Source organism: Streptomyces sp. NPDC107500, assembly GCF_055582785.1.
The window spans coordinates 344,389-400,085 of sequence record NZ_JBVJPF010000009.1 but is presented as its reverse complement, the minus strand read 5'-3'; the positions used below and the strand labels follow the sequence as shown (position 1 = coordinate 400,085).

General features: G+C 73.5%; 52 protein-coding genes (2 of these 52 only partly in view). 28 read left to right on the top strand and 24 right to left on the bottom strand.

Going from position 1 to position 55,697, the window contains the following annotated elements; all coding sequences use genetic code 11:
* Positions 1-97, bottom strand: partial view of a cell division protein SepF gene (locus ACZ67M_RS33800; protein WP_122617409.1) — the 5' portion only. It extends 341 nt beyond the left edge of the window; 97 of the gene's 438 nt are visible here — the first part of the coding sequence; the start codon lies at positions 95-97; its stop codon lies beyond the left edge, outside the window.
* 288 nt (positions 98-385) lie between these two features.
* Between ACZ67M_RS33800 and ACZ67M_RS33795 the strand changes: the two genes are divergently transcribed.
* From ACZ67M_RS33795 to ACZ67M_RS33770, 6 genes are all read left to right on the top strand, one after another.
* Positions 386-1,576 (top strand): DUF5685 family protein, encoded by a 1,191-nt coding sequence (locus ACZ67M_RS33795; RefSeq protein WP_385797350.1) that lies wholly within the window; start codon positions 386-388, stop codon positions 1,574-1,576.
* A 363-nt stretch (positions 1,577-1,939) separates the two neighbouring features.
* Positions 1,940-3,019 (top strand): LLM class flavin-dependent oxidoreductase, encoded by a 1,080-nt coding sequence (locus ACZ67M_RS33790; RefSeq protein ID WP_361360520.1) that lies wholly within the window; start codon positions 1,940-1,942, stop codon positions 3,017-3,019.
* Positions 3,016-4,041, top strand: coding sequence for an LLM class flavin-dependent oxidoreductase (locus ACZ67M_RS33785; protein ID WP_392013945.1), 1,026 nt, complete (start codon positions 3,016-3,018; stop codon positions 4,039-4,041). Before ACZ67M_RS33790 ends, ACZ67M_RS33785 begins: the two co-directional genes overlap by 4 nt.
* Positions 4,042-4,045: 4 nt before the next feature.
* Positions 4,046-4,831: a DUF1684 domain-containing protein gene (locus tag ACZ67M_RS33780; RefSeq protein ID WP_469853913.1), complete on the top strand. Its 786-nt coding sequence runs from the start codon at positions 4,046-4,048 to the stop codon at positions 4,829-4,831.
* A 205-nt stretch (positions 4,832-5,036) separates the two neighbouring features.
* The gene (locus ACZ67M_RS33775) at positions 5,037-5,939 is read left to right on the top strand and encodes a S1 family peptidase (RefSeq protein ID WP_122617405.1); all 903 of its coding nucleotides are present in this window, start codon (positions 5,037-5,039) and stop codon (positions 5,937-5,939) included.
* A gap of 397 nt (positions 5,940-6,336) precedes the next feature.
* Positions 6,337-7,419 carry a S1 family peptidase gene (locus tag ACZ67M_RS33770; protein ID WP_469853912.1) on the top strand — a complete coding sequence of 361 codons (1,083 nt, stop codon included), beginning with the start codon at positions 6,337-6,339 and terminating at the stop codon, positions 7,417-7,419.
* A 119-nt stretch (positions 7,420-7,538) separates the two neighbouring features.
* Here ACZ67M_RS33770 and ACZ67M_RS33765 read toward each other — a convergent pair whose 3' ends face one another.
* Complete coding sequence (locus tag ACZ67M_RS33765; protein WP_385797340.1) at positions 7,539-8,600, bottom strand: DUF3533 domain-containing protein; 1,062 nt, start codon at positions 8,598-8,600, stop codon at positions 7,539-7,541.
* 165 nt (positions 8,601-8,765) lie between these two features.
* Between ACZ67M_RS33765 and ACZ67M_RS33760 the strand changes: the two genes are divergently transcribed.
* On the top strand, positions 8,766-12,245 hold the full coding sequence (locus tag ACZ67M_RS33760; protein ID WP_469853911.1) for a DNA polymerase III subunit alpha: 3,480 nt from the start codon (positions 8,766-8,768) through the stop codon (positions 12,243-12,245).
* Positions 12,242-13,213 carry a DNA polymerase Y family protein gene (locus ACZ67M_RS33755; RefSeq protein WP_392013955.1) on the top strand — a complete coding sequence of 324 codons (972 nt, stop codon included), beginning with the start codon at positions 12,242-12,244 and terminating at the stop codon, positions 13,211-13,213. The genes ACZ67M_RS33760 and ACZ67M_RS33755 overlap by 4 nt, the downstream gene beginning before the upstream one ends.
* A 12-nt stretch (positions 13,214-13,225) precedes the next feature.
* Here ACZ67M_RS33755 and ACZ67M_RS33750 read toward each other — a convergent pair whose 3' ends face one another.
* Positions 13,226-13,600: a cupin domain-containing protein gene (locus ACZ67M_RS33750; protein WP_161331547.1), complete on the bottom strand. Its 375-nt coding sequence runs from the start codon at positions 13,598-13,600 to the stop codon at positions 13,226-13,228.
* 223 nt (positions 13,601-13,823) lie between these two features.
* Between ACZ67M_RS33750 and ACZ67M_RS33745 the strand changes: the two genes are divergently transcribed.
* Together ACZ67M_RS33745 and ACZ67M_RS33740 are read left to right on the top strand one after the other, a co-directional pair.
* On the top strand, positions 13,824-14,270 hold the full coding sequence (locus ACZ67M_RS33745) for a MarR family winged helix-turn-helix transcriptional regulator (RefSeq protein ID WP_392104905.1): 447 nt from the start codon (positions 13,824-13,826) through the stop codon (positions 14,268-14,270).
* Between the two features lie 199 nt (positions 14,271-14,469).
* Positions 14,470-15,336 (top strand): esterase/lipase family protein, encoded by an 867-nt coding sequence (locus ACZ67M_RS33740; RefSeq protein ID WP_392104907.1) that lies wholly within the window; start codon positions 14,470-14,472, stop codon positions 15,334-15,336.
* Between the two features lie 68 nt (positions 15,337-15,404).
* On the opposite strand, the gene ACZ67M_RS33735 is transcribed toward ACZ67M_RS33740, so the two are convergent.
* Positions 15,405-16,478 (bottom strand): lytic polysaccharide monooxygenase auxiliary activity family 9 protein, encoded by a 1,074-nt coding sequence (locus ACZ67M_RS33735; RefSeq protein WP_469853910.1) that lies wholly within the window; start codon positions 16,476-16,478, stop codon positions 15,405-15,407.
* A 177-nt stretch (positions 16,479-16,655) separates the two neighbouring features.
* Here ACZ67M_RS33735 and ACZ67M_RS33730 point away from each other — a divergent pair, with 177 nt between their 5' ends.
* Positions 16,656-17,114: a GNAT family N-acetyltransferase gene (locus tag ACZ67M_RS33730; RefSeq protein ID WP_392239379.1), complete on the top strand. Its 459-nt coding sequence runs from the start codon at positions 16,656-16,658 to the stop codon at positions 17,112-17,114.
* Positions 17,115-17,145: 31 nt separating this feature from the next.
* Here the strand turns inward: ACZ67M_RS33730 and ACZ67M_RS33725 are convergent, their stop codons facing one another.
* Entirely contained in the window at positions 17,146-17,280 is a 135-nt protein-coding gene (locus ACZ67M_RS33725) for a hypothetical protein (RefSeq protein ID WP_361360542.1), read from the bottom strand.
* 151 nt (positions 17,281-17,431) lie between these two features.
* On the opposite strand from ACZ67M_RS33725, the gene ACZ67M_RS33720 reads away from it, so the two are divergent.
* Positions 17,432-18,049 (top strand): class I SAM-dependent methyltransferase, encoded by a 618-nt coding sequence (locus ACZ67M_RS33720; RefSeq protein ID WP_467320908.1) that lies wholly within the window; start codon positions 17,432-17,434, stop codon positions 18,047-18,049.
* A gap of 32 nt (positions 18,050-18,081) precedes the next feature.
* On the opposite strand, the gene ACZ67M_RS33715 is transcribed toward ACZ67M_RS33720, so the two are convergent.
* Positions 18,082-18,582, bottom strand: coding sequence for a ribonuclease FAU-1 family protein (locus ACZ67M_RS33715; protein WP_469853909.1), 501 nt, complete (start codon positions 18,580-18,582; stop codon positions 18,082-18,084).
* Positions 18,563-19,489 carry a GNAT family N-acetyltransferase gene (locus tag ACZ67M_RS33710; RefSeq protein WP_361360548.1) on the bottom strand — a complete coding sequence of 309 codons (927 nt, stop codon included), beginning with the start codon at positions 19,487-19,489 and terminating at the stop codon, positions 18,563-18,565. The genes ACZ67M_RS33715 and ACZ67M_RS33710 overlap by 20 nt, the downstream gene beginning before the upstream one ends.
* A 71-nt stretch (positions 19,490-19,560) precedes the next feature.
* Here ACZ67M_RS33710 and ACZ67M_RS33705 point away from each other — a divergent pair, with 71 nt between their 5' ends.
* Positions 19,561-19,929, top strand: a complete 369-nt coding sequence (locus ACZ67M_RS33705; protein ID WP_361360550.1) for a GntR family transcriptional regulator — start codon at positions 19,561-19,563, stop codon at positions 19,927-19,929.
* Between the two features lie 71 nt (positions 19,930-20,000).
* Here ACZ67M_RS33705 and ACZ67M_RS33700 read toward each other — a convergent pair whose 3' ends face one another.
* The 5 genes from ACZ67M_RS33700 to ACZ67M_RS33680 form a co-directional block, all read right to left on the bottom strand.
* Complete coding sequence (locus ACZ67M_RS33700) at positions 20,001-20,732, bottom strand: DUF72 domain-containing protein (protein WP_469853927.1); 732 nt, start codon at positions 20,730-20,732, stop codon at positions 20,001-20,003.
* A gap of 16 nt (positions 20,733-20,748) precedes the next feature.
* Positions 20,749-21,858, bottom strand: a complete 1,110-nt coding sequence (locus ACZ67M_RS33695) for a DUF5925 domain-containing protein (protein WP_392013980.1) — start codon at positions 21,856-21,858, stop codon at positions 20,749-20,751.
* A gap of 96 nt (positions 21,859-21,954) precedes the next feature.
* Entirely contained in the window at positions 21,955-22,764 is an 810-nt protein-coding gene (locus ACZ67M_RS33690; protein ID WP_469853908.1) for a polysaccharide deacetylase family protein, read from the bottom strand.
* Positions 22,757-23,776, bottom strand: coding sequence for a glycosyltransferase family 2 protein (locus ACZ67M_RS33685; protein WP_469853907.1), 1,020 nt, complete (start codon positions 23,774-23,776; stop codon positions 22,757-22,759). The genes ACZ67M_RS33690 and ACZ67M_RS33685 overlap by 8 nt, the downstream gene beginning before the upstream one ends.
* Entirely contained in the window at positions 23,773-24,657 is an 885-nt protein-coding gene (locus ACZ67M_RS33680; protein ID WP_469853906.1) for a glycosyltransferase family 2 protein, read from the bottom strand. Before ACZ67M_RS33680 ends, ACZ67M_RS33685 begins: the two co-directional genes overlap by 4 nt.
* Positions 24,658-25,209: 552 nt before the next feature.
* On the opposite strand from ACZ67M_RS33680, the gene ACZ67M_RS33675 reads away from it, so the two are divergent.
* The gene (locus tag ACZ67M_RS33675) at positions 25,210-26,016 is read left to right on the top strand and encodes an SGNH/GDSL hydrolase family protein (protein ID WP_392013985.1); all 807 of its coding nucleotides are present in this window, start codon (positions 25,210-25,212) and stop codon (positions 26,014-26,016) included.
* On the opposite strand, the gene ACZ67M_RS33670 is transcribed toward ACZ67M_RS33675, so the two are convergent.
* The 4 genes from ACZ67M_RS33670 to ACZ67M_RS33655 form a co-directional block, all read right to left on the bottom strand.
* On the bottom strand, positions 25,986-27,656 hold the full coding sequence (locus tag ACZ67M_RS33670; protein ID WP_469853905.1) for a serine/threonine-protein kinase: 1,671 nt from the start codon (positions 27,654-27,656) through the stop codon (positions 25,986-25,988). The two genes, ACZ67M_RS33675 and ACZ67M_RS33670, sit on opposite strands and share 31 nt — an antisense overlap.
* A gap of 79 nt (positions 27,657-27,735) precedes the next feature.
* The gene (locus tag ACZ67M_RS33665; protein ID WP_469853904.1) at positions 27,736-29,238 is read right to left on the bottom strand and encodes an urease accessory protein UreH domain-containing protein; all 1,503 of its coding nucleotides are present in this window, start codon (positions 29,236-29,238) and stop codon (positions 27,736-27,738) included.
* Positions 29,235-30,728, bottom strand: coding sequence for a tetratricopeptide repeat protein (locus ACZ67M_RS33660; protein WP_469853903.1), 1,494 nt, complete (start codon positions 30,726-30,728; stop codon positions 29,235-29,237). The genes ACZ67M_RS33665 and ACZ67M_RS33660 overlap by 4 nt, the downstream gene beginning before the upstream one ends.
* Positions 30,729-30,818: 90 nt before the next feature.
* The gene (locus tag ACZ67M_RS33655; protein ID WP_469853902.1) at positions 30,819-32,351 is read right to left on the bottom strand and encodes a DUF4331 domain-containing protein; all 1,533 of its coding nucleotides are present in this window, start codon (positions 32,349-32,351) and stop codon (positions 30,819-30,821) included.
* A gap of 215 nt (positions 32,352-32,566) precedes the next feature.
* On the opposite strand from ACZ67M_RS33655, the gene ACZ67M_RS33650 reads away from it, so the two are divergent.
* From ACZ67M_RS33650 to ACZ67M_RS33640, 3 genes are all read left to right on the top strand, one after another.
* Entirely contained in the window at positions 32,567-33,109 is a 543-nt protein-coding gene (locus tag ACZ67M_RS33650) for a sigma-70 family RNA polymerase sigma factor (RefSeq protein ID WP_385797299.1), read from the top strand.
* A complete protein-coding gene (locus ACZ67M_RS33645) occupies positions 33,106-33,918 on the top strand; it encodes an anti-sigma factor (RefSeq protein ID WP_469853901.1) in 813 nt (270 codons plus the stop codon). Before ACZ67M_RS33650 ends, ACZ67M_RS33645 begins: the two co-directional genes overlap by 4 nt.
* Before the next feature lie 115 nt (positions 33,919-34,033).
* Entirely contained in the window at positions 34,034-34,303 is a 270-nt protein-coding gene (locus ACZ67M_RS33640) for a hypothetical protein (RefSeq protein WP_064727101.1), read from the top strand.
* Positions 34,304-34,557: 254 nt separating this feature from the next.
* Here the strand turns inward: ACZ67M_RS33640 and ACZ67M_RS33635 are convergent, their stop codons facing one another.
* Complete coding sequence (locus ACZ67M_RS33635; protein ID WP_469853900.1) at positions 34,558-35,376, bottom strand: ABC transporter permease; 819 nt, start codon at positions 35,374-35,376, stop codon at positions 34,558-34,560.
* Positions 35,373-36,317 (bottom strand): ATP-binding cassette domain-containing protein, encoded by a 945-nt coding sequence (locus ACZ67M_RS33630; RefSeq protein ID WP_469853899.1) that lies wholly within the window; start codon positions 36,315-36,317, stop codon positions 35,373-35,375. The genes ACZ67M_RS33635 and ACZ67M_RS33630 overlap by 4 nt, the downstream gene beginning before the upstream one ends.
* A 63-nt stretch (positions 36,318-36,380) precedes the next feature.
* On the opposite strand from ACZ67M_RS33630, the gene ACZ67M_RS33625 reads away from it, so the two are divergent.
* Entirely contained in the window at positions 36,381-37,085 is a 705-nt protein-coding gene (locus ACZ67M_RS33625) for a TetR/AcrR family transcriptional regulator C-terminal domain-containing protein (protein WP_453438571.1), read from the top strand.
* Positions 37,086-37,104: 19 nt separating this feature from the next.
* Here ACZ67M_RS33625 and ACZ67M_RS33620 read toward each other — a convergent pair whose 3' ends face one another.
* Genes ACZ67M_RS33620 through hmgA form a run of 3 tightly spaced genes read right to left on the bottom strand, consistent with a single transcriptional unit; the run spans position 37,105 to position 40,389 of the window.
* Positions 37,105-38,265, bottom strand: coding sequence for a type ISP restriction/modification enzyme (locus tag ACZ67M_RS33620; protein WP_469853898.1), 1,161 nt, complete (start codon positions 38,263-38,265; stop codon positions 37,105-37,107).
* A gap of 22 nt (positions 38,266-38,287) precedes the next feature.
* A complete protein-coding gene (locus ACZ67M_RS33615; protein WP_125494357.1) occupies positions 38,288-39,037 on the bottom strand; it encodes a GntR family transcriptional regulator in 750 nt (249 codons plus the stop codon).
* 26 nt (positions 39,038-39,063) lie between these two features.
* On the bottom strand, positions 39,064-40,389 hold the full coding sequence (gene hmgA, locus ACZ67M_RS33610; RefSeq protein ID WP_469853897.1) for a homogentisate 1,2-dioxygenase: 1,326 nt from the start codon (positions 40,387-40,389) through the stop codon (positions 39,064-39,066).
* Between the two features lie 189 nt (positions 40,390-40,578).
* Between hmgA and ACZ67M_RS33605 the strand changes: the two genes are divergently transcribed.
* The 9 genes from ACZ67M_RS33605 (at position 40,579) to ACZ67M_RS33565 (ending at position 53,008) form a co-directional block, all read left to right on the top strand.
* Positions 40,579-41,148 carry a hypothetical protein gene (locus ACZ67M_RS33605; RefSeq protein WP_469853896.1) on the top strand — a complete coding sequence of 190 codons (570 nt, stop codon included), beginning with the start codon at positions 40,579-40,581 and terminating at the stop codon, positions 41,146-41,148.
* 7 nt (positions 41,149-41,155) lie between these two features.
* Entirely contained in the window at positions 41,156-41,773 is a 618-nt protein-coding gene (locus ACZ67M_RS33600; protein WP_469853895.1) for a TetR/AcrR family transcriptional regulator, read from the top strand.
* 107 nt (positions 41,774-41,880) lie between these two features.
* Positions 41,881-44,175, top strand: coding sequence for a molybdopterin-dependent oxidoreductase (locus ACZ67M_RS33595; protein ID WP_469853894.1), 2,295 nt, complete (start codon positions 41,881-41,883; stop codon positions 44,173-44,175).
* Positions 44,176-44,315: 140 nt separating this feature from the next.
* Complete coding sequence (locus ACZ67M_RS33590; RefSeq protein WP_469853893.1) at positions 44,316-45,758, top strand: CitMHS family transporter; 1,443 nt, start codon at positions 44,316-44,318, stop codon at positions 45,756-45,758.
* Positions 45,759-45,815: 57 nt separating this feature from the next.
* On the top strand, positions 45,816-47,069 hold the full coding sequence (locus ACZ67M_RS33585) for an MFS transporter (RefSeq protein ID WP_469853892.1): 1,254 nt from the start codon (positions 45,816-45,818) through the stop codon (positions 47,067-47,069).
* A gap of 382 nt (positions 47,070-47,451) precedes the next feature.
* A complete protein-coding gene (locus tag ACZ67M_RS33580) occupies positions 47,452-48,798 on the top strand; it encodes an ABC transporter ATP-binding protein (protein ID WP_469853891.1) in 1,347 nt (448 codons plus the stop codon).
* A gap of 122 nt (positions 48,799-48,920) precedes the next feature.
* On the top strand, positions 48,921-50,309 hold the full coding sequence (locus tag ACZ67M_RS33575; RefSeq protein WP_361360596.1) for an aldehyde dehydrogenase family protein: 1,389 nt from the start codon (positions 48,921-48,923) through the stop codon (positions 50,307-50,309).
* A 20-nt stretch (positions 50,310-50,329) separates the two neighbouring features.
* The gene (locus ACZ67M_RS33570; protein WP_392104943.1) at positions 50,330-51,427 is read left to right on the top strand and encodes a Zn-dependent alcohol dehydrogenase; all 1,098 of its coding nucleotides are present in this window, start codon (positions 50,330-50,332) and stop codon (positions 51,425-51,427) included.
* 255 nt (positions 51,428-51,682) lie between these two features.
* On the top strand, positions 51,683-53,008 hold the full coding sequence (locus tag ACZ67M_RS33565) for an MFS transporter (RefSeq protein WP_392104945.1): 1,326 nt from the start codon (positions 51,683-51,685) through the stop codon (positions 53,006-53,008).
* On the opposite strand, the gene ACZ67M_RS33560 is transcribed toward ACZ67M_RS33565, so the two are convergent.
* The 3 genes from ACZ67M_RS33560 to ACZ67M_RS33550 all read right to left on the bottom strand — a co-directional run bounded on the left by ACZ67M_RS33560 (position 53,000) and on the right by ACZ67M_RS33550 (position 55,441).
* Positions 53,000-53,968, bottom strand: a complete 969-nt coding sequence (locus ACZ67M_RS33560) for a DMT family transporter (protein ID WP_469853890.1) — start codon at positions 53,966-53,968, stop codon at positions 53,000-53,002. The genes ACZ67M_RS33565 and ACZ67M_RS33560 overlap by 9 nt on opposite strands.
* A 71-nt stretch (positions 53,969-54,039) precedes the next feature.
* Positions 54,040-54,753, bottom strand: coding sequence for an ArsR/SmtB family transcription factor (locus ACZ67M_RS33555; protein WP_469853889.1), 714 nt, complete (start codon positions 54,751-54,753; stop codon positions 54,040-54,042).
* A gap of 46 nt (positions 54,754-54,799) precedes the next feature.
* The gene (locus ACZ67M_RS33550) at positions 54,800-55,441 is read right to left on the bottom strand and encodes a TetR/AcrR family transcriptional regulator (protein ID WP_361360606.1); all 642 of its coding nucleotides are present in this window, start codon (positions 55,439-55,441) and stop codon (positions 54,800-54,802) included.
* Between the two features lie 101 nt (positions 55,442-55,542).
* Between ACZ67M_RS33550 and ACZ67M_RS33545 the strand changes: the two genes are divergently transcribed.
* Positions 55,543-55,697: the 5' portion of an acyl-CoA dehydrogenase family protein gene (locus ACZ67M_RS33545; protein WP_469853888.1), read on the top strand. The gene runs 997 nt beyond the window's last position; 155 of the gene's 1,152 nt are visible here — the first part of the coding sequence; it begins with the start codon at positions 55,543-55,545; the stop codon falls past the right edge of the window.

Sequence of the window (55,697 nt, the reverse complement as noted above, 5' to 3'; positions counted from 1 at the left end):
ACTCGGTGCCCTCGGAGTAGTCGTCGTCGTAGTAGCGCTCGTCATCGTTGTCGTCGACGAGGCCGAGCCACGCACTCGCCTTGCGTACCGATCCCATGGACGCCTCCTCTCACAGCGGTCTTTCGTGCTTCCGCATCCCTATGGTCATCCATGATGCGGACGTCGCGCCAAGTGGATAGACGCCGCCCGGGGGGTTTGTGACGGTACTGGTGCACAGCGAATCCGTCGAGAGTCCTTGTGTCCCAAGGGTCGTTTCCCAAACGGCTGCTGACTGTGAGTGAAATATGATTCTTCGCGGCGGACGGGTGAGGCGGGGTGCGTACGGGTGAACGAGGGCTCGGTACGATGCCGCAGCTCAGCGTCGTACCAACCACGGGGGAGTGTCGTGTTCGGAATCGTCAGGCCCTGCAGGCACCGGCTCGGAGAGAGCCTCACGAGCCAGTGGATGGCGCATCTGTGCGGATTGTGTCTCGCTCTGCGCAAGGACCACGGGCAGTTCGCGCGGATCGTGACGAACTATGACGGGCTTCTCATATCGGTTTTGACGGAGGCTCAGGCCGGAAGCGGTGGTGCGGGGGCGGGGCGGCGCACCGCCGGGCCCTGTCCGCTGCGCGGGATGCGTACCGCGTCCGTCGCGCACGGCGAGGGGGCCCGGCTGGCGGCGGCCGTCTCGCTGGTGCTGGCCTCGGCCAAGGTGCGCGACCATGTCGCCGACGGGGACGGCCTGCTGGCGCGCCGTCCGGTGGCCCTCGCCGCCCGCCGGGTCGCCACGGGCTGGGACGCGGCGGGAGCGCGCGGCGGCAGTGCCGTCGGGTTCGACACGGCCGTCCTGGTCGACGCCGTGGACCGGCAGGGCGGCATCGAGGCACTCGCCGGGCCCGGCACACCGCTGCTCACGGTCACCGAGCCGACCGAGACCGCCACCGCCGCCGCCTTCGCGCACACCGCGCACCTCGCCGGCCGCCCGCACAACGCCGAGCCGCTCGCCGAGGCCGGGCGCCTCTTCGGCCGGCTCGCCCATCTCCTGGACGCCGTGGAGGACCGGGAGGCCGACGCCGCGTCCGGCGCCTGGAACCCGCTCGCCGCGACCGGGACCCCGCTCACCGAGGCCCGGCGGCTCGCCGACGACGCGGTGCACGGGGTGCGGCTGGCCCTGCGCGAGGCGGAGTTCGGCGACGGACGGCTCGTGCACCGGCTGCTCGTGCACGAGTTGGGCAACTCCGTCGACCGGGCGTTCGGCACCGTGTCGTGCGCCCACGGCGGCCATCCGTACGCCCCTCCCGGCACCCCGGGCGCACCCGGTGGCCCCGGTGGGCCGACGCCCCCGGAACCGCCCCGACGCGACCGGCGGGGGCTGCTCGCGGGGTGCGCCGTGTGGGTGGGGCTGGCCTGTACGTGCCAGATGTGCTGCGGCACCTACCACGACCCGTGGAGCGGGGAACGCAAGGAGGGCTCGTGCACCAACTGCGACTGCGGCGGGTGCGACGGATGTTGCAGCTGCTGCGACTGCTGCAGCAACTGCTGTGACGGCGACGGGTGCGGATGCGACGGCTGCGACTGCGGGTGCAGCTGCTGAGTGATGCGAGGGGAAGGGGCGCGCGGGTGTGAAGGCGGGAGACGGAACGTCAGACCCGCTCAGGAAACGGCGGGTTCGGGAGGCCGGGGCCGGGCAGGGGGTCGGCTCAACAGGAACAGGACCACACTCGACCGAAGTCGATGTGGGAGCGCGTGACCAGCCACTGCTGTGGATGCATGGGCCAAGTGGATCAGGCATCCGGTTCCGCGTCAACGAATTGAGACGCGCTGCTCACAGTGTGGACGCTCTTGACAGCCGACCGAAACACCGCCGTACTCTCGGCGGACGGTCCTGCTGAGGGGCTCGGCCGTGTGAAGGCACCATCCACCGTGTCCGACTGACCAGATGTCACGGAGCCTTCGCATGTCCTCCTCCCATGTCCCGCGCCGGTTGCACCTGGCCGCCGCCCTCGACCGGCGGTCGGTGTACGACGCCGGCGAGTACCTGGCGGCGGCGCGCCTCGCCGAACGCGGCACGCTCGACTTCGTGACGCTGGACGACGGCCTCGCCCGCCCCGGCCCCGACGCGTCGGCCGTCCTGGCCCGGGTGGCGCCCGCCACACGGCGTGTCGGCCTGGTCCCCACCCTCACCACCACCCACACCGAGCCCTTCCACGTCCAGGCCGCCGTGGCGACCCTCGACTGGGTCAGCCGCGGCCGGGCCGGCTGGCGGATCGAGGTGTCCACCACCGAGGGCGAGGCCCGTCTCTTCGGCCGTCGGCACGCCGCGCCCGCCGACGCGCTGTGGCAGGAGGCCGGTGAGGTCGCCGACGTGGCGGCCCGCCTGTGGGACAGCCGGCAGGACGGCGCCGAGATCCGGTCCGTCACCACCGGCCGCTTCGTCGACCGGGACAAGCTGCACCACGTCGACTTCACCGGCTCCGCCTTCTCGGTCCGGGGCCCCTCGCTCGTGCCGCGGCCCCCGCAGGGACACCCCGTGCGCGTGGTGGACGCCACCGGCGGGCCGGCCCGCGCGGTCGCCGCCCGGTACGCCGACGTGGCCCTCGTCCGTACCGCGGACCCCGGCCGGGCCGCCGTGGCGCGGGCCGAACTGCGGGCGTCCGCGGCGGAGTACGGCCGGGACCCCGACGGTCTGCGGGTCCTCGCGGCCCTGGACATCGACCTCGGGTCAGGCGAGTACGCGGCCGACCCCGGCCACGGCGGAGGCGGCCCGCGGCCCACACCGCGCGGCCCGCTCTACCGCGGCGGCCCCGTCGACCTGGCCGAACTGATCGCCGCCTGGCACCGGGACGGTGCCGTCGACGGCTTCCACCTGAGGCCGGTCGAGCCGCGCCGCGACCTGGAACGCCTCGTCAACGGCACCGTCTCCCTGCTCCGGCACCGGGGACTGTTCCGCACCTTCTACCCGGGCGGCACGCTCCGGGACCACCTGGGCCTGGCCCGGCCCGCCAACCAGTACGCCGTCGCGCGGGGAGCGTCATGACCGGACCCAAGAGAATGCACCTGGCCGCGCGCTTCCCCGGCGCCGCCCACCCGGCCGTCCGGGCCGACCCGCCCGCGGGCCCGCAGATCGAGTTCGCCTCCTTCGAACACCTCGCCCGTACCGCCGAGCGCGGCCTGTTCGACTTCTTCCTCCTCGCGGAGGAGCCGCGGCCGGGCGAGCACGGGGACCACGCCCACGACCTCGACGTGGCCGGCCGCCCCGAGTCCCTGACCGTGCTGAACGCCCTCGCCGCCGTCACCGAGCGTCTCGGGCTCGCGGCCACCGCCGACGCCACCTTCAACGAGCCCTTCGATCTCGCCCGACGGCTCGCCACCCTGGACCACCTCAGCGGCGGCCGGGCGGCCTGGCACGTGGTGACCTCCTCCGACGCCTCCACCGGCGAGAACTTCCGGCGCCGCGGCCACCTCGACCGGTCCGAGCGGTACGTCCGCGCCGCCGAGTTCGTGGCCACCGCGCGGGAGCTGTGGGACTCCTGGGCCCCCGACGGCACCCCCCGCCCCTTCGCCCACCACGGGCGGCACTTCGACATCGCGGGCGAGTTCACCCTGCCCCGCTCCCCGCAGGGGCACCCGGTGGTGATCCGGGCGGACGACTCCGAGGAGGGCCGGGAGTCCGCCGCGGCCTCGGCCGACGTGCTCCTCGCGCGGCACGGCACCCTGGAGGCCGGCCGCGCCTTCTACGCCGACGTGAAGCGGCGCGTGGCGGCGTACGGCCGCGACCCGGACGACCTGAGGATCATGTCCGGCGTCACCGTGGTCCTCGGGGACACCGCCGCCGGGGCCCGCACCCCCGAGCAGGTCGCCGCCGAGCTGACGGAGTTCGTGGCGCGGGACGCCGCCGACGGCTTCGTCCTCCTGCCGCACCCGGCCCCGGGCGGGCTGGACGAGTTCGTGGACCGGGTGGTCCCGTTGCTCCAGGAGCGCGGCGCGTTCCGTACCGCGTACGAGGGCGCCACCCTCCGTTCCCACCTCGGTCTGCGTGAACCGGTATGGAAGGGTTGATCCCATGACGACGGACGCAGCCGGCGAGTGGAAGCGGTGGCACGAACACCGCGTGGCGACGGTGTCGGCGCCCTACGGGCCGCTCGCCCTCACCGGCACCCACTGGCCGGCGGACTATCCGGACGGGCAACTTCCGGACATCCCCGGGCGGTGGACGCAGGACGGCGACGCGGTGCTGCTGACGGCCACCGGCGCCGACGGGCTCACCGTGGACGGACGGCCCCTCGACGGCGGGGTGCGGCTCACCGCCGACGCGGGGCCGGCCGGTGAGGCCCGGGTGGCGCTCGGGGAGCGGCGGCTGGTCGTGCTGGTCCGGGAGGGGCTGTGGGGCGTGCGCGACTTCGACCCGGCGGCCGGCCCGAGGCGGGCGTTCCGCGGGATCGCGGCCACCCCGTACGATCCGCGCTGGTCGGTGCCGGGGCGCTTCACGCCGTACGAGACCGGGCGGCGCAGTGTGCGGGTGCCGAACGCGGACGGCAGGGAGCGCGGCCTGGCCCTCGGCGGGGAGCTGGCCTTCGTCCTGGGCGGGCGGGAGCACACGCTCCAGGTGAGTGTCGAGGACGACGGTTCGCTGTGGGCGGTCTTCGCCGACGGCACCAGCGGAAGCACCAGTTACCGCTTCCGGTTCCTGCGCCCGGCCGCTCCGGACGCCGAGGGCCGTACGACGGTCGACCTCAACCGCGCGCTGCTGCCGCCGTGCGCGTTCGCCGACCACTTCGTCTGTCCCTTCCCGCCGCCGGGGAACACGCTGGCGGTCCGCGTCGAGGCCGGAGAGCGGGAACTGCGCTGAGGTTCAGCGGGGGTTGGTAAAGGTCGTTCAAAGATCAACGGCCGAAAGGCGCCCTTGTGCCGACCGGTCGTTCGGCCGAATACTCCAACCTCAGCGCTTGTCAGGGGCACGACGTATCCGGAACCCGGAGGTCCGTCCCTGGCTGCGCCTCACGGGCCCCAACCCCACACGAGGGCCCCCGACTTCCCATGTGGAGGAACGAAAAGTGAGGATCAAGCGCACCACCCCCCGCAGCGGCATCACGAGACGGACTCGGCTGATCGCCGTATCCACCGGCATCGTGGCCGCGGCCGCCGTCGCGATCCCCAGCGCGACCGCGGCACCCGCCCCGGTCACCTTCAGCGCCGCCGAACTCAGCAGTGCCAGCGGCGCGGTGCTCAAGGCCGACGTCCCCGGTACCGCCTGGGCCGTCGACAGCAAGTCCGGCCGGGTGCTGCTCACCGTCGACAGCACCGTCTCCCAGGCCGAGATCGCGAAGATCAAGGAGCAGGCCGGCGACAAGGCCGGCGCGCTCACGGTCAAGCGCACACCCGGCACGTTCAACAAGCTCATCCAGGGCGGCGACGCCATCTACGCGAGCAGCTGGCGCTGCTCCCTCGGCTTCAACGTCCGCGCCTCCAACGGCACCGAGTACTTCCTGACCGCCGGTCACTGCACCGACGGCGCCGGCGCGTGGCGCTCCAGCTCCGGCGGCACGGTCATCGGGCAGACGGCGGGCTCCAGCTTCCCGGGCAACGACTACGGCATCGTGCAGTACACGGGCTCGGTCTCCCGGCCCGGTACCGCGAACGGCGTGGACATCACCCGCGCCGCCACCCCGAGCGTGGGCACCACCGTCATCCGCGACGGTTCCACGACCGGCACCCACAGCGGCCGGGTCACCGCCCTGAACGCCACCGTCAACTACGGCGGGGGCGACGTCGTCGGCGGGCTGATCCAGACCACGGTCTGCGCCGAGCCCGGCGACTCCGGTGGTTCGCTCTACGGCAGCAACGGCACCGCGTACGGTCTGACCTCCGGTGGCAGCGGCAACTGCTCCTCCGGCGGTACGACGTTCTTCCAGCCGGTCACGGAGGCCCTGAGCGCCTACGGCGTCAGCGTCTACTAGTCCGGCCCGGCCGGCGGCACGACGAGCCCCCGCACGCCAACAGGTGTGCGGGGGCTCTCCCGTGTCCGGGTCCGGGCGGCTCCGCGCGACCACCGCGTGTAGACGCACACCCGACGGCCCTGAGGCAAGGGGTGGTTTTCGGACAGGGCTGGGCCGGTTCGGCCGGCCTTCGGTTACTCGCCCGTAGCGTTTGCTGGTGCGTTCACTCCGTGAATCCTGCTGGAAGGGACATGAATGGTGAAGGTCGTGTGACCACGCTGAAGTTGTCGTGCGCACGTCTCGAAGTCGACCTTGTGTGCTCCCTGTGGAATCGGAAGAGTTAGCGCTCGTCAACCAGCCTTCCGGTTCGCGAGGTCCCCACAACCTCCCGGGCCGACCCCCCACAGGAGGACATGAGTTGAAGCACCGACGCATACCCAAGCGACGGGCCGCGGTCGTAGGTGCGGGCATCACCGCACTGGTCGCGGCGGGAGTCACCTTCCAGACTGCGAACGCCAGTGAGGCCCCGCAGTCCGCCGCCCCCGAGACCCTGTCGGTCACGGCGGCCGGAAAGCTCGCCTCCACGCTGCTCGGCGACCTCGGTTCCGACGCCGCGGGCACGTACTACGACGCCCAGGCCAAGAGCCTCGTCGTCAACGTGCTCGACGACGCCGCCGCGCAGACCGTCGAGGAGGCGGGCGCCGAGGCCAGAGTCGTGGAGAACTCGCTCGCCGAGCTGAAGAGCGCGCGCACCACGCTCACCGAGGACGCGGCCATCCCGGGCACGTCCTGGGCGACCGACCCGACCACCAACAAGGTCGTCGTCACCGCGGACCGCACGGTGTCCAAGGCCGCGCTGACCAAGCTGACCAAGGTGGTCGACGGGCTCGGCGCCAAGGCCGAACTCAAGCGCACCAAGGGTGAGTACAAGCCCTTCATCGCGGGCGGCGACGCCATCACCGACGGCAGCGGGCGCTGCTCGCTCGGCTTCAACGTCACCAAGGGCGGCGAGCCGCACTTCCTGACGGCCGGGCACTGCACCGAGGGCATCACCAGCTGGCAGGACTCTTCGGGCAACCAGCTCGGCGAGAACGTGACGTCCAGCTTCCCGGACAACGACTACGGCCTCGTCAAGTACAGCGGCGACGTGGACCACCCGAGCGAGGTGAACCTCTACAACGGTTCCTCCCAGGCCATCTCGGGCGCCGCCGACGCCACCGTCGGCATGGAGGTCACCCGCAGCGGCTCCACCACCCAGGTGCACGACGGCAAGGTGACCGGCCTGGACGCCACCGTCAACTACGGCAACGGCGACATCGTCAACGGCCTGATCCAGACCGACGTCTGCGCCGAGCCCGGCGACAGCGGCGGCTCGCTCTTCTCGGGCGACAAGGCGGTCGGCCTCACCTCCGGCGGCAGCGGCGACTGCACCTCCGGCGGCGAGACCTTCTTCCAGCCGGTGACGGAGGCCCTGTCGGCCACCGGTACGCAGATCGGCTGAGCAGGAGCGGTACGCAGTACGCAGGAGTCCCGTCCCTTGTGGGGCGGGACTTCCGCGTGTGCGCGTCCGTGTGCGTACGTCGCCGTGTGTGCGATGCCGTGGGTGTGCGAGGCCGTGGGTCAGCCGGCCCGCGCGGGCAGCTCCGGCTCCCGGCGTTCGCGGCGCAGTACGGACGCCAGCATCGCGATGACCGTCCCCGCGACCGCCCACGCCCAGAGCACCAGCAGGGACTCGGTCACGTCGTTCGCCTCGAAGTACGCGATCGAACGCGCCGCCCAGGTGCCCGCGCCCGGCGGCAGCGCCGGTCCGATCGCCTGCCAGAACGGCGGCAGCATCGGCAGCGGGAAGGCCCCGCCCGCACTCGGGTTGCCCGCGATCACCACCAGCAGGATCGCCAGCCCGATGCCGACGATCCCGAAGACCCCCTGGAGGGCGAGCGTGGCGGCGCCCACCGCGAAGGTGATCAGCGCGCCGAGCCCCCACAGGTCCACCACACTGCCGGGCAGCGCGCCCAGGATCGGCCCGACGATCACCGCGCCGCCGAGTCCGCCGGTGATCGACACCAGCGCCATCACGATCAGCCGGATCCCCGCGCGGCGCGGATTGGCAGGCCGGGCGCCGGTGCTGATCGCCAGGATCGAGGCGCACAGATAGCCGCCGACGCACCAGCCCACCACCAGGTAGAACGACGACAGCCCGTCGAAGTCCTGGGCCGAGGCGGGGGCCACGTCGACGGTGCGCACCGCGCGGTCCTGGCTCCGCTCCACCTCGGCGACCAGCCCCTCCAGGGTGGTGGCGAGGACGGTGCCGCCGCCGGAGGCGACCAGCAGGGTGTCGGTGCGGCCGGAGGCGTCGACGACCAGGGCGCCGTCGATGTCCCGGTTCTCGATCTGCTTGCGGGCACTCGCCGCGTCGGCCACCGTCCGCGGGTCCAGCGGCGACCCGGGCAGCCCCTCCAGCGCGCTCACCGTCCGGTCGGCGACCGCCGGGGGCGCGGCCACCCCGAAGGGCACGTCCCTCGGCTTCGGGTCGTGCAGCGCACCCACGTAGGAGGCGATGAAGAGCAGCTGGAGCGCGATCACGCCGAGCACGAGCAGGGTGGCCCGCGGGGTGACGGCGTCCTTCACCTCGGAGAGGAAGGAGGTGCTGCGCGTGCCGGTGTCGCCCGGTGTGTGTGACATGTCCTCACGGTCCGGGCCTGAGGGTGTTTGCGCAGGTGGGACGGGGCCGAACGGATGTCGTACACACATTCGAAAATTGGTCTATGGTGGGGGTGAGGTAGTTGGGAACAGACGTTCGATAGGCGTAGGCCCAGGACGTCGGGTTCATGAGATCGGGAGGTGCGTGTGCCGGGTTTCACGCATCTGCACACCGTCTCCGGGTTCTCCGCCCGCTACGGCGCCTCCCACCCGGAGCGGCTGGCCGAGCGCGCCTCGGAGCGGGGCATGGACGCCCTCGCCCTCACCGACCGCGACTCCCTCGCGGGCACGGTCCGCTTCGCCAAGGCCTGCGCGAAGGAGGGTGTCCGCCCGCTGTTCGGCGCGGACCTGGCGGTGGCCGCCCCCGAGTCCGGGACCGGCCGCACGGAGACCTCCGTACGCCGGGACCGGCGCCGCGTCCCCGTGCGCGGCGGCGCCTTCGTCGACGAGTCCGCCCCGCGGGTCAGCTTCCTCGCCCGGGACGGCGCCCGCGGCTGGGCCGACCTGTGCCGCCTCGTCTCCGCCGCCCACACCGCCGAGGAGACCCCGCTGCTCGCCTGGGCCGACAACCACGCCGACGGCCTGACCGTCCTGCTCGGCCCCGGCTCCGACGTCGGCCGCGCCCTCGCCGCCGGCCGCCCCGACCGCGCGGCGAAGCTCCTCGTTCCCTGGCGGGAGGTCTACGGCGACGCCCTGCGCCTGGAGGCCGTCTGGCACGGCCGGGAGGGGACCGGCCCCGGCTCCCTGCGGCTGGCCGCCCGCACCGTCGGTCTCGCCGCCGAGCAGGGCGTCCGGCCGGTGCTCAGCAACGCCGTCAGGTACGCCGACCCCGGCCAGGGCCAGGTCGCCGACGTCCTGGACGCCGCCCGCCGCCTCGTCCCGATCGACGCCACCAGGGAACTGGACTCCGGTGAGGCGTGGCTCAAGGACGCCGCCGCCATGCGGCACGCCGCCGAGCGGATCGTCGAGTCCGCGGGCTTCCGCCGTGACACCGCCGACCGCCTGCTGGAGCAGACCCGCGCCACGGCCGCCGAGTGCCTGGTCGACCCCGAGGACGACCTCGGCATGGGCGCCGTCCACTTCCCCGAACCCCACCTCGTGGGCGCCGGCCGCCGCACCGCCCAGCGGACGCTCGCCTCCCGGGCGGTGGCCGGCATGGTGCTGCGCGGCTACGACCGGCGGCGCGGCCACCGGGAGTACTGGGAGCGGATGCACCACGAGCTGGACATCATCGCCCACCACGGCTTCGCCTCGTACTTCCTCACCGTCGCCCAGGTCGTGGACGACGTGCGGCACATGGGCATCCGGGTCGCCGCGCGCGGCTCCGGCGCGGGCTCGCTCGTCAACCACCTCCTCGGCATCGCGCACGCCGACCCGGTCGAACACGGGCTGCTGATGGAGCGGTTCCTGTCCAGGGAGCGGGTGGTGCTGCCCGACATCGACATCGACGTGGAGTCCGCGCGCCGGCTGGAGGTCTACCGCGCGATCATCGGCCGGTTCGGCACCGAGCGGGTCGCCACGGTCGCGATGCCGGAGACGTACCGGGTGCGCCACGCCGTCCGTGACGTCGGCGCCGCCCTGTCCATGGACCCGGCCGAGATCGACCGCGTCGCCAAGTCCTTCCCGCACATCCGCGCCCGCGACGCCCGCGCCGCGCTGGAGGAGCTGCCCGAGCTGAGGGAGCTGGCGGAGGAGTCCCGCCGGGACGGGGGAGGGAGGTACGGCAAGTTCTGGGAGCTGGTCGAGGGCCTCGACGCCCTCCCGCGCGGCATCGCCATGCACCCCTGCGGCGTCCTGCTGTCCGACGCCTCCCTGCTCTCCCGTACGCCGGTGATGCCGACCAGCGGCGAGGGCTTCCCGATGGCGCAGTTCGACAAGGACGACGTGGAGGACCTGGGCCTGCTCAAGCTGGACGTGCTCGGCGTGCGGATGCAGTCGGCGATGGCGCACGCGGTCGCCGAGGTGAAGCGGGCCACGGGCACCGAGGTCGACCTGGACGCGGTACCGGAGGGCGACCCGGCGACGTACCGGATGATCCGCTCCGCCGAGACGCTGGGCTGCTTCCAGATCGAGTCGCCGGGGCAGCGGGACCTGGTCGGACGGCTCCAGCCGGCCACCTTCCACGACCTCGTGGTCGACATCTCGCTCTTCCGCCCCGGGCCGGTCGCCGCCGACATGGTGCGGCCGTTCATCGAGGCCCGGCACGGGCGGGCGCCGGTGCGCTACCCGCACGAGGACCTGGCGGAGCCGCTGGAGGGGACGTACGGGGTCGTCGTCTTCCACGAGCAGATCATCGACATCGTCGACATCATGACCGGCTGCGGACGCGGCGAGGCGGACCGGGTGCGGCGCGGGCTCTCCGACCCGGAGTCGCAGGGGCGGATCAAGGTGTGGTTCGCCCAGCACGCGGCGGAGCACGGGTACGACGCGGAAACGATTCAGCGCACCTGGGAGATCATCGAGGCCTTCGGCTCGTACGGCTTCTGCAAGGCGCACGCGGTCGCCTTCGCGGTGCCGACGTACCAGTCGGCGTGGCTGAAGGCCCACCACCCGGCCGCCTTCTACGCGGGCCTGCTCACCCACGACCCCGGCATGTACCCCAAGCGGCTGCTGCTGGCGGACGCGCGGCGGCGCGGGGTGCCGATCCTGCCGTTGGACGTGAACAAGTCCGGGGTCGCACACAGGATCGAACTGGTGTCCGAAGGCAAGCGGCGGGAGCCCGTGTGGGGTCTGCGCCTCGCCCTCTCCGACGTGCACGGCATCAGCGAGGCCGAGGCGGAACGGGCCGCCGAGGGGCAGCCGTACGCCTCCCTGCTCGACTTCTGGGAACGGGCCCGCCCCAGCAGGCCGCTGGCCGGACGGCTCGCCCAGGTCGGCGCGCTGGACGCGTTCGGCGCCAACCGCCGCGACCTGCAACTGCACCTGACCGAACTGCACCGCGGCGCCAGGGCCGGACGCGGCGACCAACTGCCCCTGGCCGGCGGCCGGAAGACCGCGTCCGCCGGACTGCCCGACCTCACCTCGGCGGAGCGGCTCAGCGCAGAGCTGGGCGTGCTGTCCATGGACGCCTCGCGCAACCTGATGGACGACCACCGCACCTTCCTGCGCGAACTGGGCGTGGTGTCGGCCAAGCGGCTGCGCGAGGCCCGGCACGGGGAGACGGTGCTGGTCGCCGGCGCCAAGGCGGCCACGCAGACCCCGCCGATCCGCTCCGGGCGCCGGGTCATCTTCTCCACCCTCGACGACGGCACCGGCCTGGTCGACCTCGCCTTCTTCGACGACTCCCACGACGCCTGCGCGCACACCGTCTTCCACTCCTGGCTGCTGCTGGTGCGCGGGGTGGTGCAGCGGCGCGGCCCGCGCAGCCTCAGCGTGGTCGGCTCCGCCGCCTGGAACCTCGCCGACCTGCTGGAGGTGCGGGGCGAGGAGGGCCTGGAGGGCGTCGCGGCCCGGCTCGCCGAGGCCCCCGGCGCGGGTCCCGGGGCGGCCGACGGCGACGGGGGGCAGCGGAGGATCCGCATGTCCACGGGGTACGAGATGCACCCCTGGGCCGATCTGCGCCCCGCGGGCGAAGGGCCCGCGGTGGGAAGGAAGTTGTGGCACCAGAGTCCGGGGAGTGCGGGATGACCATTCTCTGCGTACGTTTCCAGCTGCCGCCGATGCACGAGGCGGCCCTGCCCCAGCTGCTGGGGCTCCTGGAGGAGTTCACGCCGGTCGTCGAGGCGTTGCCACCCGACGGCGCGCTGGCCGACCTGCGCGGCGCCGAGCGGTACTTCGGCCGCGACGCCGTGGAACTGGCCGCGGTGATCCGCGTCCGCGCCCTCGCGCTGTACGGCGTCGACTGCCTGATCGGCGCCGGGCCTGGCCCGATGCCGGCCCGCATGGCCCTGCGGGACGCCCGGCCGGGGCTGACCCGCGCGGTGCCCGAGGGCGGGGTGCGGGAGTTCCTCGCCGGCAAGCCCGTCGCCGCGCTGCCCGGCGTCGGCACCGCGACCGCCCGCACGCTGTGCGAGTACGGCCTCGACACCCTCGGCCGGGTCGCCGCCGCGCCCCTGTCCACGCTCCAGCGCCTGCTCGGCGCGCGGACGGGCCGCGAGCTGCACGAGAAGGCCAACGGCATCGACCGCGGCCGGGTCGTCCCCAACGGGATCTCCCGCTCACTGGCCGCCGAACGCCCCTTCGACCGCGACGAGCTGGACCCCGGCCGGCACCGCCGCGCCCTGCTCTCGGCCGCCGAGGAACTGGGCGCCCGGCTGCGCGCCGTCGACAAGGTGTGCCGCACCCTCACCCTCACCGTGCGCTACGCCGACCGGTCGGCCACCACGCGCAGCCGCACCCTGAAGGAGCCGACCGCGCACTCGGCTGCGCTGACGCGGGCCGCGTACGGCATGTACGAGGCGCTCGGGCTCCAGCGCGCCCGGGTCCGGTCGGTGGTCCTGCGCGCCGAGGGCCTCGCCCCCGCCGAACAGGCCTCCCACCAGCTCACCTTCGACCCCGTGGACGAGAAGGTCCGCCGGATCGAGGAGGTCGCGGACCGGGCGCGAGCGAAGTTCGGGCCGCGCGCGGTGATGCCGGGGTCCCTGGCGGTGGCTTGAGGCCCTCGCGGGTCAGTTGGCCCACGGCGGGGTGAGCCGGGTGCCGTCGGCCAGTTCGGCCGTCAGGCCGACGGAGGTGGTGACCCAGGTCGTCGCCGTCCGGTCGGTGGGATTCTCCACGGCGAGGGTCGCCCCCGGGCCGATGATCACGGTGTCGCCCGCCGCGACGCGCTCGGTGCGGCCGTCGAGGACGATCAGCAGCTCGCCGGTGAGCAGGTGGAGGATCTCCTCCCGGTCGACGGTGTGCGCGGGCGCCCGCGTCCCCGCCGGGATCTCGCCCCGCCAGGCGCAGAGCTGGCTGCTGCCGGTGCGGGGGGTGGCGTACGAGACGAAACGGGCGCCGTGGATCTCGTGGGTGACGCCTTCGGACGAGCGGATGACGGGCACGGGGGCTCCTGGGCGAGGTGAGGGGGCTTGCGGTGTGTTGTCGGCTGCGGGTGCGTCGTGGTTGCTCGCGCAGTTCCCCGCGCCCCTTACCGGCGTTCAGTTGACGCCCTCAAGGGGCGCGGGGAACTGCGCGACCAGCCACCGACTGCCCGCAGCCGACGGCCGGTGGAAGTGAAATGGTCAAGCAGCTTGACCAATACGTCAAGGGTGTTTCAATGCCTCCGTGCAGAACTCCGACGCCATGACCCTCTCCGCCGCCCTGCTCGCCGCGGCCGGCGGGCTCACGCAGCGCATCCACGAGGGGGTCGTCGCTCGCGGCTTCGAGGGGCTGCGGCCCGCGCACGGCTTCGCGTTCACCCGGCTCGCCCCGGACGGCGCGACGGTCACCGACCTCGCCGTGCACCTCGGGGTGACCAAGCAGGCCGCCAGCCAGCTCGTCGACGAGCTGGTCCGCAAGGGGTACGCCGTGCGCAGGCCGCACCCCGCCGACGCGCGCGCCCGGCTGGTGGTGCTGACCGAGACGGGGTGGGCCTGTACGCGGGCCGCGGAGGAGGCGGCGGCGGAGGCCGTGGGCGCGTGGGTCGAGGTGCTCGGCGAGGACGAGGTCCGCGCCCTGCGGGACCGTCTGCTGCGCGTCGCGCCGGGTGGGCCCGTCCGGCCCGCCTGGTGACCCGCCTTTGGTGACCCTTTATCACCTGCGGTGCCTCGCGCTCTGGTTATCGCCGGAAGTTTTTACTGACGCGTAACTTCACACCTGTGCTACTCGCCCGTAACTTGACGAGTGAACAGCATCCCGTGATCCGGATCACAGGGCGTCCTGTCGTCGCGCCTCCCTGTCGCACCCCCATGAGCCGCAAGGAGATCACCTGATGCTGCCCTGGAGACGATTGCTCAGACCGCTGACCGCGCTGCTGCTGACCGCCGCGGCCGCCCTCTTCCCCGCCGCCACCGCCGCCCACGCCGCCGACGCCCGCCCCAGCGCCGGCTGGAACGACTACGGCTGCAAGCCCTCCGCCGCCCATCCCCGCCCCGTCGTCCTGGTCCACGGCACCTTCGGGAACTCCGTCGACAACTGGCTCGGCCTCGCGCCCTACCTGAAGAACCGCGGCTACTGCGTCTTCTCCCTCGACTACGGCCAACTGCCCGGCGTCCCGTTCTTCCACGGCCTCGGTCCCGTCGAGAAGTCGGCGGAGCAACTGGACGCCTACGTCGACCGGGTGCTCGCCGCGACCGGCGCCGCGGAGACCGACATCGTCGGCCACTCGCAGGGCGGCATGATGCCCCGTTACTACCTGAAGTTCCTCGGCGGAGCGGCCGAGGTGAACGCCCTGGTCGGGATCGCGCCCAGCAACCACGGCACCACGCTCCTGGGCCTCACCAACCTGCTGCCGTACTTCCCCGGCGTCGGGGACCTGCTCAACGAGAACACCCCCGCCCTCGCCGACCAGGTCGTCGGCTCCGACGTTCTGACCAAGCTCAACGCGGGCGGCGACACGGTGCCGGGCGTGCGCTACACCGTCCTCGCCACGAAGTACGACGAGGTGGTCACCCCGTACCGCAGCCAGTTCCTGAGCGGCCCCGGGGTGCGCAACGTCCTGTTGCAGGACCTGTGCCCCCTCGACCTCTCCGAGCACCTGGCGATCGGGCTGCTCGACCGGATCGCCTTCCACGAGGTGGCCAACGCCCTGGACCCGGCCCGCGCGAAGCCCACCACCTGCGCCTCGGTCCTCGGCTGACCGGGGCGCCCGGAACGCAGGGCGGGGTCCGTCCGGCCTGAGCCGCCGGACGGACCCCGCGTCCCGGATCAGCGGCCGTGCCGGCCCCCGGTCGTCACTGCCCGGCGGCGGACCGAGGCGAACAGCGCGGCCGCGCCGAGGGCCAGGGCGGCGGCGCCGCCGACGGCGATGTAGGGCGTGCTGCTGTCACCGCCGGTCTCGGCGAGGTTCTCGGTGCCCCCGCCGGCGGCCTTGACCTCGTTGGGCTCCGCGGCGGCCTCGGTGTCCGGGGCGGCGGCCGGGTCCGTGGGGTCGGTGGTGGTCTCGGCGTCCTGGTCGCCGTGGCCCTGATGCTCGATCGTCGACTTGTCGGCCGCGGCGGCGAGCTGTTCGTCGGTGGGCGCGGAGGCCTCGGGCGCCGGGGCGGTGCCGGCGGCGCTCTCATCACCCGCGCTCTCACCACCCGCGTTCCCGCCGTCCGCGCCCTCGCCGGCCGCCGCCTCCTCGCCCGCGGCACCGCCGCCGAACGAGACGTCGGAGCAGGAGTAGAACGCCTCCGGGCTGTCCGAGCGCTGCCACACCGCGTACAGCAGGTGCTTGCCGGAACGCTCGGGCAGCTTGCCGGAGAAGGTGTAGAAACCGCCCGAGGCGGCCGGGTCGGTGGCCGTGGCGACCGGGGCGGACAGATCCAGGTCGCCCCAGCCCAGCGGCTTCGCCGGGTCGTAGCCGGGCTTGGTGACGTACACCTTGAACGTGCCCTTGTGCGGGGCCGTCACGCGGTACTTGAAGGTGTACGAGCCGCTGCTCACGCTGGTCGTGGGCCAGTCCGCGCGCGCCAGGTCCATGCCCTTGAAGGCGGGGTCGTTGGCGCTGCACAGCTTGCCGTCCGGGATCAGCTCCTGGTGCTTCCCGGCGGCGTTGCCGATGCGGATGCCGTTCCAGTCGTAGAGGGCCTGCGTGCCGCCGGCCGCGACCGCGGCCTTGCACGCGGCGGACTGCGGGTTCTCGGGGCCCTCGGCGTGGCACTGCGACACCCGGCTGACCGGGTCGCCCATCGAGCCGTGCGCCGACGCGGGAGCGGCGGCCAGCGTGGTCAGGGCGAGCGGGGCGAGACCGGCGACGGCGACGGCGGCGGCCCTGCGGGACGCGGAGGGTGCGGGCATGGGGATCTCCTGAAGACGGTCACGGTGGACGTGGGGACGTGGGCCGGAACCCGTGGGGTGATCAGCAAACTAGCCCCAAGAAACCGTGAAATCGCCTGCTGGAGAGGGGTGATGGAGATCCTTATGGTCGCGTTAAGGGAGTGCTCAGGCTGAGCTGAGGTAGGTACCGTTCGAGGTGTGGAAGACGCACAGGTCCGACAGGCGGTCACCGACGACGTACCCGCGGTGAAGGCGATCACCGACGCCGCCTACCGGCCCTACATCGAGCGCATCGGGATGGTGCCGCAGCCCATGGAGGCGGACCACGCGGCGAACGTGGCCGCAGGAAGGGTCTTCGTCGCGTGCGAACCGGGAGGGGACCCGGTGGGCCTCGTCGTCGTGGAGGCGCGCCCCGGCCATCTCCTCCTCGACAGCATCGCCGTCCACCCCGACGCCCACGGCAGGGGTGTGGGGCGGCGGCTGCTGCGGTTCGTGGACGCGCACGCGCGTGCGCTGGGCCTGCCCGAGGTCAGGCTCTACACGAACGCGATGATGTGGGAGAACCAGGAGATCTACCCGAAGTACGGGTACCGGCTCGTGGAACGCCGAGTGGACGGGCCCTACGACCGCGTCCACTACCGCAAGCGGCTGCCCTGACACGTCTGCGTCTCATGACGCGCCCGCCCGGTCAGCTCTCCGGCCACCAGGTCCGCGCGATGTCCTTGCGCACCTCCGGCCGCCCCGCGGGCCGCTCGTCGACCTCCTCGCGGACTCGGCGGGTGTCGCTCTTCTTCAGGGGCCTCTGCACGGTCAGACGGCGCATGGCTGCCTCCTTACGGATCCACCGGGTTCCGCGTTCTCACGGAGGTAGACCCTTTCCCCGAGACTCACTCATCGATGCATCCCTGTCAGTGGCGGTTGTCACGTCGCCCCGCCCCGACTCCGTTGTCAGTGGCGGGTGTCACGCTGGGTGCATGGAAGAAAACCGTGACGGGACGACCACATCGAGTGTCGACTGGGACGCGGAAGCCGCGGACTTCGACGACGAGCCGGACCACGGCCTGCGCGATCCGGACGTACGCCGGGCCTGGGCCGCCCGGTTGGCGTCCTGGCTGCCCGCACGGCCCGGCGACCTCCTCGACCTGGGCTGCGGCACCGGCAGCCTGTCGCTCCTCGCGGCGGAGCAGGGACACCGCGTCACCGGCGTCGACCGGTCCCCGGCCATGGTGAAGCTGGCCCGGACCAAACTCGCCGGTCGTGACGCGGTGTTCCTCGAGGGTGACGCCGCGGCACCACCCGTGGGCGAGCAGCGCTTCGACGCCGTACTGGTCCGGCACGTCCTGTGGACCCTGCCCGACCCCGGCCGGGCCCTGAGCCGCTGGCGGCACCTGCTGCGCCCCGGGGGCCGGCTGGTCCTGGTCGAGGGCGTGTGGGGGACCGTCTCCCCGGTCGGCATACCCGCGGACCAGCTCACCGCCCTCCTCACCCCGCTCGCCGGGCGCGTGCGCGTGGAGCGGCTGTCGGACGACCCCGCGCTGTGGGGGCGGGAGGTGACGGACGAGCGGTACGCGGTGGTCGCGTTGCCCGGGTGACGCGCGACCCCGGCAAGATCCGAACGACACCCCTAGGCCAGCAGGTCCGTGAAGTCGTTCCCGCGGGCCAGGTGTTCCAGTTCGTCCAGTGCGGCCAGGGCCGCCGCTGCCGCCTCCGGGTCGCTGTCCGGCAGGCCGCTCTCGGCGAACTCGTCCTCGTCCAGGCGTCGTACGTCCGCGCCGTCGGCGGAGCGCCACAGGTCCAGGTCGAGGTCCTCGACGACCAGCTCCGTGCCGGTCAGGACGACGGGGCGGGTGATGTCGCAGTACCAGCCCTTCAGCGCTCCGGCGGCCGTGCGGACCTCCTTCACCGAGTACCAGCGGTCGCGCCAGTAGTACTCGGTGAAGACGTCGCCGGCCTCGAAGCGCACGAAGCCGAAGTCGCGGACGCCGTCACCGGCCCAGGGCGCGCGTACGGCGAGGCGGGTGCCGTCGTCGTGCAGCAGCTCACTCGGGTACCGGATCTTCGTACGGCCCGCCTTGACCAGGACGACGTCCACCCGGGCGGGCGGCTCAGCCGAGTTCGCGGACATGGCGCACCTCCGTCGCGCATACCTCGTACCCGAGCCACTTGTTGATGGCGAGCATCGGGCCGTTGTCGGCGTCGTTGCCCGTGAAGGCCACCGTGCAGCCGGCCGCGCGGGCCCGGTGCAGGGAGGCGGTCTTGGTGAGCTTGGCCAGGCCCCGGCCGCGCTGCGCGCGGACCGTGCCCGTCATCGCGGTCGCGTACCGGGTGCCGTCGGTGTAGGCGACGCTGAAGGCGGCGGGACGTCCGTCGACGACCGCGACCGTCGTCAGTTCGCGGTTCAGCAGCGGGTGCCGCCAGGTGTCCGCGAGCCACGCCTCGTAGTCCGTGAACTCGACGTCGACGTCGCTCGGTTCGTCCGCCACCGTCTCCGCGTCCAGCTCGAACATCGGGCGCGGATCGTCCGCGAAGTCGGCGGCGGTGCGCAGTTCGACGCCCGGGGGAGGGGTCCGCAGGGGCGGGAGCGCGGCGCCTGCCAGGTCCAGCCGGAGGAAGTGCGCGGCGCGCCGCCGCTCGTAGCCGTGCCGCTCGGCGAAGGCCAGGTTGCCGGGCCCGTCCAGCACCCAGGAGTACAGCTTCGACGCGCCCTCGCCTGCCAGGTACTCCTCGGCCGTGCGCACCAGCAGCCCGCCGGCCCCGCGGCGGAACCTCTCCGGGTGGACGTAGATGTTGAGGAAGCCCTGGCCGGGCTCCGGGCTGTCGTGGACCAGCCCGATCTGCGCCGTGCCGATCACCTCACCGTCCTCCTCCGCGACCAGGGAGCGGCTGCGGGCGTCCGGGTGGGTGTGGACGAGCCGGTGGACGATGGCCTCCGGCGTCCACAGGATGAACGGCACCGCGAGATGGCGGACATGGGCGAAGGCCGCGACATCGGCCGGATCATCGCTGCGCAGGTCGCGCACAAGAACGGTCATGTGGGCGCACGCTACGGCGGGTGGGCCGTAGGGTGCCTCTCATTTTCGCGGGGATACGGGACAATCACCCCGTGACCTTGAAGATCCACATCGACGACGGCGCGCCGCCCTACGAGCAGGTGCGCGCGCAGATCTCCGACCAGGCCCGCTCGGGCGCGCTGCCGGTCGGCTACCGGCTGCCGACCGTACGCGGACTGGCCGAGTCCCTGGGGCTCGCCGCCAACACCGTCGCCAAGGCGTACCGGGCGCTGGAGGGGGACGGGGTGATCGAGACGCGGGGGCGCAACGGGACGTTCGTCGCTGCCGCGGGCTCGGCTGCGGAGCGGGAGGTCGCGTCCGCCGCGGGGGTCTATGCCGAGCGGGCTCGACGGCTCGGGCTGACGGAGGCGCAGGCGTTGGCCGCCGTGCGGGATGCGCTGCGGGCGGCCTTCGGGGAATGAGCGCCGTTCTGGTCCCGGTGCGCTCCTGTCAGCGGGTGCGTCGTGGCTTGTCGCGCAGTTCCCCGCGCCCCTTACGGGGCGCGTTTCGCCAGCCTTGCGAATAGCTGTGCGTTCTTCACCGCCGCCGCGTGCTGGTCGTTGTTGAAGTACGCGTAGACGTCCTGGTCGGGGGGCCAGGTCGTGGTGATGCGGTCGAGCCATGTGGACAGGGAGCGGCGCCCGTATTGGGGCCACGGGGTGGCTCGGCCCTCGTGGAAGCGGACGTAGCCCCAGTCCGCGGTGCGCCACAGCGGGGTGACCGGGCGGGCCCGGACGTCCGCCCAGCACAGGGCCGCGCCCCGGGACGTCAGCACCTCCCGGACCTCGCGCGTCCACCAGGAGCCGTGCCGTGGTTCCACCGCGACCCGCGTCCCGGGCGGGAAGCAGGCGAGGCAGGTGTCCAGGAGGGCCGGGTCGGCACGCAGGGTCGGCGGGAGCTGGAGCAGGACCGGGCCGAGCCGGTCGCCCAGGCCCGCCGCGTGGGTCATGAGGCGGTCGACCGGCTCCGCCGGGTCACGCAGTCGTCTGATGTGCGTCAGGTAGCGGCTCGCCTTGACCGCGACCACGAAGTCCGGCGGCACCCGCTCCCGCCACGCCTCGAACGTCTCGCGCGCCGGCAGCCGGTAGAAGGCGTTGTTGATCTCGACCGTCGGGAAGACGTCCGCATACCGCTCCAGCCAGAGCCGCACCGGCAGACCGGGCGGGTAGAAGGCCTCCCGCCAGTCCCGGTACTGCCAGCCCGACGTGCCGACGAACAGGGGTATACCCCCATCAAAGCAGCTACAGGTAGAGCCCGGCCTCCGAACCGGCCCGCGGCTCCGGCAGCGCGGTGGGCGAGGTGCCCCGGCGCAGCGCGTACAGCTCCGCCAGGGTGGCGCCCTCGCGGCCCACTGCTTCCTCCAGGCCCGCGGCCTCGCCGCCGAGCCAGCCGATCGCCTCCCGGCGGGTCAGCGGGCCGACCTCGATGCGGGCCAGGCAGCGGCCGGGCCGGACTACGGCGGGGTGGAGGCGTTCGAGGTCCTCGTTGGTCGTGACGCCGACGAGGACGTTGCGGCCCTGGCCGAGGAGACCGTCCGTGAGGTTCAGCAGCCGCGACAGCGCCTGCCCCGCGGTGTGCTTGGCCTCGCCGCGGATCAGTTCGTCGCAGTCCTCCAGGAGCAGCAGCCGCCAGCGGCCCTTGCCCGCCGCGTCCTCCTCGCCGATGGCGATGTCCATCAGATAGCCGACGTCGGAGAAGAGCCGCTCGGGGTCGAGTACGCAGTCCACCTGGCACCAGTCCCGCCAGGACCGGGCGAGCGTGCGCAGTGCCGAGGTCTTGCCGGTGCCGGGCGGCCCGTGCAGGAGCAGCAGGCGGCCCGCGATGTCCTCGGGGCCCGTCTTCATCAGGCCGTCCATCGCGTCCGCGACCGGCGCCGTGTAGTTGGCGCGGACCTCCTCCCAGGTGCCCGCGGAGATCTGCCGGGTGGTGCGGTGCGGGCCACGGCGAGGGGAGACGTACCAGAAGCCCATCGTGACGTTCTCCGGCTGCGGTTCGGGCTCGTCCGCCGCGCCGTCGGTCGCCTCGCCGAGCACCTTCTCCGCCAGTTCGGCGCTGGTCGCCGTCACCGTGACGTCGGCGCCCCGGTTCCACCGCGAGACGAGCAGCGTCCAGCCGTCGCCCTCCGCAAGGGTCGCGCTGCGGTCGTCGTCGCGGGCGGTCCGCAGCACCCGCGCGCCCTGCGGCAGCAGCGTGGCGGCGGACCGCACGCGGTCGATGTTCGTCGCGTGCGAGTACGGCTGCTCGCCCGTCGCGAAGCGGCCGAGGAACAGCGCGTCGACGACGTCGGACGGGGAGTCGCTGTCGTCGACGTTGAGCCGGATCGGCAGGGCGTCGTGCGGGTTCACGGACATGCCGCCATGATCCGGCACCCGGCCGCCGCGTGCACCCGGTTTCCCGGGCACACGCGGTACGGGCGGCAGGCGTCGGCGGTGCGGGCGGCCGGCGGTTCAGGCACCGGCCCTCAGCACCCGCCTCCCCGCCTGCCGGGTCCTGCGGAGTACGGCGTACCCCTTGGTGAGGACGCGGTCCCCGGCGAAGGTCCGGCCGATCGAGCGGCCCTCGACCAGCCGGGCGAACTCGTCGAGCCCCGTGCGGCGGCGCACGGTGACCCGCCGCAGGGCGTACGGCCCCTGGGCGCGGCGGGCCAGGCCGTTGCCGACGGCGAGCGCCTGCGCGTACCCCGTCTCCCGCACCGCCCGCCGCACCCGGCGGTCCGAGTACCCGTACGGGTAGGCGAACGAGGCCGGTACGGTGCCCAGTTGGTCGGCGACGATCTCCTTGCAGTGGATCAGCTCGAACCGCAGCCGCTCCTCGCCGAGCTGGTCGAGCTGCGGATGCGTGTGGCTGTGCCCCCCGATCTCCACGCCGGCCGCGGCCAGTTCGCGGACCTGGTCCCAGTCGAGCATGGTGTCCAGGGCGCCCCCGGTGTCGTACGGGCCGCGCAGCCAGCCGGTCGAGACGAACAGGGTGGCCGGGAAACCGTGCTTGGCCAGGGCGGGCAGGGCGTGCCGGTGCACGCCCTCGTAGCCGTCGTCGAAGGTGATCAGGACGGGCCGCCTCGGCAGCGGACACCCCGAGCGCCAGGCGGCGGCCAGCTCCGCCGTGCCGATCGGGGTCAGGCCCCGGTCGGCGATCGCCGCCATCTGCGCCGCGAAGGCCTCCGGCGTCACCGACAGGGCACGGGTGGCGTCGTTCGGTTCGGCGGCGACCGCGTGGTACATGAGCACCGGTACGCGCGCGTCCGCCTCCTCAGCCATGCGCGCCCCCCTCGGCGGGAGCGAGCGGCGCCACCGAGAACGTCGCCCCGCCCCGGCGGGCCCGCAGGCTCCCCACCACGTAACCGCCCGCCGCCGTGAGCACCCCGGCGACGATCGCGCCCGCCCGGCCGGCGCCGCCCGGCCGGGCCAGCACGGCGTCGCGCAGCCCGCGCGCCACCCCGGCCGGCAGGACCCGGGTGGCGTACCGGCGTTCGGACTCCAGGCCCTTGTCCGCGCCGACGCTGCGCGCCACCAGGGCCTTGGACAGGCCCTCGGCGTAGGCGCGGGTGCGGAAGTAGCCGAAGTGCTCGCGGGCCGCGGGCACCCGGTGGTGGATCACCGCCCGGTCGTCGATCAGCAGGACGGCGTCGGGCCGGGCGCGGGAGAGCCGGATGCACAGCTCGGTCTCCTCGCAGCCCAGCGGGCGCTTGTCGCCGTCCCGTCCGATGCCGGTGGCGAAGCCGCCCGCCGCGTCGAACGCCTCGCGCCGGAAGGAGGCGTTGCCGCCCAGCACGTTGCGCACCCGGACCCGGCCGGGCGGCAGGCCGCGGTACGTGCAGCCCACCACCCAGTCGAACTCCTCGGGGAACCAGACGGGCCGGCGCCCCGACGCCCAGACCGGCACCGTGCGCCCGCCGACGGCGACGACCGCCGGGTCGGCGTACCCCTCGGCGAAGTGGCGCAGCCAGTCGCGTTCGGCCACGGCGTCGTCGTCGAGGAAGGCGATCACCTCGCCGCGCGAGGCGGCGATGCCGGTGTTGCGGCCGGCGGAGAGGCCGCGGGGGCCCGCGTTGGCGAGCACCCGCACCTCCCGCCGTTCCGTGTACTCCTCGTATTCCTTGAGCAGCCGGTCCCGGAGCGCCTCGTTGTGGTCGACGACCAGCAGCGTCTCCCGGGCCGGGTGGGACTGCGCCCGCACCGAGTCGACCGCCGCGAGGATGTCCTCCCAGCGGTCCTCGGTGTAGACGCAGATCACCACGGAGACCGTGAGCGAGGCGCGGCTACCGCTCAAGACGCCTTCCCGCGGGCGGGCGCCACCGGGCTCACGGGGGTCGCCGGCGCGACGGCGGTGACGGAACCGACCGGGCCGAGCGTCGCCGAGCGCGTACGGCCGCGCAGCGCACGCCGGTTGGAGCGCTCGTCGAGGATGACTCTGAGCACCCGCAACCCGTCCCGCACCGCGCGCAGGTTGCTGACGCCGTGGATGCGCAGGTACTCGTGGCTGGGAATCTCCTGGACCTTCAGGCCGGCCTTGACCACCCTGATGTTCATCAGGGTCTCCACCTCGAAGCCGGTGCAGTCGAGGTCGATCTTGTCCAGGCAGTGCCGCCAGAACGCGTTGTAGCCGTAGCAGAGGTCGGTGTAGCGGGCGCCGAACTTCCGGTTGACGACCGCGCACAGGGCGCGGTTGCCGAGCTTGCGGATGAAGGTCATGTCGTCGGTGCCACCGCCGTTGGCGAAGCGGGAGCCCTTGGCGAAGTCGGCTCCGGAGACGAGCGCGGAGACGTACGAGACGATCTCCTGGCCGTCGGCCGAGCCGTCGGCGTCGACCATCACGATGATGTCCCCGGTGCACGCCTTGAAGCCGGTGATCAGCGCGTCCCCCTTGCCCTTTCCGCGCTGCTCGACGACCTTGACGTCCGGCCACAGCTCCCGGGCGACCGCGATGGTGTTGTCGGTGGAGTTGCCGTCCACGAGGACGACCTCGTGGACCCAGTCGGGCAGCGTCTTGAAGACGTAGGGAAGGTTCTCCGCCTCGTTCATGGCGGGTATGACCACGCTCACCGGCGGTGCTATCGCCAGGTGCGAGGAGACGGGCCGGTACTGTCCGGCGGGTGTCGGACCGGCCGACGGATCGTTGCCCGTCGAAGCCGGCTGCAGAACTGAGCTCATGAGTCTGGTCCCTCTCGTCCGGCGGACCGCCCGCCCCAGGGGCGGTCCGGCTCTGTATCCGGTTCGAAAGGGGGGTTCTCGCCCAACCGGCGCGCGACGAAGTGCTACTCCGTGCGTGCCAGATGAGCTGGCAAAGCTTGTCGGCACCGCGAGAAAACGGCAGCCGACCGCGCGGCACGGCCCGGTCACCGATGCGGTCACCGAGCACGGCACCCCCCTACCGCGCGTCCCGCCTCGGTGCGCCGCGGCCTCGAGCCCTCCCCTGAGCCGCTTGCCGACGTACCGATGCGGGAGATGTATGACGGTATTGACGGTTGAAACCGTATGGCAAGACCTGGAAGCAGGTCTCACGTTTTTGTTGTTTTGCCGTCATCTGTTCTTCGCGCCTCAATCTGGCCCAGCCCGGCTCGGAGCGTCAAGGGCGCACTGGCGTTCCCACTGACTTTCGTCCGATTTTGAATGACTGTCAGCCATTTCTTGGCATGGACACTCCCATTCAACGCGCGTCACTGTTACGACGGTTACGGCAGAGATCCTGCTAAAGGAGGTTCCATGAGACGTCTCCGACTTGTCGGCTTCCTGAGTTCCTTCCTCCTCGCCGCCGGCGCCGCCCTCACCGGGGCCGCGACCGCCCAGGCGGCCCAACCCACCGCGGCCGGGGGCTATGTGGCCCTCGGCGACTCCTATTCCTCCGGGGTCGGAGCGGGCAGCTACATCAGCTCAAGCGGCGACTGCAAGCGCAGCACCAAGGCCCACCCGTACCTCTGGGCGGCCGCCAACTCCCCCACGACCTTCGACTTCACGGCCTGCTCGGGCGCCCGAACGAGTGAAGTTCTCTCCGGACAACTCGGCCCGCTCTCCACGGCCACCGGCCTCGTCTCGATCAGCATCGGCGGCAACGACGCGGGCTTCGCCGACGTCATGACGACCTGCGTGCTCCAGTCCGACAGCACCTGCCTCTCGCGGATCGCCACCGCGAAGGCCTACGTCGACTCGACGCTGCCCGGCAACCTCGACAGCGTCTACTCGGCGATCAGCGCCAAGGCCCCCAACGCCGACGTCGTCGTCATCGGCTACCCGCGCTTCTACAAGCTCGGCACCTCCTGCCTCGGTCTCTCCGAGACCAAGCGGAAGGCGATCAACGACGCCTCCGACTACCTCAACACCGCCATCGCCAAGCGCGCCGCCGACCACGGCTTCACCTTCGGCGACGTCCGCACCACCTTCACCGGTCACGAGCTGTGCTCCGGCGCCGCGTGGCTGCACAGTGTCAACTGGCTGAACATCGGCGAGTCGTACCACCCGACCGCGGCCGGTCAGTCCGGCGGCTACCTGCCGGTCCTCAACGGCGCCGCCTGACCCGAAGCGGAAGAGGAGGGGGAGGCCCCGTCGGTCGGGGTCTCCGTCTCCGTCCCGGTCTCGCAGGTCACGGAGAACGCCACCGCGTTCGACGTGACCCGCACCGGGGACCGCACCTCCACCCTTACGGAGCCCTCGAACGCGCCGCTGTCCTCGCGCGTCGTCACCACGACGGTGTCCTGGTCCGAGCGGTCGCCGTCCGCGGGGAAGGACAGCGTCCGCCACCCCGGGTCGGAGACCGAACCGTCGTCCGTGACCCAGCGGTAGCCGACCTGAGCGGGCAGCCGCCCCACCGTGAAGGTCGCCGTGAAGGTGGGCGCCCGGTCGTGCGGCGGGGGACAGGTGCCCGAGTAGTCGGGGTGCGAGTCCGCCACGGACACCTTCACCGACTGCGAGGGCGTACCGCTCTCCGTACCGTCGTCCTCCGACTCCGACTCCGACTCCGGCTCCGGCTCCGACGACTTCGACGGACTCGGCTCGGCACTCTCGTCCGGTCCCGTCGCGGGGGCACTGGCCGAAGAGCCCCCGCCGCCGTCCGCGCCCTCCGTCCCGTCACCGCCGTCCGAGCGGTTGAGCAGCCCGTACGTCAGCCCGGCCGCCGCCAGCGCGAGCACGGCCACCCCGGCGATCAGTACGGCACGCGCGCGCCGGTCCCGGTGCGCGGGCGGGCCCGTACCGGCCGTGCCCGCCGTCGTCGCCGGTCCCGGCAGCGGGGGAGTCGGAGCGGCCCCCGCGTCCTGGCGTCCCGCGACGGTCGTGGCGTACCCGTCCGTCGGCGCCGTGCCGTACGCGCCCCGCCCGGACGCAGGGGTGCCCCCGGCGCCCACGAGCCGCAGTTCCCGCTCGGCGCGTTCCGCCGGGAGCCGTTCCGCCGGGTCCTTGCGCAGCAGCCCCTCGATGACGGGCGCGAGCGCACCCGCCCGGTGGGGCGGCGGCAACTCCTCGTCGACGATCGCGCGCAGGGTGCTCAGCGGAGTGTCCTGGCGGAACGGCGAGGCGCCCTCGACCGCCGCGTACAGCAGCACGCCCAGCGACCACAGGTCGGACTCGGGACCGGGGGTGCGGCCCAGCGCCCGTTCCGGGGCGAGGAACTCGGGCGAGCCGATGACCTCTCCGGTCATGGTCAGCGCGGAGCTGCCCTCGACCCGGGCGATCCCGAAGTCGGTGAGCACCACCCGGCCGTCGTTCGACAGCAGCACGTTGGCCGGCTTCACGTCCCGGTGCAGCACCCCGGCCGCGTGCGCGGCCCGCAGCGCGGCCAGCACCTCGGCACCGATCAGCGCGGCCCGCTCCGGCTCCAACGGGCCCTCGGCGTCCAGCAGGTCGGCCAGTGACAGCCCGCGGACCAGCTCCATCACGATCCAGGGCCGGTCGCCGTCGGTGGCCACGTCGTACACCGTGACGACGTTGTGGTGGGCGACCCGGGCCGCGGCCCACGCCTCGCGCTCCAGCCGGGCGTACATCCGCCGCACGTCGCTCTCCGGCAGCCCGGAGGGGGCGCGCACCTCCTTGACGGCGACCTCGCGGTTGAGCACCTCGTCGCGGGCGCGCCACACCGTGCCCATGCCGCCCTCGCCGAGAGGGGACAGGAGGCGGTAGCGGCCGGCGATCACGCGCTCACCGCCGGGTTCCTCGAACACCGGCGCCCCCTATAGACGTCTCGCGCGGACACGGCCCGGGAACGGGCCCGGCCGTCCGCCGCGTTCCTCCCAAAGTAGCTCAGCCGAGTGCGGATGCCGCCCCCCTGAACACCAATCCGGCCCCGAGGAGCACCACCACGCACGCCGATCCGAGCGGGGTGGCCCGGCGCACCATGCCCGCCAGCGGGCCGGACGTCCACCGCGGGCGCCGCGTCAGCAGCCGGCTCACGCCGCCGCCGAGCCGGACGACCGCGATCCCGGCGGCGGTGAGGGTGAGGGCGAGCCCGAGGCCGTACGCGACCACGAGCAGCAGTCCGAACCAGGCGTGGCCGACGGCCGCGGCGCCCACGAGCACCACCACGGCGGACGGACTGGGCACGAGCCCGCCCGCGAAGCCCAGGAGGATCGTGCCGCGCAGGGTGGGGGAAACGGGGTGGGTGTGGGTGTGCGGGCCGTGTTCGTGGGGGTGGTCGTGGTCGTGGCCTTCTCCTTGGTCGTGACCGTGCCCGTGGTCGTGGTGGTGCCCGTGCGCGTGCGTACGGCCGTGCGCCCGGTTGCGCAGTGCGCGGCGTACGAGGCTCGCGCCCGCCAGCGTGACCAGGGCGCCGCCGGCGACACCGAGCCACGCGACGACCGACGGTGTGGCCGCGGAACCCGCGGTGACCAGGACGCCGAGGGCGACCACGCCCAGGGTGTGGGTGACCGTCACCGAGGCCGCCATCGGCAGGACGTCCTTCAGCCGGGCCCCGCCGCCCCGGGCTGCCGCCGTCGCCGCCATCAGGGTCTTGCCGTGGCCCGGTGCGAGCGCGTGCCCCGCGCCGAGGGCGACCGCGACGACCAGGGCGAGGGCGGCGAAGCCGAGGGTGAGGTGCCGGCGGGCGACCAGGGAGTCCAGCGCGCGGGTCCAGCGGTCCGCGCCGCGGGGCAGGACGGAGGCGGCGGGGGCGTCCTGCCGGTCCCGGTCCAGGGCGGGACCGCCGGGCCGGATCCGCAGCGACGCGCTCGCCGTGTCGGCGGGGGACGACAGGGACTCCTGCGGATAGCGGGTCAGTTCACGTGAGTCCGACTCCTCCGGCACGTCCGACGCGGTGAGCGTGGTGCGGTCGCCGCGCGCGGTGATCTCCCGCCAGCCGGGGCCCGCCGAGGCGCCGGCCGCACGGAAGCCGACGCTCACCGGACCGGAGTCGGGCAGCGGTGCCGTGAACCGGCACTCCAGCCGCAGGGTGTCGAGCCCGGCCTGCCCCGGCCGCACGCGCACGCCGCTGTGCCGGGCGGTGAGGGCGACGCCGCGGCCGTCCACGGTGAGGCGGCTGTCGAGCGCCGCCCGCTCGCAGCGCCGCCGGGCCCACTCGGCCGGACCGAGCCGCTCTACGTCGGGGCCGGCCTGGGTCGCCGGGATCTCCGCGAGGTCCTCGACGTGGTCGACGCTCAGTCGACCGGGGGCGGCGACCAGACCGTCGTAGCGGTTGACGGTGAAGTTGCCGAGCGGATGCGCGCTCGCGCCCGCCGGGGCGAGCAGGACCAGGGCGCACGCCGCGGTGAGTGCGGCGGCGCCGCGCGCGAGGAGACCGCGGGGCGTCAACGGGCCGCCTCCAGTTCCTTCAGCGCCGCGCGCGCCTCGCGGGCGCCGAGCGGCGAGAAGCCCGGGTCGAGGCCGAGCGCCGCCGAGAGATGGCGGCGCGCGTCCCCGTGCCGTCCCACCGCGCGCTCGATCACGCCCAAGTGGTAGAGGAACGAGGCGTCGCGGTACCCCGTGGCCACGGCCCGGCGGGCGTACGGCAGTGCCTCCCGGTCGAGGCCGTTGACGTGCAGCGCCCAGGCGACGGCGTCCGCCGTGTGCACGGTGCGGCGGCGGTCCCACTCGGCGCGGGCCGCGCGCAGGGCGGCCTTCCGGTCACCGTGGTCGGCGGCGGCGAGGGCGGTGTCCAGGTCGGCTTCGACACCGCCGGCCCGGGCGAGCGCCGTCCACGCGTCGACGAGGGCGTACCGCTCGCGCGCCTTGGCCGGCTCGCCGCGCGCCTCGTACAGCTCGCCGAGCGCGACGAGCGGACCGGGCAGCGGGGCGCGGGCGACCACGCGCTCCAGGTCGCCGACCGCACCGTCCCGGTCGCCGCTCGCGGCCCTGGCCCTGGCCCGGCCCTCCAGGGCGGGCAGGTACGTGTCGTCGGCGGCGAGGGCGCGGGCGTAGTGGCGCAGGGCGGCCGGCTGGTCGCCCTGCCTGCGGGCGAGGTGGCCCAACTGCGCGGCGACGTAGGCCACGTCGGCGGGGGAGGAGGCGACGGCGAGCGCCCGCTCCAGCACCTTGCGCGCGGTGTCCGTCTCGCCGCGCAGCTCGCGGACGTACGCGTACCGGGTGAAGACGGGGACGCCGGGGCGCCGGGTGTCGGCGGTGTCGGCGGCCCGGGCCGCGTCGTCGTAGCGGCCCAGTTCGACCAGGGCGTCGACACGGGAGCACAGGGCCCGCTCGTTGTAGGGGTTCGCCGCCAGCGCGCGGTCGGCGTACGCCAGCGCCGAGGCGAAGTCGTGCCGGGCGGCGGCGAGAGCGGCGCGCCCCGACAGCGCCCGGTCGTTGCCCGGCTTCAGCTCCAGGGACCGCTTCAGCGCCCGCTCGGCCCGCGGGTAGCGGGAGGGGTCGCCGTCGGTGCGGGCCAGCTCGACGTGGGCCAGCCCGAGGGCCGCCCAGCCCTCGAAGTCGCGGGGCTGGGCCCGGAGCCGGGCCTCCAGCGCGGGAATCCCCACGTCTGGCCCGGCGTCGCGCGCCGCTCCCGGCCGGCCCGCGGGTGCGCCGCCGGGCACGGCGCCGGCACCCTCCCGGGCGCCGCCGACCGCGACGGCCCCCGCGCTGAGCGCCACGGCCAGCAGGACGGCGCACCCGGTGACCTGGAGCCCCCGCCACCTGCGCGCCGCCGCCGCGAACCGCCGCACGGCGACGACCCGCGCCGCGTCCCTTCCGGCACCGGGCGGTGCGTCGCCGGGGCCGCGAGCCGTGCCGGCGTCGGGCGGGCGTGGGGTGGTGGCGGCCGGGCCGGGCGGCTCGCTCCGTGCCTCGTTGTCGTTGCCGTGCGAGGACATGCCTCTCCTCAGGTCGGGCGGTCTGCGTGAAGGTGCGAGCAGCGGTGGGGCGGCGGTCCGCGTGAAGGGTGCGAGCAGTCGTGCGGCCGGTCAGTACGCCCGGCCGCGCATGCGGCGCCACCACGCCACCGCGCCGCCGATCAGCAGGATGCCGACGGCACCGGCCCCCGCCGAGGCGGCGATGAGGGTCGTGTCGCCGGAGCCGGCCGGGCGCAGCGCGTCACCGAGCTGGTTGCGCACGTCGTTGCCGCCGCCCGTGCCGTCGGCGAGCGGACCGCGCGAACCCTCCGTCGGGTTCGCCACGTACGGGAAGGCGGCCCCGAACTCCTTGTCGTTGGCGTCGACCGCGTCGCCCAGGTCGTTCGCGGCACCCACCAGCTCGCCCTCGACGACCTGGAGCGCGGCGTCGATCACGTCGTCGGTCAGCCGGCGTCCGTTGGGGAAGCCCGCGTTGTCCCCGTCGAGGACACCGAGGCGCTTGGGGTCGGCGGCCGGTTCGACCGAGGTGTTGAGGCGCAGCTGCTCCGAGGGCGTGACGTGGGGCGGCTGGTTGAGGTCCGGCACGCCCTTGAGGAACACGTCCACGAGGTCGTCGCGGGGTTCGGCCGGTGCGTTGATGTCGTAGATCGCCTCGATGAGCTTGGGCAGTTCGGGGTTGGTGACGTTCTGGAGGAACTGCGCGTCGTCCGCGGGCGCGGACGCGTTGAAGGTGTCCTTGTCCTTCAGCGGGTTGACCACCTCGTTCACCAGAGGGTTCCCGAGCCGGGACACCTGCGTGAACTCGCCCTGGGCGTTCTCGCGCCGGGTCGTCGACCAGATGCCGACCACCGGCTGCTCCGCCGACTCCACGATCATGTGGGTCGGGACCTGGAGGGCGATCGAGTTGACGTTGTAGCCCTTGAGGGTGTCGTTGCCGACCTCCGACAGGTTCCCGCCGTACAGCAGGTCGAAGACCCTGAGGTCCAGGAAGAACGGGTCGTCGGCCTGACCGGCGAACGTCTTCGTCCCGTCGTCCAGTTCGTGGACGGCCTGGTCGCGCAGGGCGCCGTAGTCCGGCATCGACGCCTTGCCGACGTTCGACGGCGCCACCGGCACGTCGTGCGCGATCGTGGTCCGGGACGACTCCTTCCCGCCGTGCAGTTTGATCAGCTCGATGTCGTAGGTCTGCGTGATGTTGAGGTCCGGGTCGTCGAGGCTCGTGACGGTGCCCGTGTTGTAGAGGAACGACTTGTCGTTCTTCGTGTGCGTGGTGAACGTGTACCGGAAGAGCAGGTCGCCGAGCGCGTCGCCGTCGTTGTCGACGTGCAGGTCGTACTGGGCGTCCTCGGCGAAGGTGAAGAAGTTCGGTCCGCCGGCCGGTTCCTCGAACGGGATCCAGTTCGCGACGAGCGTCGTGGTGTCCGGCCGGTCCGGGCTCACGAAGGCGTACAGATCCGTGTTGTCGTACTGAGGGGTCCCCGATATCAGCGGGGCCTCCCGGTGGCTGGAGGCGGACGCCGCCCGCGGTTCCAGCGCGGTCACGCCGGCCGCGGTGAGCCCCCCGGCCGCCAGCGCGCCGCAGACCAGCGTGGCCAGGCGCCGACGGCCCGTGTCGATTCCGGAGTTGCCGGAGAAAGGTGTCATGCGGTCCGTCCTCTGTGCCCGAGTGCCGAGTTACCTGACGCACCGGCATTCGGAGCACCCACGGGGCCGGATTGGTGCGGGCCCGCATTTGATTCCGTCGCCGGCCGACTGGCGATTTCGGGCCGCGGATCCGTAACCCCTGCGAAGGGCGTGCCGCCGCGTGCGCCCTCGCTGACGCGGACGGGCCGGGAGCGGCCCGCGGAGAGGGGGGCGGGGTGGAGGCGGACGAGCTGCTGACGCTCGTGGCGGACGGCGACCAGAAGGCCTTCGAGGAGCTGTACGGGCTGGTCTCGGGCCCGGTCTTCGGACTCGTACGGCGGGTGGTGCGCGACCCCGCGCAGTCGGAGGAGGTGGCGCAGGAGGTGCTGCTCGAACTCTGGCGGTCCGCGGCGCGGTTCGACCCGGGCCGCGGCAGCGCCCTGTCGTGGATCCTCACCGTCGCCCACCGCCGCGCGGTCGACCGGGTGCGCAGCGCCCGCGCGGCCGGCGAACGCGACCGGCGCGAGGCCCGGCGCGCCCACCACCCCGCCTTCGACCAGGTCTCCGAGGAGGTCGAGGCGGGTCTCGAACGCGAGTGGGTGCGCCGCTGCCTGGACCGGCTGACCGCCCTGCAACGCCAGTCGGTCACCCTCGCCTACTACGACGGCTACACCTACCGGGAGGTGGCCGAACGCCTCTCCCTGCCGCTGGGCACGGTGAAGACGCGGATGCGGGACGGACTGGGCCGCCTGCGCGACTGCCTCGGAGGGACCGCATGAGCTTCCTGGGCCGGCTGTTCCGCCGCGGCGCCCCGCACTCCCTCGCCGCCCCCTACGCCCTGGACGCCCTGGAGGGCGCCGAACGGGAACGCTTCGAACGGCACTTGGAGCGCTGCGCTTCCTGCGCCGCCGAGGTGCGGGCCCTGTCCGAGGACGCCGTCCGGCTGGCCTGGTCCACGGCCGCCCCGGCACCGGCCGCCCTGCGCGAACGGGTCCTGGCCGCCGTCCGCACCACCCCGCAGGAGCCCGCGGCCGGACGCGGCCCCGCGCTCCGGCTGCCCGCCCATGTGTGGGAGGGGAGCCGGACGCCGGAACGGTCCCGCGCGGTCCGGCCGCGTCCCCTGCTGGTGCCGTTCGCCACGGTGACGGCCGCCGCCGCGCTCGTGGTCGCCTCGCTCTTCGCCGTGCAGGCCGACCGGACCCGGGACGAGTTGGACACGGCGCGGGACCGGGCACGTGAGATCGCCCACGTTCTCGCGGCTCCGGACGCCCGCGCGACGAGCGACACGGACGACCGCGGCCGCGGCATCGGAGTCGTCGCCTCCGCCGCCGAGGGGCGCGCGGTGGTCACCCTGAGCGGGTACGGCGAGCCGTCGGGCGACCGCGTGCACCAACTGTGGCTCATGCGCCCCGGCGCCGGGCCGCGCTCCCTCGGGCTTCTGGACGGCGACACGCCCCTGATCGCGGCCGGTCTGAACCGGTCGGCGACATCACTCGCGGTGACCGTCGAGCCCGGAGGGGGGTCGGTCCGGCCGACGAGCAGCCCCATTGTCCAACTCACCCTGGAATCTGTCGGATTCGGAGAGTAATCGTCAACCCCCTTACGGGGAAGGTGAATCCTGTGACCGCGATACACGCAGCCCGTACCGGGGCGATAGGGTTACCCTGCCCGGGCCGGGTGGACTCGTACGGGTGGGGAGTGACATGGAACAGATAACGGTGCGCAGCAGGGCAAGGGTGCCTGCGATCACCTGCAAGAGCAGCGCGAGCAGCTCGCGTCTCGACCGGCATCTCGCGGTGCTCGGAGGGCCTGCCCTCCCGCAGCGGGAGACCGTGGAGGCGACGTCGCTGATGCGCGAGCTGACCGCGCGTGAGCCCGCGCACAAGCGCAGCAGCAGGGGCGCCAGGGTGCGCCGGGTCTCGCTGTTCGCGCCGCTGCGCCGACTGCGCCGCTCGCTGTTCGGCGGCAACTGAGGCCCGCGCTCCGGAGGTCACACCGCCCCGGCGCGGCGCCGCGCACTCGTCCGTCATCCCCACGGCACGCAGCGGCGCCCCGGTGTGTTTCCGAGCGCGGGTGTTTCCCGTACGCCTGACCCGTAGTCCCGTAGACCCGTAGACCCGTAGACCCGTAGACCCGTAGACCCGTAGACCCGTAGACCCGTAGACCCGTCAGGTCCCCGGCCCCCGGTCCGCCGTTTCCCGCCCGGCGGTGGCGCCCACCCGTGCGCTCAGCGATCGCCGCGCGCGTACCGGCGTACGGCGAGCGGGACGAACACCGCCAGCAGCAGTCCGCACCAGGCCAGCGACCCGGCCACCGGATGCGCCACCGGCCACGCCGCCCCCTCCGGCACGGGCGCGTTGCCGAACAGGTCGCGCAGTGCCGTCGTCACCGCGCTGATCGGATTCCACTCGGCCACCGTGCGCAGCCAGCCGGGCAGCCCGTCGGTCGGGATGTACGCGTTGGAGAGCAACGGCAGGATGAAGGTCGCGCCGCCCAGTTGACCGGCGGCCTCCTCATTCCGGGTGAGCAGCCCCAGGAAGATCCCGATCCACGTCGTCGCGAACCGGAACAGCAGCAACAGCCCCACCGCGCCGGCCGCGCCCGCCGCGCCGTCCTCGATCCGCCACCCCACCGCGAGACCCACCAGCAGCAGCGGCACCGTCCCCGCCGCCGTGACGAGCACGTCCGCCACCGACTGCCCGAGCGGTACGGCGGCCCGGCTCACCGGCAGGGTGCGCAGGCGGTCCGTCACCCCTCGGTGGGTGTCCTGGGCCGCCTGGAACATGCCGGTCATGATTCCGTTCGCGGCCGTCGCGACCAGCAGGCCCGGCAGCAGGAAGGAGCGGTACTCCTCGCCCGGCATCGCCAGCGCGCTGCCGAAGACGTAGCCGAAGAACAGCAGCATCGTGATCGGCATCGTCTGGGTGAGGATCAGCAGGCCCGGGTTGTTCCGGATCCGCCGCAACTGGCGCCCCAGCATGGCCGATCCGTCGTGCACCAGGCCGTACGTCCCCGGTCGGCCCGGCCTTGTCGTCACCGTGCTCATGCCACCAGCTCCCTGCTGTCGGTCAGGCGGAGGAAGACGTCGTCGAGGGTCGGCGCCCGCAGGCTCGCGTCCACCAGCGGCACCCCGGCCCCGTCGAGTTCGCGCACCAGGCGGGGCAGGGTCAGCGTCGGATCCGTGCTGACCGCGCCGACCGTGAGCCGGTCGTGGTCCAGCGCCGGTTCGTTTCCCGTGAGGCGGTCCAGGACGCCCGCCGCCCGCGGCACGGCGTCCGCGTCGGCGACGACGGCCTCCGCGTACGCCCCCACCAGCGCCTTGAGTTCGGCCGGCGACCCCGTGTGCGCGACCCGGCCCCGGTCCACCAGGGCGATGTCGTCGGCGAGGCGGTCGGCCTCCTCCAGGTACTGGGTGGTGAGGAGCACGGTAGTGCCGTCCTCCTTCAGGGCGCGCACGGCGTCCCAGATCACGTTGCGGCCGGCCGGGTCCAGGCCGGTCGTCGGCTCGTCGAGGAAGAGCACGTCGGGCCGCCGGACGAGACAGGCCGCCAGGTCGAGACGGCGCCGCATGCCCCCGGACAGGGTGGAAGCGGGCCGGTCGGCGGCCTCCGTCAGGCCGAAGCGGTCCAGCAGCTCACCGGTCCGCGCCGCCGCGTCCCGCACCCGGTGCAGGCGGGCGAAGAGCCGCAGATTCTGGCGTCCGGTGAGGTCCCCGTCCACCGACGCGTACTGCCCGGTGACCCCGATCCGGTGCCGCACCGCGGCCGCCTCGCGGACGAGGTCGTGCCCGGCGATCCGGGCCGACCCCGCGTCCGGCCGCAGCAGTGTCGTCAGCAGCCGCACCGCCGTGGTCTTGCCCGCCCCGTTCGGTCCGAGCAGTCCGCACACCGTGCCCTCGGCCACCGCGAGATCCAGGCCGCGGAGCGCGCGCACCTCGCCGAAGCGTTTCTCCAGACCCTCACTAAGTACATCGTACGTAGTAGTCATGAGGCGACCATAGCGCACTACGTACGCTGTACGTAACTAGGATGGTGGCCGAGGTGATGCACGATGGCGGGCCGAGCGGCCGTACCCGAAGTGATCTGGTCGCGCCCCGAGCGCACCGGCAGGGGGCCGAGACCGGCCTACACCCGAGCCGACATCGCCGCGGCCGCGGTGCGGATCGCCGACGCCGAGGGGCTGGACGCGGTCTCGATGCGGCACGTCGCCGCCGCGCTGGGCTGCGGCACGATGTCGCTCTACAACTACGTCCCCCGCAAGGAGGACCTGTACGAGCTGATGATGGACGCGGTCAGCGGCGAGCACGAGCTGTGGGAACCGAGCGGCGACTGGCGTGCCGACATGGTCCGGGTGGCCCACCAGACCCGCGCGCTGATGCACCGCCACACCTGGCTGCCCCGCCTGATGTCCCCGGTCTACGGCTTCAGCCCCAACGCCCTGCGTTACCTGGAGCACTGCCTGGCCTGCCTCGACCCCTTCGACGCGCCCCCGGGCACCAAGATGGAGCTGGTCGCGATGGTGAACGGCGTCGTGACGACCTACGTCACCAACGAGATCTCCACCGTGGAGCGCACCCGGTCGCTGCCCTGGTCCCAGGAGCAGGAGGACGCGACGCGCGTCGCCTACCTGGGCGGGCAGCTCGCGAGCGGCGCCTATCCGCGGCTGGCCGCGAGCTTCGCCGAGGATGCCGGTCCGATCGACCTGGAGGCGGTCTTCGAGCGGGCGCTGAGCAGGGTCCTGGACGGCTTCTCCTGAGCGCCGGGACCGGGGGGTGCTACAGCAGCGCCAGCTGTCCCTCCGGCCCTTCCTCCGGGCCGTCCAGCACGGAGGCCGGCCGGCGGGCCGTCGGGGGCACCGGCAGCACGCCCGCCTCGCGCAGCTCCGCCGCGGTGATCTCCGCCGTCACCGTCGACTCCGCGGATCCGGAGCGCGCTTCGGCGAGCAGGGCGAGGACCGTGATCAGCTCCAGCAGCTCGGACGTCCAGGTCTGCGGCCAGGTGGCCGGGCGGATCGCCGCCAGCGTGCCCGGCTCGCCCTCGGCGGTGCGGGCCGCGAACCACTGCTCCAGCACCCGGACTCCGCCCACCTCGAACTCCCAGGCGCCGGGCGGCACGGGGGAGACGCGGCCCTCGTCCAGGTGCAGGACCTCGTCGTCCGGGGCGTAGCGCAGGGTCAGCGGGCGCGCGGGCAGCGGGGCGCGGACGTACGGGCGGCGGCCGCCGGGGAGTCTGGGGCGCTCGCCGTAGCGCAGCATCAGCCACAGCGCGCGCCGCCCCAGGTCGACGCCCCGCTCCCACAGCTCGGGGTCCGCGGTGAACGGGACGGTCCCGCCGGGCCGCACGGCCGCGACCGACCAGGCCAGTACGTCCGGCGGCGCGACCGGCCGCCCGAGCCGGGCGGCGAGGTGGTCCAGGAGGCCGGGGGCCAGGTTGGGCTCGGCGCCGCCGGGCCTGCGGTACAGCGGACGGATCCGGGCGGGGCCGAACAACGGCAGCCGGGAGGAGGCGAGCAGCAGCGGCGGGCCGGTGGCGCCGGGCACCTCCACGACGAACACCTGCCGCTCGTCCGCCACCCGCCACAGCTCCGGGCGGGCCGCGTCGATCAGCCGGTGGTCGGGAATCAGCCACTGCTCGTCGAAGGGCGCGCGCAGTACCCGCAGCGGCTCCGGGCACGGCCCCGAGGCGCGCGCCAGCCGCTCGGTGCCCCCGGCGCCGCCGGGCAGCCGCCCGACCGCCGTGTGCGGGGTGCGGGAGCGGGTCGGCTCGAACAGGGCCTCGCGGTCGGCTCCCTCGGCCTTCACCAGCGCGTCCCAGCGGGCCTTCAGGGACGCCGCGTCGGGCGCCGTCGGCCACCCCCGGCCGAGCCGTGGCGGTGCGACGGACCACGGCATGAGGTCCGCCAGCGGCGGAGCGTCGTCGTGCGTCACGCCCGGCATCGTACGACGGGAAGGCGCGGCCTCATGTGGCGTCCAGGGTGACCGTGAAGGAGAACCGGTCGCCCCGGTAGTGGATGACCGCCACGTCCAGCACCCGGCCCGCGGTGTCGTAGGTGACGCCCGTGTAGTGCAGGATCGGGCTGAGCAGGGGGACTTCGAGCAGCCGGGCGGTCTCCGGGTCCGCGAGCCGGGCCTCCACGGTGTCCGTGATCCGGCTGATGTCCATCCCCACCACGTCCCGCAGCACCTTGGTCATCGGCCACCGCGCCAGGTCGTCCACGTCGATGCGGGCGGCCAGTTCGGGACGGACGTAGTTGCGGGCGTGGTTGGTGGGCTCGCCCGTCGTCTCGTCGCAGCGCAGCCGGTGGTACGTCCCCACCTCCACGGACTCGGGGAAGTACTCCGCGACCTCGGGCGGCACCGGCACCGTGCCGTGGCCCAGCAGCTCGGCCTTCATGCCGGACTGCTGCGCCACGATCGCGTCCACCGAACCCAGCAGCCGCACCGGCGCCCCGCGCCGCGCGTCCGGCTCGATGAACGTGCCGCGCCTGCGGTGCCGGGTGATCAGCCCCTCGTCCTCCAGCTCCTTGAGCGCCTGCCGCATGGTCAGCACGCTCACCCCGTAGTGACCGGCCAACTGCTCCTCGGTGGGCAGCCGCAGCGGGTCCCGGGGCGAGCGGCCGAGTATCGAGGCGCGCAGCGACTGCGACACCTGGTACCACAGCGGAAGCTTGCGGTTCAGGACGATGGAGTCCGGGGCGAAGGAGGTCACGGGCCATCCGTACCGGTAGGGAAACCTCAGTGCAAGGGGCGGAAGTGACGCTCCAGGCCCTGCCAGACGTCGTCGTAGCGGGCTTGCAGGTGTTCCGCGCGGGCCGCCTGGGGGGTGAGGGTCACCGGCCACCGCGTCTCGAACATGAACGCCAGGCCGTCGTCGATCCGCTGCGGCTTCAGCTCGGCGGCGCTCGCCCGGTCGAAGGTCTCCCGGTCCGGGCCGTGCGCCGACATCATGTTGTGCAGCGATCCGCCGCCCGGCACGAAGCCCTCCGCCTTCGCGTCGTAGGCGCCCTCGATCAGGCCCATGTACTCGCTCATCACGTTCCGGTGGAAGTACGGCGGCCGGAAGGTGTCCTCGCCCACCAGCCAGCGCGGCGCGAAGACCACGAAGTCGACGCCCGCGAGCCCCGGGGTGTCCGACGGGGAGGTGAGCACGGTGAAGATGGACGGGTCCGGGTGGTCGTACGAGATGGTGCCGATGACGTTGAAGCGGCGCAGGTCGTAGACGTACGGCACGTGGTTGCCGTGCCAGGCGACGACGTCCAGCGGGGAGTGGTCGTACTCCGCCGTCCAGAGGTTGCCGCAGAACTTGTTGACCACCTCCACCGGACCCGGCGTGTCCCCGTCGTCCTCGAAGGCGGCGACCGGCGCCATGAAGTCCCGCGCGTTCGCCAGGCCGTTGGCGCCGATCAGGCCGAGGTCCGGCAGCTGGAAGGGGGCGCCGTAGTTCTCGCAGACGTAGCCGCGGGCGTCGGCGTCCAGCAGCTCCACCCGGAAACGCACCCCGCGCGGGATCAGCGCCACGTGGCCCGGCTCGGCGTGCAGCAGTCCGAACTCGGTGCGCAGCAGCAGGCCGCCGCGCTCCGGGACGATCAGCAGCTCGCCGTCGGAGTCACTGAACACGCGCTCCATGGAGGCGGTCGCGTGGTACAGGTGCACGGCCATGCCGGTGCGCTGGGTCGCGTCGCCGTTGCCGCCGAGCGTCCACAGGCCCGCGACGAAGTCCGTCCCGGCCACCGGCTCCGGCAGCGGGTTCCAGCGCAGCCGGTTCGGGTCCGGCACGGCCTGGTCGAAGGGCGCCGTGCGGATCGCGCCGTTGCCCGCGCGGGTGAACGCCGGGTGGGCGGCCGAGGGGCGGATCCGGTACAGCCACGAACGCCGGTTGTGGGCACGGGGCTCGGTGAACGCCGTGCCGCTCAACTGCTCGGCGTACAGCCCGAGCGGCGCCCGCTGCGGCGAGTTCCGGCCCTCGGGCAGCGCGCCCGCGACCGCCTCCGAGCTGTGCTCGTTGCCGAAGCCGGACAGATAGGCCAGCCCCTCCGCGGTCTTCCGCGCGTCCCCGCTCATTGATCGCTCCCTCGCAACCCGATTCCTATGGCACACCGTAGGATTGCGGTTTCCCGCGCGCAAGAGGGCGTGCGGGTCTTCCCGGCGCGTCCCGGTTCTTCCCCGTCCGGCGCGCGTCCTCCTGAAGGATGACCGGAACCAGGCCCCCGGGGGATCCGGACTGTCGGACCCGTGTTCTAGTCTCGCGTCATGTCGTGGACGCGGGGAGTGCTCGCCGTGCTCGCGGTCTGCGTCCTGTTGTTGACCGGGTCCGCGGGCTGCGGCCCGGGAGACGGCGGAGAACCGGAGGCCGGGGAGTCGGCCGCTCCGGTGGGCAGGCTGCTCGACGCCACCGACGAGCAGGGCCGGCGCTACCGCGAGGTGGACGCCGAACAGGCCCCCGAGGTCGGCATCGAGGTGCAGCCCGAGCGCGACGACAGCTGGGACGTACGCCTGACCGTCCGCGGCTTCAGGTTCTCGCCGGACGGCACCGGGGCCGAGGCGGTGCCCGGCCGCGGCGTCGCCCACCTCTTCCTCGACGGCGACCTCCTCACCCGCCTGCGCGGCCCGGAGTACCGGCTCACCGCCGACCTGGTCCCGCGCGGCACCCACCAGGTCACGGTCCGGCTGTACGCCGACGACGACACCGTCTGGGCCGTCGACGGCGAGCCCGTCGAGTCCACGGCGGACATCACGGCGTCGGACACCGAGCCGACGGAGGCGACCGAGCCCGAGGAGATCGAGGGCCGGACCGTTCCCACCCGCGCGACGGCACGGTGAGGGCATCATGAGGACCGTGTCCCACGCGACCCCGCTCCGCCGCGCCCCCGTGCAGCGGCGCAGCGCCGAACGGCTGACCAGGATCCTCGACGCCTGCGCCGACCTCCTCGACGAGGTGGGCTACGACGCCCTGAGCACCCGGGCCGTGGCGCTGCGCGCCGACGTCCCCATCGGGTCGGTGTACCGCTTCTTCGGCAACAAGCGGCAGATGGCCGACGCGCTGGCCCAGCGCAACCTGGAGCGCTACGCGGAACGCGTGACCGAACGGCTCACGGAGACCGGCGACGGCGGCTGGCGCTGCGCCCTGGACGCGGTGCTCGACGAGTACCTGGCGATGAAGCGGACCGCCCCCGGCTTCTCCCTGATCGACTTCGGCAACCAGATCCCGGTCGGCGACCGGGCGGCCGTCCCCAACAACCGCGTCGCAGAGCGGCTCACCGAGCTGCTCTCCGGCTACCTCGGCCGCAGCCCCGACGACGATCTCCGCCGCGTCTTCCTCGTCGCCGTGGAGACCGCCGACACCCTCGTCCAACTCGCCTTCCGGGTCGCGCCGGACGGGGACGCGAAGATCATCGAGGAGGCGCGGGAGCTGCTCCGGGCCTATCTGGGACGCGTCCTGGACTGACGCGCCGGACGCCCCGGTGCCGTGCGGCCGTGCGCGCGAGGGCTCCCCAACATGCCTACCGGTCGGTATGCTCGCGGCAAGAGCGACGCCGCCCTCCGGGAGGACCCGTGTCCCGCACCGCCCTGCGTATCTGCCCCCTGTGCGAGGCCACCTGCGGCCTGGCCCTCACCATCGACGGCACCGAGGTCACCGCCGCCCGCGGCGACCGCGACGACGTCTTCAGCCACGGCTTCATCTGCCCCAAGGGCGCCTCCTTCGGGGCCGTCGACTCCGACCCCGACCGGCTGCGCACGCCCCTGGTGCGCAGGGACGGCGAACTGCGCGAGGCCACCTGGGAGGAGGCTTTCGACGCGGTCGCCGCCGGAGTCCGCACCGTCGGCGAGCGGCACGGACCGCACTCCGTCGGCCTCGTCCTCGGCAACCCCAACGTGCACACCGTGGCCGGCGCCCTCTACCCGCCCGTCCTGCTCGCCGCCCTCGGCACCCGCAGCCTCTTCACCGCCTCCACGGTCGACCAGATGCCCAAGCACGTCTCCAGCGGGCTGCTCTTCGGCGACGCCAACGCCATCCCGGTGCCCGACCTCGACCACACCGACCACCTCCTGCTGATCGGTGCCAACCCGCTGGAGTCCAACGGCAGTCTGTGCACCGCCCCCGACTTCCCCGGCCGGCTCAAGGCCCTGCGCGCCCGCGGCGGCACCCTCACCGTCGTCGACCCGCGCCGCACCCGCACCGCGAAACTCGCCGACCGCCACGTGGCGATCCGGCCCGGCACCGACGCCCTGCTGCTCGCCGCGATGGTCCACGTGCTGTACGAGGAGGGCCTGGCCGACCTCGGGGACCTCGCCCCGCACGTGACCGGGGTCGACGAAGTCCGCGATGCCGTGCGCGACTTCACCCCCGAGGCCGTCGCCGCGGCCTGCGACGTGGACGCCGGTGTGACACGCGCCCTCGCCCGCGAACTCGCCGCCGCCCGCACCGGCGCCGTCTACGGCCGCATCGGCAGCTGCACCGTCCCGCACGGCACCCTCGCCAGCTGGCTCGTGGACGTCCTCAACATCCTCACCGGCAACCTCGACCGGCCCGGCGGCGCCCTCTTCCCGCAGGCCGCCACCGACCGGACCCCGCGCCCCGCCGGGCCCGGCCGCGGATTCGCGCTCGGCCGCTGGCGCTCCCGGGTGAGCGGACACCCCGAGGCCAAGGGCGAACTGCCGCTGTCCGCCCTCGCGGAGGAGATCGACACCGCCACCGACGCCGCCAACGACGCCGACACGAACACCGCCACGGACGCTGCCGCCGCCGACGCCGCCACCGGCGAGCCGGTCCGCGCGCTGATCACCATCGCCGCCAACCCCGTACTGTCCGCCCCCGACGGCGACCGGCTCGACAAGGCGCTCGCCTCGCTCGACTTCATGGTCAGCGTCGACCCCTACCTCAACGAGACCTCCCGCCACGCCCACGTCGTCCTGCCGCCGCCCCCGCCCGCGCAGAGCCCGCACCACGACTTCGCCTTCAACACCCTCGCCGTGCGCAACCAGGTCCGCTACACCCGCCCCGCCGTCCCGCTGGAGCCAGGCCGCATGGCGGAGACCGAGATCCTGGCCCGGCTGACCCTGGCCGTCAGCGGCAGGCACGGCGCCGACCCGGCCGCCGTCGACGCCATGGTGATCCAGCAGACCCTCGGCAAGTCCGTCCGCGACCCGCACTCACCCGTGCACGGCCGCGACCCCGGCGACCTGACCGCACGGCTCACCGGCGAGAACGGCCCCGAGCGACGGCTCGACCTGATGCTGCGCCTCGGCCCCTACGGGGACGGCTTCGGCGCCCGACCCGACGGGCTGACCCTGGAGCGCCTGCTCGCCCACCCGCACGGCATCGACCTCGGCCCGCTGCGCCCGCGCCTGCCGCAGCCGCTGAAGACCCGCAGCGGAAAGGTGGAGCTGCTGCCGGAGCCGATCGCCGGCGACCTGCCCCGCCTGCGGCAGGCCCTGGCCGAGCGCCCCGCCGGGCTCGTCCTCGTCGGCCGCCGCCACCTCAGGTCCAACAACAGCTGGATGCACAACATCCCGGCCCTCACCGGCGGCTCCAACCGCTGCACCCTGCACCTCCATCCCGACGACGCCGGACGGCTCGGCGTACGCGCCGCGCAGCCCGTGCGCGTCCAGGGGCCCGGGGGAGAGGTGACCGTCCCCGCCGAGGTCACCGACACCGTCCGGCCCGGCGTGGTCAGCCTGCCGCACGGCTGGGGCCACGACCGCCCCGGCACCCGCCAGACCCACGCCGCCACCGAGCCCGGCGTCAACGTCAACCAGCTCCTCGACGGCAGCCTGCTCGACCCGCTCTCCGGCAACGCGGTCCTCAACGGCGTACCGGTAAAGCTCACCCCGGTGACCGCCCTCTGACCTGAGCAAAGCTTTGACCTGGAGTTTTGCGCTTATTGCTCGCATGTCAACGTCTTGTTAACGCGACTTCACGGCACCTAACGTCGCTCGCACCGCCTGCCCCGGTGGAATGTTCAAGGGCGAACGTTAGGTACTCACACATGCTGACCATCCTCGGCTTCGCCATGATCGCGACCTTCCTGGTCCTGATCATGATGAAGAAGATGTCGCCGATCGCGGCGCTCGTGCTGATTCCCGCGCTGTTCTGCGTGTTCGTCGGCAAGGGCGCCCACCTAGGCGACTACGTCATCGACGGCGTGTCCAGCCTCGCCCCCACCGCGGCGATGCTCATGTTCGCGATCGTCTACTTCGGGGTGATGATCGACGTCGGGCTCTTCGACCCGATCGTCCGGGCCATCCTGAAGTTCTGCAAGGCCGACCCGATGCGCGTCGTCGTCGGTACGGCGCTGCTCGCCGCGATCGTCTCGCTCGACGGCGACGGCTCCACCACCTTCATGATCACGGTCTCGGCCATGTATCCGCTGTACAAGCGGCTGAAGATGAGCCTGGTCGTGATGACGGGCGTCGCCGCGATGGCCAACGGCGTGATGAACACGCTGCCCTGGGGCGGCCCCACCGCCCGCGCCGCCACCGCGCTCAAGGTCGACGCCACCGACATCTTCGTCCCGATGATCCCGGCCCTGGCCGTCGGTCTGCTCGCGGTCGTCGCCCTGTCGTACGTGCTCGGTCTGCGCGAGCGCCGCCGGGTGGGCACGCTGACGCTGGACGAGGCGCTGGTGCGCGAACCGGAGCCGGAGACCGAGACGGTGCTGGTCGGTGCGGGTGCGGGTGCGGGTGCCAAGGCCGGTGCCGGTCGTGGCGGCACGCGCGGAGCGGACCGCTCCCAGGGTTCCGCCGGCTCCGGCGGCTCCGGCGCGGCGGACGAGGCGTCGGACGACGACTTCAAGGGCCTCGACCCGAACCGGCCCACCCTGCGCCCCAAGCTGTACTGGTTCAACGCGCTCCTCACGGTCGCGCTGCTCACCGCCATGATCATGGAACTGCTGCCGATCCCGGTGCTCTTCCTGCTCGGCGCCGCGCTCGCGCTCACCGTGAACTTCCCGCACATCCCGGACCAGAAGGCCCGGATCGCCGCCCACGCCGACAACGTGCTCAACGTCTCCGGCATGGTCTTCGCCGCCGCCGTCTTCACCGGCGTCCTCACCGGCACCGGCATGGTCGACCACATGGCCAACTGGCTCGTGAACACCATCCCCGAGGGCATGGGCCCGCACATGGGCCTGGTCACCGGCCTGCTGAGCCTGCCGCTCACCTACTTCATGTCCAACGACGGCTTCTACTTCGGCGTCCTGCCCGTGCTCGCCGAGGCGGGGCAGGCGCACGGCGTGTCGACGCTGGAGATCGCCCGCGCCTCGATCGTCGGCCAGCCGCTGCACATGTCCAGCCCGCTCGTCCCGGCCGTGTACGTCCTGGTCGGCATGGCGAAGGTCGAGTTCGGCGACCACACGCGGTTCGTCGTGAAGTGGGCGGTCCTGACCAGCCTGGTGATTCTCGCGGCGGGCATCCTGTTCGGCATCATCTGATCATCGGCACGGCGTCCGCGGCGACTGCGCGGCGGGTCGTACAGGAAGGACACGATCATGGGGCCCGGTGGGAACCGCGGCTGGCTGCTCCGCCTCGTCATCGCCTTCGGCTTCGCGCAGGGGGCGGTGTCGATGGCACGGCCCGCCGTCTCCTACCGGGCCCTCGCGCTGGGCGCGGACGAACGGGCGGTCGGCGTCATCGCCGGTGTGTACGCGCTGCTGCCGCTGTTCGCCGCCGTCCCGCTCGGCCGCCGTACCGACCACGGCCGCTGCGCGCCCCTGCTGCCCGTCGGCGTGGTGCTCATCGCCGGCGGCTGCGCGCTCAGCGGTGTCGCCGGGTCCCTGTGGGCCATGGCCCTGTGGAGCGGCGTCATGGGCCTCGGCCACCTCTGCTTCGTCATCGGCGCCCAGTCGCTGGTCGCCCGCCAGTCCGCGCCGCACGAACAGGACCGCAACTTCGGGCACTTCACCATCGGCGCCTCGCTCGGCCAGCTGATCGGCCCCATCGCCGCGGGCGCGCTGATCGGGGGCCCCGACATGGCCGGCAGCAGCGCGCTGGCCCTGGTGGTGGCGGGCGCGGGCGCGGCGGTCGCCTTCACGTCCCTGTGGCGCATAGAGCATCCGAGGACCGCCGGGGCAGGCAGGGAGCGGGGCGCGCGCGTCCCCGTGGGCAGCATCCTGCGGGCCCGGGGTGTCCCGGCGGGCATCCTGATCAGTCTGTCGGTGCTGTCCGCGACCGACATCCTCACCGCCTATCTGCCGGTGGTCGGCGAGCACCGCGGCATCTCCCCGGCCGTGATCGGCGTCCTGCTCAGCCTGCGCGCGGCGGCCACCATCGCCTGCCGGCTCGTGCTGACGCCCCTGCTGCGGCTGCTCGGGCGCACCGTGCTGCTCACGGTGACCTGTCTGCTGGCCGCCCTGCTGTGCGCCGGGATCGCGCTGCCGGTGCCGGTGTGGGCGCTCGCGCTGATGCTGGTCGTGCTCGGCTTCTGCCTCGGCGTCGGTCAGCCGCTGTCCATGACGACGGTCGTCCAGGCCGCCCCCGACGAGGCCCGTTCCACGGCCCTCGCCCTGCGGCTGACCGGCAACCGCCTCGGCCAGGTCGCCGCGCCCGCCGCGGCGGGACTGATCGCGGGCGTCGCGGGCGTCGCCGCGCCCTTCGTGATGCTCGGCGCGCTGCTCCTGCTCTCGTCCGGGGTCGCCCTGCGCTCCCCGTCGGCGGGACCGGGCGACCGTCGGCGTGCGGGGATCGGGCAGGATGAGCCGGACCGGGCCGGCGGCGACCGGCCGTGCAGGGAAGCGAAGGGGTGAGCGTGATCCTCATCTTTCTGTCCGCAGTCCTCCTCCTGGCCGTAGGCGGCTGTGTCTGCGTCGTGTGGGCGGCCAGGGGCGGCCCGCGCTGGACGCGAGGGGTCTCGAGGGCGACCCTGCTGGCGGGGGAGCTGCTGCGTGCGTCGAACCGTCGCTCGCGCCGAAGCGGGAGCGGGAGCAGCGGTGACAGCGGCGGGGACGGCTGAGGGAACCAGATCGTCCGCTTTCTCACCAGGTGGACGATGGAGGGGGATCCGGTCCGGCGTCTTCCCCCGGCCGCGCACTGTCCGTTAACTTCCGTGACTCACACGCCCCGTACGACCCGCACGAGGGCGTCCGACCGCGGAACACCAGCGTCCAGTGAGCCCCCGGGGGCACCTCCATGACACGCGCCATCTCCCTGCACGACGTGAGCAAGACCTTCGCGCGAGGCGTCCGCGTGGTGGACCGGCTGTCGCTGGACATCGCGCCGGGCGAGTTCCTCGTCCTGCTCGGCCCCTCCGGCTGCGGCAAGTCGACCGTGCTGCGCATGATCGCCGGCCTGGAGGAGGTCACCGAGGGCGAGGTGCTGCTGGACGGCGCGTACGCCAACGACCTGCTCCCCGCCGAGCGGCGGATGGCGATGGTCTTCCAGAACTTCGCGCTGTACCCGAACATGACGACCCGTGGGAACATCGGCTTCCCGCTGCGCGTCGAGGACCCCCAGACCGACCCCGGGCCCCGCGTGGACGCCACCGCCCGCATGCTGGGCATCGAGGACCTCCTCGACCGCCTGCCCGCCCAGCTCTCCGGCGGCGAACGCCAGCGCGTCGCCATGGGCCGGGCCATCGCCCGCCACCCCACCGCCTTCCTGATGGACGAGCCGCTGTCCAACCTGGACGCCAAGCTCCGCAACCACCTGCGCGCCGAGATCACCCGGCTGACCCGGGAACTGGGCGTCACCACGATCTACGTCACCCACGACCAGTCCGAGGCCATGTCCCTCGGCGACCGGGTCGCGGTCCTGCGCGGCGGCGTGCTCCAGCAGGTGGACACCCCGCGCGCCGTGTACGCCCTGCCCCGCAACGTCTTCGTCGCCGCCTTCATCGGCACCCCGCGCATCAACCTGCTGCGCGGGATCGTGCGCGCCCCGCTGGACGGCGCGATGACGATCAGCCTGGGCAAGCAGTTCCTGCGCCTGCCCGAACCGCTCTGCCTGGACCACCAGTTGCTCCGCGTCCAGCAGGGCCGGGAGGTGATCGTGGGCCTGCGTTCGGAGGCGGTCCGGATCGCGAAGCCCACGTCCGCCCGCTCCGGCGAGGTGCTGCTCACCGGCCTGGTGGAGCACGTCGAGTTCCAGGGCCACGAGATCCTCGTCCACCTCAACACCGGGTCGCGGCCCGCCGTCGTGCCCGACCTGGAGGCCCCGCGGCCCGCCACCCGGCCCGTCCGGCGCCGCCGCCGCGACGGCACCGTCCTCGACCGGCTGAGGGAGCGGGCGGGCACCCTGCGTGCCGGGCCGCTGGTGGTCATGGACGAAGCGGAGGAGGCGCAGGGGCGGAGCCCCGCCGTCACCGCTCCCGACGGCCGCCTCCCCGGCGACCTGATCGTCCGCACCACCCCCGACATCGACCTGCGCCACGGCATGCAGGTCCCGCTGCTCGTCGACCTCGCCCACCTGTTCGTCTTCGACCAGCACGGTGACCGCATCTGCCCGGCCCCCGCGCGGCTGCCGGACCTGGAGGAGTGAACCCGCGGGGACCGCGTCCCCGGGGAGGGTGAGCCGCGCCACCATCGGGGGAGCCCCTGGTGCCGTAAAACTATCGGCGCTAGTTTGGGGCCGGACGACAAGGCCCGCCCGGAGGGAACCCGATGAAGGCACACGACGGCATGTACATCGACGGGGCCTGGCGGTCCGCCGACGGCCGGGACACGATCGACGTCGTGAACCCGGTCGACGAGCGGGTGATCGGCACGGTCCCCGCCGGCACCGCCCTGGACGTCGACACCGCCGTACGCGCGGCCCGCGCCGCCCTGCCCGGCTGGGCCGCCACCCCGCCCGCCGAGCGCGCCGCCCGCCTGGCCGCCCTGCGGGACGTGCTGGTCGCCCGCAAGGACGAGGTCGCCGAGACGGTCACCGCCGAACTGGGCTCCCCGCTGAAGTTCTCGCAGGCCGTGCACGCCGCCGCCCCGATCGCGGTCGCGGGCTCCTACGCCGAGCTGGCGGCGACGTACGCCTTCGAGGAGAAGGTCGGCAACTCCGTCGTCCACCACGAGCCGGTCGGCGTGGTCGGCGCCATCACCCCCTGGAACTACCCGCTGCACCAGATCGTCGCCAAGGTCGCCCCGGCGCTCGCGGCCGGCTGCACGATCGTGCTCAAGCCCGCCGAGGACACCCCGCTCACCGCGCAGCTCTTCGCCGAGGCGGTGCACGAGGCGGGCCTCCCCGCGGGCGTCTTCAACCTGGTCACCGGCCTCGGCCCGGTCGCCGGCCAGGCCCTCGCCGAGCACCCCGGCGTCGACCTGGTCTCCTTCACCGGCTCGACGGCGGTCGGCCGCCGGATCGGCGCCCTCGCCGGCGCCGCCGTCAAGAACGTCGCCCTCGAACTCGGCGGCAAGTCCGCCAACGTCATCCTGCCCAGCGCCGACCTGGCCAAGGCCGTGAACGTCGGCGTCGCCAACGTCATGTCCAACTCCGGTCAGACGTGCAGCGCCTGGACCCGCATGCTCGTCCACCGCGACCAGTACGACGAGGCGGTGGAGCTGGCCGCCCAGGCCGCCGCCAAGTACGGCGACCGGATCGGCCCGGTCGTCAACGCCAAGCAGCAGGAGCGCGTGCGCGGATACATCGAGAAGGGCGTCGCGGAGGGCGCGCGGATCGTCGCGGGCGGCCCCGAAGCCCCGCAGGAGCAGGGTTACTTCGTCTCCCCGACGGTCCTCGCCGACGTCACCGAGGACATGACGGTCGCCCAGGAGGAGATCTTCGGCCCCGTCCTGTCCGTCCTGCGCTACGAGGACGAGGAGGACGCCCTGCGGATCGCCAACGGCACGGTGTACGGCCTGGCCGGTGCCGTCTGGGCCGGGGACGAGGCCGAGGCCGTCGCCTTCGCCCGGCGGATGGAGACCGGCCAGGTCGACATCAACGGCGGACGGTTCAACCCGCTGGCCCCCTTCGGCGGCTACAAGCAGTCCGGCGTGGGCCGCGAGCTGGGCGCGCACGGCCTCACCGAGTACCTCCAGACCAAGTCCCTCCAGTTCTAGCCAGGGGAGTAGCCCACGCCATGGCCGTCCGTTCCGCTGTCCGAGCCGCCGTCGTCCCCGCCGTAGGCGCCCCGCTGGAGGTCACCGGGATCGAACTCCCCGAACCGGGCCCCGGGCGGGTGCGGGTGCGGCTCGCCGCCGCCGGGGTCTGCCACTCCGACCTGTCCCTGTCCAACGGCACCATGCGCGTGCCGCTCCCCGCCGTCCTCGGCCACGAGGGCGCCGGCACCGTCCTGTCCGTCGGCGAGGACGTCACCCACGTCGCGCCAGGCGACGCCGTGGTACTCAACTGGGCCCCGTCCTGCGGCGCGTGCCACGCCTGCGCGCTCGGCGAGGTCTGGCTGTGCGCGAACGCCCTGGCCGGCGCCGCGCACGTGCACGCCCGCCGCGCCGACGACGGCACCGACCTGCACCCCGGCCTGAACGTCGCCGCGTTCGCCGAGGAGACGGTGGTGGACGCCGGCTGCGTGCTGCCCGCCCCGGACGGCATCCCGCTCACCGACGCGGCACTGCTCGGCTGCGCCGTCCTCACCGGCTACGGCGCCGTCCACCACTCGGCGAGGGTCCGCGAGGGCGAGACCGTCGCGGTCTTCGGCGCCGGGGGAGTGGGCCTCGCCGCCCTCCAGTCGGCCCGGATCGCGGGCGCCTCGAAGATCGTCGCCGTCGACGTGTCCCCGGAGAAGGAGGAGCTGGCCCGCGCGGCCGGCGCCACCGACTACCTGATCGCCTCCGACACCACCGCCCGCGAGATCCGCGCCCTCACCGGCAAGCAGGGCGTCGACGTCGCCGTCGAGTGCGTCGGCCGCGCGACCACCATCCGCACCGCCTGGGAATCCACCCGGCGCGGCGGGCGCACGACGGTCGTCGGCATCGGCGGCAAGGACCAGCAGGTCACCTTCAACGCCCTGGAGATCTTCCACTGGGGCCGCACCCTGTCCGGCTGCGTCTACGGCAACGCCGACCCGGCCCGCGACCTCCCCGTCCTCGCGGAACACGTCCGGGCCGGGCGCCTCGACCTCGGCGCCCTGGTCACGGAGCGCATCGCACTGGACGGCATCCCGGCGGCGTTCGAGAACATGCTGGCGGGCAAGGGCGGCCGGGCGCTGGTGGTGTTCTAGGCCCCGTACCGCGCCACGCGGTCACAAGGGCGCCGGGTCCGACCCGGCGCCCTGTTCGGCGTGCCCGCCCGCGCCGAGCGCCCCTGCGTAGCGCCACGATCGCGTTGCGACAAACATCCGGCACGACTGTTGACCGCATACCGTCCGGTCAGTACGTTCCCCGAAACGTTTCCCCAACGTCCCCTCCCCGCCCTTCCCCCCCCCCGCGTTCCCCCACGCGCCACTCCCCCCCCGCACCCACCGGAGCGTGCCCGTATGGACACCACCCCCTCCGCTCAGCCCCTGGCCGCCACCGCCGGGGCCGCCGCCCCCAACCGCCGCCGGGTGGCCACCGCCGCGGCCCTCGCGTCGGCCGTCGAGTGGTACGACTACTTCGTCTTCGGCATCGCCGCCGCGCTCGTTCTGGGCGACCTGTACTTCCCGGCCGGCAGCTCCACAGCCGGGGTCCTGGCCGCCTTCGCCACCTTCGCGGTCGGCTTCCTGGCCCGCCCGATCGGCGGCATCGTCGCCGGCCAGCTCGGCGACAAGAAGGGCCGCAAGCCGATGCTGGTCATCGCGCTCACCCTGATGGGCGTGGCCACCACCGGCATCGGCCTGCTGCCCACGTACGAGACCATCGGCGTCGCCGCCCCGATCCTGCTCGTCCTGCTCCGCATCGCCCAGGGCGTGGCCGTCGGCGCCCAGTGGGGCGGCGCGATGCTGCTGGCCACCGAGTACGCCCCCGAGGGCAAGCGCGGCATCTACGGCAGCGTCGTCCAGCTCGGCGTCCCCATCGGCGTGGTCACCGCCAACACCGTCTTCCTGCTGGCCGGGGCGTTCACCTCCGAGTCGGCCTTCGAGTCCTGGGGCTGGCGGGTGCCGTTCGTGGTCGGCCTGCTCGTCCTGGGGCTCGCCTGGTACATCCACACCCGCGTCGAGGAGACCCCGGAGTTCCGGGAGGCCGAGCGGGCGCTGGCCGAGAAGGAGCAGGGCGAGCAGGCCTCGCCGCTGCGCACCATCGTGCGCGATCACCTCGGCACGGTCCTGCTGGCCGGCGGCTCCTTCGCCGTGAACACCGCGACGTTCTACATCCTCATCACCGGCGTCCTCGACTACACGACGCGCGAACTGGACATGGACCACGGCGCGGTGCTCGCCGTCTCGCTCTGCGTCAGCCTCACCCAGCTGGTGCTGATCCCGGGCGCCGCCGCCCTGTCCGACAAGTTCGGCCGCATCAGGGTCTACACCGTCGGCGCGGTCGGCATCGCCGTGTGGGCCGTCCCGCTGTTCCTGCTCATCGACACCGGCTCACTGGTGTGGCTGGCGGTCGGCACCTTCGTCGCCAGCTGCTTCCTCAGCATCATGTACGGGCCCCAGGCCGCCCTCTTCGCCGAGCTGTTCACGCCGGAGATGCGCTACACCGGCGCCTCCCTCGGCTACCAGATCGCCGCCGTCGGCGGGGGCGGGCTCGCGCCCTTCGTCATGGTGCTGCTCCTGGAGGCGACGGGTACCTCGATGGCCGTCTCCGGCTACATCATCGCCCTCTCGGTGATCGCCCTGGTGTCCATCAAGGTGCTGGCCGGCAGGGCGCGTTCACGCTGACCGCGAAGCGCCCTCGGGCCGCGGCCCCACCGGCTCGTCCGGGGTCGCGGCCCGAGCCCGCTTGCGGGACCGCGACACCGCCACACCCGCCAGGCAGAGCGCGCCGCCCGCCAGGGTGAGCAGCCCCGGCACCTCACCGAGCGCCAGCCACGACATCAGGACCACCAGGGCGGGCACGGCGTACGTCGTGGCGCCCATGCGCCCGGCGGTCGTCCGGGCCAGCGCGTACGCCCAGGTCGTGAACGCCAGCGCGGTCGGGAACACACCCAGGTACACCATGTTCAGCGTCGCGGATGCGGGCGCGTCGGCCGCCTCGTGCACCAGCTGCCCCGCGAACGGCAGGCAGAGCACCGCACCGACCAGGCAGCCGAACGTCGTCACCTGGAGCGCGCTGGCGTGCCCCAGCGCGGGCTTCTGCGCGACCACCCCGCCCGCGTACGCCACCGCGGCCAGCAGACACAGCACCACCCCGAACAGCGAGGAGCCGCCCTCGCCGGACATCGACAGGCCCACGGTCACCGCACCGGCGAACGACACCGCCATCCCCGCCAGCAGCCGCGGCGGCAGCGCGTCCCCGAGCAGGCGGGCGCCGAGCAGCGCGATGAGGATCGGGCCGACGTTCACCACCAGCGCGGCCGTACCGGCGTCCACCTGCTGCTCGCCCCAGTTCAGGACCACCATGTAGAAGCCGAACCACAGCAGCCCCGATATCGCGATCCCCCGCCAGGCCGGCCGGGGCGGCAACCCTTCCCGCCGCACCAGGCAGATCAGGGCGAGGACCACGGCGCCGGACAGCAGCCGCCCGAGGGCCAGCGCACCCGGCGAGTACGCCTCGCCGGCGCTGCGGATGGAGACGAAGGCGGAGGCCCACAGGACGACGGTCACGGTGGCCGCGCCGGCCGCGAGCAGTTGCGAGCGGCGGGAGGGGGCGGAGAGGGACGGGCGAGCGGTGCTCATCATGCTCCAGACGTTAGGGCGCGACGGTCTCGTGGTCTCGCGGATTTCGGACGGGAAGGCGGGTGCCGCGCGGCTCAGCGCAGCGCCGCCGGATCGATGCCCAGCAGTTCGGAGAGCGCGGCCTCGCCCGCCGGTGTGACCTTCACCGCCCGCTCCGAGCCGATGCGAACGCACCAGCCGGTGTCCAGGGCGTGCTTGCACAGGGCCGCCCCCGCCACGCCCGCGAGGTGCGGACGGCGTTCGGTCCAGTCGAGGCAGGCCCGCGCCAGCGGACGGCGGCCCGTGGCCGTCAGCAGAATCCCGGCCGCGTCGAACCAGCCGAGCCCCGCGTCGGTGAGCGCGAAACCGGTGTCCTGGCGCAGCAGTCCGCGCCCGGTGAGGGCGTCGGTCACCGAGATGCCCAGCCGCCCGGCGAGATGGTCGTAGCAGGTGCGCCCCCGGGCCATCGCCGACCCGGCGCTGGACGCCCGCAGGGTGCGTGGACGCCGGGCGGCGGCCTGCGGCGCGACCTGCGCCGCCAGGTCCTCGACCAGCTGCGCGACCCGCTCGTCGGCCAGCCGGACGTACCGGTGCCGTCCCTGGCACTCCTCGGTGAGCAGCCCGCCCGCGACGAGCTTGCCCAGGTGCTCGCTCACCGTGGAGGCGGCGACGCCCGCGTGCCGGGCCAGCTCACCGGCGGTCCAGGCCCGTCCGTCCAGCAGCGCCAGCAGGCAGGCGGCGCGCGTCTCGTCCGCGATCAGCCCGGCCAGCCGCGCGAGGCCGGGCGCCTCGGCGTCCCTCTCGGTCATGCGTCCAGGATGCGCCACGGACGGTTCGGCGCGCGCCGAAGTGTCCTCAGGCGCCCGGCGCCACCTGCGCGTACTGCTGCGTCAGCCCGTCCAGCAGGGCCGTCAGCCCGGTCTCGAAGGCCCGCTCGTCGATCTTCTCCTGCTGCTCGGCCAGGAGGTGGGCCTGCTGGAGGTGCGGGTAGGCGGCGGGGTCGTAGGCGCCGGCGTCGTCGACGAAGCCGCCGGCGAAGGAACCGAGCGCGGAGCCCATGATGAAGTACCGCATCAGCGCGCCGATGGAGGTGGCCTGGGCCGGGGGCCAGCCGGCCGCGACCATGGCGCCGTAGACGGCGTCCGCGAGGTGCAGCCCGGCCGGACGGCGGCCGGGGCCGTGCGCCAGTACGGGGACGATGTTGGGGTGGTCGCGCAGGGCCGCCCGGTAGGAGACGGCCCAGTCGTGCAGCGCGGTCCGCCACTCCCGGCCGTCCTCGAACATCGACAGGTCCACCTGCGCGCTCACCGAGTCGGCGACGGCCTCCAGGATCTCGTCCTTGGTGCGGAAGTGGTTGTAGAGCGAGGGCCCGCTGACGCCCAGCTCCGCGGCGAGCCGGCGGGTGGAGACGGCCGCGAGGCCCTCCGCGTCCACCAGCGCGCGGGCTTTCTCGACGATCCGGTCGGTGCTGAGCAGGGGCTTGCGCGGTCGGGCCATGGCGCACATAGTAGGGCTGCGGCTTTAAACTAGCAGTGCTAATTTAAAGGCCGGTTTTCAAGTCCACCGGTCAAGGACCGTCTTCTGTGGGGTGACTCGGCATGAATCTGGAGCTCAGCGAGGAGCAGAGCGCCGTGCGGCGGCTCGCGCGGGACTTCGTGGAGCGCGAGATCGCCCCGCACGTCGTCGCCTGGGACCGCGCCGAGGAGGTGGACCGGTCCATCGTGAAGAAACTCGGCGAGGTCGGCTTCCTCGG

What these genes read in the sequence shown, in the direction of transcription:
- ACZ67M_RS33790 (WP_361360520.1), top strand. Translation starts at nt 1,940, where the DNA reads ATGTCCTCCTCCCATGTCCCGCGCCGGTTGCACCTGGCCGCCGCCCTC.
- ACZ67M_RS33785 (WP_392013945.1), top strand. Translation starts at nt 3,016, where the DNA reads ATGACCGGACCCAAGAGAATGCACCTGGCCGCGCGCTTCCCCGGCGCC.
- ACZ67M_RS33780 (WP_469853913.1), top strand. Translation starts at nt 4,046, where the DNA reads ATGACGACGGACGCAGCCGGCGAGTGGAAGCGGTGGCACGAACACCGC.
- ACZ67M_RS33765 (WP_385797340.1), bottom strand. Translation starts at nt 8,600, where the DNA reads ATGTCACACACACCGGGCGACACCGGCACGCGCAGCACCTCCTTCCTC.
- ACZ67M_RS33755 (WP_392013955.1), top strand. Translation starts at nt 12,242, where the DNA reads ATGACCATTCTCTGCGTACGTTTCCAGCTGCCGCCGATGCACGAGGCG.
- ACZ67M_RS33740 (WP_392104907.1), top strand. Translation starts at nt 14,470, where the DNA reads ATGCTGCCCTGGAGACGATTGCTCAGACCGCTGACCGCGCTGCTGCTG.
- ACZ67M_RS33735 (WP_469853910.1), bottom strand. Translation starts at nt 16,478, where the DNA reads ATGCCCGCACCCTCCGCGTCCCGCAGGGCCGCCGCCGTCGCCGTCGCC.
- ACZ67M_RS33725 (WP_361360542.1), bottom strand. Translation starts at nt 17,280, where the DNA reads ATGCGCCGTCTGACCGTGCAGAGGCCCCTGAAGAAGAGCGACACCCGC.
- ACZ67M_RS33720 (WP_467320908.1), top strand. Translation starts at nt 17,432, where the DNA reads ATGGAAGAAAACCGTGACGGGACGACCACATCGAGTGTCGACTGGGAC.
- ACZ67M_RS33715 (WP_469853909.1), bottom strand. Translation starts at nt 18,582, where the DNA reads ATGTCCGCGAACTCGGCTGAGCCGCCCGCCCGGGTGGACGTCGTCCTG.
- ACZ67M_RS33710 (WP_361360548.1), bottom strand. Translation starts at nt 19,489, where the DNA reads ATGACCGTTCTTGTGCGCGACCTGCGCAGCGATGATCCGGCCGATGTC.
- ACZ67M_RS33695 (WP_392013980.1), bottom strand. Translation starts at nt 21,858, where the DNA reads ATGTCCGTGAACCCGCACGACGCCCTGCCGATCCGGCTCAACGTCGAC.
- ACZ67M_RS33690 (WP_469853908.1), bottom strand. Translation starts at nt 22,764, where the DNA reads ATGGCTGAGGAGGCGGACGCGCGCGTACCGGTGCTCATGTACCACGCG.
- ACZ67M_RS33680 (WP_469853906.1), bottom strand. Translation starts at nt 24,657, where the DNA reads ATGAGCTCAGTTCTGCAGCCGGCTTCGACGGGCAACGATCCGTCGGCC.
- ACZ67M_RS33675 (WP_392013985.1), top strand. Translation starts at nt 25,210, where the DNA reads ATGAGACGTCTCCGACTTGTCGGCTTCCTGAGTTCCTTCCTCCTCGCC.
- ACZ67M_RS33660 (WP_469853903.1), bottom strand. Translation starts at nt 30,728, where the DNA reads ATGTCCTCGCACGGCAACGACAACGAGGCACGGAGCGAGCCGCCCGGC.
- ACZ67M_RS33655 (WP_469853902.1), bottom strand. Translation starts at nt 32,351, where the DNA reads ATGACACCTTTCTCCGGCAACTCCGGAATCGACACGGGCCGTCGGCGC.
- ACZ67M_RS33645 (WP_469853901.1), top strand. Translation starts at nt 33,106, where the DNA reads ATGAGCTTCCTGGGCCGGCTGTTCCGCCGCGGCGCCCCGCACTCCCTC.
- ACZ67M_RS33640 (WP_064727101.1), top strand. Translation starts at nt 34,034, where the DNA reads ATGGAACAGATAACGGTGCGCAGCAGGGCAAGGGTGCCTGCGATCACC.
- ACZ67M_RS33635 (WP_469853900.1), bottom strand. Translation starts at nt 35,376, where the DNA reads ATGAGCACGGTGACGACAAGGCCGGGCCGACCGGGGACGTACGGCCTG.
- ACZ67M_RS33630 (WP_469853899.1), bottom strand. Translation starts at nt 36,317, where the DNA reads ATGACTACTACGTACGATGTACTTAGTGAGGGTCTGGAGAAACGCTTC.
- ACZ67M_RS33625 (WP_453438571.1), top strand. Translation starts at nt 36,381, where the DNA reads ATGGCGGGCCGAGCGGCCGTACCCGAAGTGATCTGGTCGCGCCCCGAG.
- ACZ67M_RS33620 (WP_469853898.1), bottom strand. Translation starts at nt 38,265, where the DNA reads ATGCCGGGCGTGACGCACGACGACGCTCCGCCGCTGGCGGACCTCATG.
- hmgA (WP_469853897.1), bottom strand. Translation starts at nt 40,389, where the DNA reads ATGAGCGGGGACGCGCGGAAGACCGCGGAGGGGCTGGCCTATCTGTCC.
- ACZ67M_RS33605 (WP_469853896.1), top strand. Translation starts at nt 40,579, where the DNA reads ATGTCGTGGACGCGGGGAGTGCTCGCCGTGCTCGCGGTCTGCGTCCTG.
- ACZ67M_RS33600 (WP_469853895.1), top strand. Translation starts at nt 41,156, where the DNA reads ATGAGGACCGTGTCCCACGCGACCCCGCTCCGCCGCGCCCCCGTGCAG.
- ACZ67M_RS33590 (WP_469853893.1), top strand. Translation starts at nt 44,316, where the DNA reads ATGCTGACCATCCTCGGCTTCGCCATGATCGCGACCTTCCTGGTCCTG.
- ACZ67M_RS33585 (WP_469853892.1), top strand. Translation starts at nt 45,816, where the DNA reads ATGGGGCCCGGTGGGAACCGCGGCTGGCTGCTCCGCCTCGTCATCGCC.
- ACZ67M_RS33580 (WP_469853891.1), top strand. Translation starts at nt 47,452, where the DNA reads ATGACACGCGCCATCTCCCTGCACGACGTGAGCAAGACCTTCGCGCGA.
- ACZ67M_RS33575 (WP_361360596.1), top strand. Translation starts at nt 48,921, where the DNA reads ATGAAGGCACACGACGGCATGTACATCGACGGGGCCTGGCGGTCCGCC.
- ACZ67M_RS33570 (WP_392104943.1), top strand. Translation starts at nt 50,330, where the DNA reads ATGGCCGTCCGTTCCGCTGTCCGAGCCGCCGTCGTCCCCGCCGTAGGC.
- ACZ67M_RS33565 (WP_392104945.1), top strand. Translation starts at nt 51,683, where the DNA reads ATGGACACCACCCCCTCCGCTCAGCCCCTGGCCGCCACCGCCGGGGCC.
- ACZ67M_RS33560 (WP_469853890.1), bottom strand. Translation starts at nt 53,968, where the DNA reads ATGATGAGCACCGCTCGCCCGTCCCTCTCCGCCCCCTCCCGCCGCTCG.
- ACZ67M_RS33555 (WP_469853889.1), bottom strand. Translation starts at nt 54,753, where the DNA reads ATGACCGAGAGGGACGCCGAGGCGCCCGGCCTCGCGCGGCTGGCCGGG.
- ACZ67M_RS33550 (WP_361360606.1), bottom strand. Translation starts at nt 55,441, where the DNA reads ATGGCCCGACCGCGCAAGCCCCTGCTCAGCACCGACCGGATCGTCGAG.